The following is a 44,387-nucleotide window of genomic DNA, read 5'->3' on the forward strand; positions in this document are numbered from 1 at the left end:
GCCGCCACCTGCCCGTTGAGCCAGATATTGCCGGTGTCCAGGATGTTGTCGATGAGCCGCCGGTTCATGGGCTTGTCCAGCTTGCTCCAGAAGGTGCGGATGAAGGTGTTCCCCACCCAGTCGAACATCCGGGAGATGGGGATGAACTGGTCCTTCACGTCCGTGTTGGCCGGGTAGCAGGCGGTGTAGTTGCCCTTGGCCGTCCAGCCCATGCCCATGAAGTTGATGGCCGTCACCACGCCCCAGCTGCCCGCGATGAGGTTCACCTGCTCCCATGTCAGATTCACCTCCGTTCCGTCCTCCAGGCAGCAGGTATCCATCTTGAGGTTTTTGTTGGACGGGCTCTCATACGGGCACCCGCCATTCGCCGTGTCCACAGAGGCCATGAGCCCGGCCAGCTGGGTGGAGAGGTGGAACTGATAGTCTCCCAGCCGCACCTGGGGCCAGCAGACGATCTGGTTCACGTCTACGAAATTGTTCTTGTTCTTGTAGGCCGTCAGCTGGCTGTATTCCGTGACGCCCTCTTCGGTGCAGTCCGCGTCAATGAGGCATTTCGCCCCGAACAGACCGTTGATCCCCGCCGCCTTTGTGGCCAGGATGGCGGCCGCCACCGTGTCCTGGGACCAGCCGGGGGCCAGCAGCAGGTCGGGGATCACGCCCACGGCGGTCATGCAGGCATCCACCTGACTGATGCCCATGATGACGTCCGGGGTGGTCACCGCGCCGGGATCCACCTGGGCGGCTTCCACGGTCAGGGTGGCGGCGGAATAGGCCGGGCTGTCCTCCAGCAGCTCAATGACGCAGGCGTCCTTGTCCTCGTCATAGAACAGGGTGTAGTCCTCATCCTCCTGGAACTGGGCCGCGCTTTCGCCCTCGCCGCTGGTCACCTTGAGCCCGGTCCGGATGGTCTCCAGAGGCAGGGTGATCCGATGCTCGATGGGATTGTGGCTCCCGGATTTCGCCGGCTTCTTCATGTCCCCGTCGCCGGGATCCAACACATTGCAGAAGATCGCAGGCTGGGCCCCGAACAGCTGGAAGTGGCTGTACATGGCCTCGCAGAGGGTGTACTTCTTCCAGTCGTAGCTGAAGCCCAGTTTCTCCACCGCCTCGTCCCAGCTGGTGCAGAGGACGGGGTAATTGGGCTTTGCCGCCGTGTGGACGGGGGCGGTTCCCACAAAATAGGGGATCCCGCTGTCCGCCACCACGGGGATGCTCACCGCCGTTGCTTTTTCATATACGTGTACGCCCAGATTCGGCATAGCTTATTCCTCCTTTACGTATTTCTCGTACTCGGGCCGGACCTTCTCCTGGGCTGCCTCCACGAGCTCACGGCTGAGCTTCTGGAAGTTGGCATAGTGGGCCGTTCCGGGCTCCTTGACCTTAAGTCTGGCCACGGCCAGGGACTCGCCAGGAACCAGCAGAGTCTTGACCAGGGGGTGTTTTTCCACCACTTCGGCGTTTTCCTTGAGAATGGCCTCCCGCTCCCCCCGAAACACCTGCCCCGTATGCAGATACCCCTTGATATTGGGCCCGATGTAGCAGTAGATCTTATTGCTCTTGCGGGACGTAGTGTCCGCCTTCGCAGCGGTGGTTTTCCGGGCCGGTACTGCGGATGTTGCTGCAGCCTTGCTTGCCATATAATACCTCCAATTTTACCGAGGGCAGCGACCAGGTAGTCACCATTTCCCCGGCATAAAATGGCGGAGCTGCCTATCGTAGATGGGATAGTCAGCTCCCGCTTTCATGTCCAGTCTGAATTGCTTGCAGATGCTCCTCTGCCGCCACAGGGCCAGCCGCACACGCTCGATGAGCCCCAGCAGGGCCAGCGGCCCCTCCTGGCTATTTGGGTGAGAGACCCCGAATACGGTGCGCACCACCGCCTTGCTGACGGGTTCTGTTTTCCCCTCCGGCCACACGTCGTTGGCGGTAATGACCTGATGGAGGATGAACGGCGCTTTCTTCTCCGCCTCCTGAAAGTCCGGCAGGCCCATAGAGTACACTTCGGGGGGCCGGGGCGGGGGCTGGGCCTCATCGTCCTCCTGCATCTCCACCGGCAGGAGCAGGTCCTTCACTGCCTCCCGCGTGAAATCACATAGAGCGTCCAGCAAATTCTGCTTGGTCATTCAGGTTTCTTTCACCTCTTTCAAGGTTTCCCAAAAGGAAACTTGGAGAGCTGGCCGAAGGACAGCTCTTAGCCTCCCCAGCCGTTGAGCAGCCGAACCACCTCGTGGTGATACCGCTCCATGTATTTCTCTGCCGCCTGCTCCCCCAGCTTCTCCTTCCCCTCGTCCTTACCCAGCATTCCCGGCACCGAACCGCCCATGATCTCGCGGATGGAGCTTCCGCCGCTGGGGGACCTGCCCCCGTCCCGTTCAAAGATGCCCACATGGCCAGACCCCATCCGGGCCACAAACGCGTGCTCGAACAGGGTCTTGCCCTCAGCGATGAATTTGTCCGGCTCCATGCCCAACTCCCGGCACAGGGTGGTGATCTCCGCGCTGCGCTGGCGCTCCGCCTGCAGGGCTTCATCCACCAGCTGGCGGGTGTTCTCCGGGGAAGCAGGTTCGCCGCCCGAATTGCTTTTCTGCCCATACTTACATACCTCCAATGATATTTTTGTTTATTTGCAACTGTTGCTCATACACGGAAAGTGGAGCGGTCAACGTTGCCCTGCGGGCAAGTTGCGGAGTTTCCCCCGATGGGGAAAACTCCGGGCCATCCCAGTCCCGGCCTACACCCACAGTGGAATCAGCCGGAATGCTTACGATGCTGATCTCAAAGGGCTGCCACATCTTCATGATGCGGCAGGGCCCGGTAAACCTGCCGTCCTCGGACTTCTTTCCGGCCCGGACGTCCTCGGATTCCTTCATGTTCACCATGTAGCCCACGGACATGCCCTTGAGGGAGCCGGATTTGACCTTTTTGTAGATGGCGTCGGACTCAGCATCCTCGTCAAACTCCACCTCCGCCTGGCCCCGGCCATTTTCCACCCAGGCGCGAGTGATTTTGCCAATCACCTTGCGCCCCTCTCCTTCCTCTGCCCGGATGGCCGAAACCATCCTGTCCCTCCGATATTGGCCAGGGGCCAAATCGCAACTGTTACCGTTTTCCGCTTCTGCCGCCCTCATCATCTGCTTTGCCATCGCTATCACCTCCCCCCGTTACCGGCGCAGGCTCGCCACCCTGCTGGCCGAAAATCATGCTGCTTAAATCCAGCCCGTGGACCTCCTGGGCATATTCCAACACCTCCGCGATATCGTCTATCTGTTCCCGCCAGTCCTTGCCGTTTTCGGCGGCAATCTGCTTAAAGGTCTTTTGTCCGGTCTTTAGGGCCGTCATAACAGCGGTTGCCTCTTTTGCCGGATCGATCTACGGTTTGGGCGGCTTTACCCACTTATGGGTGAAGTACGCCTCTTTCTGGTTCCAGAAATCCGGCATTGAGAGCTTCCCGGCCAGCACCGCCGAAATCAAAAAGCTCTCGTATATTTCGTCTATGACCTCCACCAGCAGCTCTACCTCGTCGGCATAAGTCATGCCGTCCTCGATAAGATTCTGCCGGGTGGAGCTATAGGTGCTGCCGCTCATGTCGCGAGCCACTGCCTCATAGCTTACCCCCTGGCCGGAGGACACCAGCCGCTGGAGCAGCTTAACGTAAGCAGCGGCGTCCGTGGCCTGACCCTGGGGGTTGATCATATCCACCTCGTCCCCGGCCTCCAGCTCGTTCACCATGCCGGGGGTGAACATCCGTCGGTCATAGCCTTTACCGTTTGTACCGGTGCGGCCCCGGCCCAAATTGGGATTGATTTTCTTGATAAACAGCGCCACACAGGCCAGAATCCGCTGCTTGGTATCCTCCGCCACCATAAATTCATTGGCGTCCCTTATGCGGGTCAAGGTCTGGCTCATGTCGCTCATCTCCCGCAGCTGGGAGGGCCTACGCTTGGAAAAGTAGAAGATAACGTCCTTCGCGTCCACACACACCGGCTCCGGGGACGTGATGCCGTCAATGGAATACTGCCGGAACCAGTAGCCCACCGGCTTATTGTATGGGGTATACTCAATGCCCCCGCCCGCCACGTTGCGGACGAAGGCCCCTATCACCCCACCCAGCATATCCGAGTTGCGCTCCAGGTCCCGGGCTCTGGCCCGTACCGTATCCCGGCTGTAGCGGTCGGTCTGTTCCGCGCTGGCATTGACGGCCCGCCAGTTCGCGTTCAAGCGGGAATCGTCCCCCGCGTCGTAATGCCGGAGCGCATCCCGCCAGGCCTGCCGGGAGACTTGCCGCAGGCAACGTCTTAGCCCCTGCTGGGGGCTGAACCAGCTTACAACTTGGTCGATTATGTTCATATTGATCACCATCCTTATGGAGTTTTCCGCAGAAAAACTCGTTGACTTGCCCGCAGGGCAACGGCATAATCACCACAACTTTTTTCGGAAAAGGATTGGCAATACGTGTTATACGTGTTATAATACTCTTGCAAGGAGGGAAGAACAGGAAAGACAAAGACCTGCTGAAACTTCGGAAGGGAAACGGCTGGGAAGTGGTCAGGATACACGGCAGCCACCATGTTCTTCAAAAGGGAGAGGACACCACCGTGCTTCCCATTCACGGCAAGGATGTTCCTACCGGCTTGCTAAACAAAATACGAAAGGACACGGGGCTCAAAAACACATAAATGTGTGCCCCCTCCTTTAAGGAGGCATCTCGTATGATGTTTGTCTATCCCGCCATTTTCCATCAGGAAGGTAACGCCTATTGGGTGGAGTTCCCCGACCTGCCCGGCTGTCAGAGCTTTGGCGACGCTCTCCCTGAGACGATGGCCGAGGCTCAGGAGGCGTTGGCCGCTTATGTGCTCACTCTGCTGGAGCAGGGCAAGCCCTTAGCCCAACCCTCAGACATTGGGGCCATCTCCCCGGAGGACGGCTTCACCTCCCTGGTGGCCTGCACCATCGACCAGTACAAGGAGACCCGAGCCGTGAAAAAGACCCTCACCATTCCCTCCTGGCTCAACGACCGGGCTACGGCCATGGGAGTCAACTTCTCCCAAGTCCTGCAGGAAGCTCTTATCACAAAAATTCAGGCGTAAGCAAGAGCCGGGCAGCTACAAGCTGTCCGGCTCTTTATCTTCCCTCAAAAAATGCCACGCAAGTGTGCGGCAGGAGACAGCTTCCGTCCTCTCCCGCAATCTGCGCGGCCAGTTCGCCCCGCATCTGCCGCAGGAGCCCCAGGTGGCCGGGAGCACACCGTCCTTTGTCAGCTGCTGGATGTGCCGGTCGGTCACGCCGAACAGCTTTGCAATGGTGCGGGCCTCTTTTGCCCCGCAGGCGGTGCCCGGGGTCTGTAGTACCTTGGACCGGGGGGCGGGTATAAGCCATAAAAATAGCACAGCTACCACATGGATAGCTGTGCTGAATGCCAGCTCAGGCAAGGATGAGGCCAGAGACTGACGTTGTATGCTTTGTGCTTTACGCTGATGAAATCAACGCAAAGCAATCTAAAAAGGAATGAGAGCCGCCCCATCTATCGGCCCTAGTATTCATTATATCGTGTGTTTCGAGTGATTGGTGTGATTCGTGTGAAAAGTGAGGAAATATTTTCAATTTTTCCAGAGGCTGTAATAACGGTACTTCACGGAGTCCACCGAATTTTGATTCCTCCGATTGCAAAAGTTATTTTTGGGGTGTTCCCACCAATTTCCAAGCCAAGTGGGAACATGATTTTTCCTTGATATTACTGGGGTTGCAGGGTTGCTTTCGGGGTGTTCCCACCAACTTGAAAACATACCCCTGTTTTTTCAATTTTTGCAAAATTACAAGGAAATCCATGTAGATTTTGCATTTTTGCGTTTTTGGTAGATTGGTATGGTTTTGGTGGGAACAGTGGGAACAGTGGGAACAGTACATCAAGAAACCGCATAAATACTGGCTTTGTGAAATGCTTGCGGTGTTCCCACTCCTGTTCCCACTTTCCACAACGATGTGGAAGGTGGGAACACTTAGAACGGCAAATCGCCATCATCGTCTACTTCTGTCCATTGCTGATCCATCGAAATCTGAAGCTGCTCGCCTCTATCCCGGCGTTCATGTTCATCGGCCAGGGCCTCCACTTCATCCGTTGTTCCCCACAGCTGCCCAATGTTAAAGCATACAAAGTTTGCCACCCTCCCCCCTATACGGCGTTTCACAGTATTTCTCATCACCGTACTTCCATTGGCTTTCTTCTCGGCGGTCTGTTCAATCATCCCCTGCTCTGCCAGATACCGCAGGGTCTTTTGTGGTGAAAACCCCGCCTTAGTCAGCGCCTGGCTCAAAATCGAGGGGAATATGTAGGCCACCTCTCCCTCGCCGCGACTTGCCCCAGGCAACGTCGCCATCATGCCATAGCAGGTGCCGATGGTCTGGGGGTTGAAGAACGCCTTGTTGGCCAGCACCCAATCCACAATAAACTGCACCGCGTTCTCATTCACATCGCCGGAGCCGCCGGTCTGCTGCTGGTCCAGAATGTCGGCGGCCATGGCCTTTGCCCGCTCCCAGCTCTCGGGGGAGATAGCTACGCCGTCCCAGCCCTCAAAGAGCCAGGTGTCCACCATAGCATCGGCGAGAGCCACCAAAGCAATCGCCGCCGTATGCGCGCCGTTCTTCCCATCACTGAGTCCCTGCACATACTCCCTCATCTCGCCGAACATGGCCTGCACGTCCTCCTGGGGAAGCTCCACCAGCCGCTTGATGAACGCCGGTCCCGCGTGGCCGTAGTGCGCAGCCACCTGGCCATACATGGCGCTGGCGCTCTGTTCGTCCGCAAAGGGTGGGCCGTATATCTGCAAAGCGCGGGTGGAAACGCCGCCCTTGCTGGTCTCCACGGTCAGGGGTTCCTCCCCGGTGGAGAGGGCCACCGTGCGCCACTGGTACACCGACTGCAGGCCCCCGCTCTTTGCGCCCCGCACCCTGCCGGTGCCGTTGGCCAGCATATAGACCAGCTGCTCCAGGAGGCCCTGCTTGTCCCCGGCCTGCTGGCGCTCGTCGATGCCCATGGGCAGGTCGCAGCACAGCCCTGCCCGGCGTTCCAGTCCTACGGAAGTGGTGTTGAAGCTGACGGTCAGCTTCTCCGGCTCGCCCCACACGGACATCCCGGCATAGAGGGCCGCTGTCTTGCCGCCCCGGGAGCCGCCCCAGTTGTAGGTGAGGAAGTTGCGCTGCCGGGTGATTTTCAACAGCGGGGCCGCGAAGGCTGAGGCCAGGATGAAGCGGAACTTGTTCCTCTCCCGGTGGGGCCGCATGGCCGCAAGCCAGCCCTCCAGGGTGCCGCTCTGGTGGTATGCCGCCGCTGCCGCCTGCATGGTGGGGTCGCAATCCAGGACTAAGCCCTCATCGTGACCGGGCATGAATTTCCAACGGGAAGAGTTCGCGCGGCTTGGCGAAGCCAACGCCGACGAACTCGGGAAGTCAGTCGACCGGGAGGGAGACTGGACTTCTTTCCATCCTAAAACCCCGGTGGCCTGCACCGAGGGGATTTTTTCCAGGTTCTCTCCCTCCAAAGCGCCCAGGAACTTCACCACGGCCTTTGCGTTCTCGCTGGTGACGGTGCACCCCAACTCAGCGAGAGCCAGCACTGACCGGGAGGAGAACACCGTTGACCGGGGCCACACGGAGGTGAGCCAGCGGCCATCCCGGCGGAAAGCAATCTCTATCTTTTCCTCGCCGCTGTCCATGGAGCGGATGCGCTTGGTCAGCAGGATGGGCGTCCGGCAGACAAGCTCTGACGTGCCCTTTTTTTCGTTGTACTCCCGGATGCCGCCCTCGCTCATGCCCCAGCCGCCTGGGCACTTCAGCGCAATAGGAGCGCCCTCCAGGCCCACACCATACATGGTGTTCGGTTCCGGGTCCTTCTGGTAGTCGATTTCCTCTGCCGCTTTCAGTGCCTCACGGATGAGCCGTTCAGCTTCCTCCCGGCCATGCTTCATGTACAGGTCGCTGGGGTCTTTCGACATTGGCGTCGCTTCGCTCCCCCAAGTCGCCGAGTTTCCCTTTGGGAAACGCTTGCCTAAATGAGCGCAGCTCCACACCTTCACCGTGCCGGAGAAGCCGCCCTCCCGGAGCCCCCGGCAGGTTTTGGCTATAAAAGTATCGCCGCCCCCATCGGGCTCCTTATGGAGATACAGAGTCATACCGTCCAGGGCCTTTGCCTGCTCCGCCTTGAAGTTGCTGGCCCCGGCCACGCCCAGGGCGGGCAGGCCCAAATACCACAGGGTCTGGGTATCGCTCTCGCCCTCCACCAGAATGGCCGCCTGTTCCTCCCGATATTCCGGCAGGCGCCACAGGCCATAGAGAATGGTGGAGCTGCCCTTTTTCCAGCGGAACTCCTTATAGGCGAAGCGCTTGCGGTAGGTGGCCAGCTGGCCGCTCTCGTCCCAATAGGGAATCTTCAGGTAGGTGGTACTCTCATGGGAGTTGCGGTCATAGTCGCTGCCATCACTGAGGCCGCAGCGCTCCCGGAGCCATTCTTCCGGCAGGTGCTTTTCAAAGGCGTATTGCTTGAGGGTATACATCACCAGCTGGTGTCTGCGCTCCCGCTGGGGCGGGTCAATGTGGTGCTGGCGCAGGATCTCCTTATAGGCGGTCTTGGTGTCCGTGTTGTGGAGCTTGGCATAAAAATCCAGATAGTTGCCGCTCTCCCCCTCCTTGAAACACGTCCACTGCCCGGTTTTCAGATTCACGGAAAAACTAGGTTTTGAATCCTCATGGAAAGGGCAAAGCCCCCGCAGAGTGTCCCCGGTGATTTGCGCGTGCTTTACCACCTGACTGTATTCTGTTTTGTAATCCACCAGCTGATCTATGTCTATGTGTCCCATGTTATACTCCGCGTTCATTCCACTCCCCCTATGCGTATTTGAGGGGGCTAAAAAGCCCCCTCATAATACCCTCAAAAAGCCCAAAAAGTCGCCTTCAAAAAGACAACTTTTTCGGGCTCTTTTCAATTTTTTACCACAAAGGGCAGATTGTCACCATCGGGCAGAGGGCCGTAAGCGCGAAGCGCGTCGCCTGAGCCTCCTTCAAATTCCGGGTTTGGTCTGATCCTGTAGGGCGGCTTTTTTCTCCAGTAGGGCTTGGTAGTCGCGGACCATGTCTAGCAGTTCCATGTGCATCACCTTTCTCCATGTAGAATTTTGTCCCAATCCAGCGCCTGGCCGCAGTGGGAGCAGTATCTTGCGGTTCCTGTATAGGTAAAAGCGCAATGACAAGTGGGGCATACGTATCGCAAGTAAATCTGATCTTGAATGTCATTGGCCTTTATAGGCTCTTGCGGTATCTGCTTATTGATGGCGTCGTCAAGCCGTTCTGCTGTTCGGTTCACCTCGGGGCTCTCCCTGCCGTTGCGGCAGTCTACGGCACACACAGCCCATTCCTGCTCCGCCGTAAGGGTGGGGGCCTGCTCCGGCTGATAGCCTATGCCCCCGGCCTTTGCTCCCGCGTAAGGCTTAAAGCCTGCCGGCCGGCTAGCTGCTCCCACAGCGCCGCCCTCCAGCTGGGCCACGCTGTCCCGCTTCAGCTGGTTGTAGATGCCCCGCTCTTTCTTGCCCAGGGTGACTATACGGTTTTCGAAGGTCTGCTCGGGCAGGTCCACCGCTTCCTCTTTGGTGACGCGATAGGCGATGCTGTGTTCCTTGCGGATGAGCTCGTCCATGTCCCGGTAGCCCACCACCTGCTTTTTGTTAAAGCCGCCCATCACCGCATAGCGGCTGCGGAAGGTGTAGTAATTCTGGCCGAAGATGGTGGGGTCTAAGAATCTGTACTGGCTGAAAATGTCCATGGCGTCATTCTGCACCGGGGTGCCGGAGAGAATCAGCTTGTATCGGGCCTGGTCGCCCAGGCGGTGCATGGCCTTGCTCTGGGCGGCGTCGTGGGTCTTGATGCGCTGGCTCTCGTCGCGGATGACCCATTTTGTACCCCGCGCCCATAATAGCTATGGCTGTTAAAGTTTTCCCGCAGCCGGTTTGCCCATCTCAAATAGTAGACCGAACCCTTTGCCTTGTGCAGGATTGCAATTTTGAGATGTCATTGGGCATCACCTCCTCTACGTTTTGCGTATGGAAAATACACGCCGCTTTCCTCCGGATGGGCATGGTGGTAAGCAATATGTTCTCCGGAATTCGCAAAAACCAACAAATTTTCTGGTCGATTGTCCTGCTTGTTGCCGTTGACAGGTCTCTGCTGCACCTGAAAGTGTTTTCGGTTCGGATGATACGGTACCGTGCCATATTGGGGTTATGTCCCCGTTTCCCTGCGCTATGTCCTGGTGCATTCACCACCTCGTCCTTTTGGTGTCTGGATCACATTCCTAATCTTGCCGACTATTTGCCCGAAAGATATTTTGTGAACTGTGCTCCAGCGTTCCAGAATGCACGTGCAAAGTGCATCCAATATTTGCGCCGCAAATATGACATGACTTTCGCTTATACTGAAAAGATGGTAAGAATTGAATATCCGTCCACTCCCAGAACGATGCCTCCATCGAACAGCAGGTCGCGGACTGTGAAGCCTTTGCCCGGATGAATAATCTGCAGGTAGTCAAGGTCTACGCCGACCGCCACCTGACCGGCGCCAACGATAAGCGCCCAGAGTTTCAGCGAATGCTCCGGGAGGCCGAGCGAGGGCATTGGCAGTACGTCATCACCTGGAAAGTTGACCGCTTCGCCCGGATGGACTTCTCCTGTTCCTCTCTCCGGCACATCAGCCAGTCCTCTTGAAAGCCCTCCACATTGGCCCGGATATAGTCCGTTACAGCCCGGATGCGCTCAAGCACCACATCCCGCAGAACATCCTCCCGGATATAGTGCGCCGAACAGGTCCCCCGTCCGCTTTTGATGTCGACAAAACGGGAAGATCAAACCGCCTCCTTATCCGAAAAAATCATACGGCGCATCAGGTTGGGCAGCGGTTCGGCTCCATCACATTCCGTCTCAACGATATACCAGGTGTTTCCAATCTTGCGCGTCACTTTGCAGGAGAACGGGTTCTGCGGTTCATGGTCCCGATACCATTCCTCAATGAAATCGGCGGGCGGTTCAAAGATAGGGTCAAAGCAGCTCTCAATGTCGATAGGCAGGTTCAGAAGTTCTTCAAAGGTTAGCAGTTCAAAGTTTTTCGTCATAGTACCTCCATAATCCGTAGTCTGTTGGGTCAGTCAGCTTTACGCCGGACCCACTGAATGTCATAGCCCAGCGCATCGGCAAGCTGGACAGCCTCCTTGTAGCGGAGGGACTCCCGCTGGAGCTTGTTGGACAGGTTGGACACGCTGTCCGACCAGCCGTACACATCGGAGAGTACGTCCACCACTTCCTGCATGGTCATCCCCTGGCGCACAATGTACGCCTTGATCTCGTTCCTCAAATCGGATTTCAAAGTTTTTTCCCTCACTTCCTGATGAATTTGATTTTGTATTCCGCAAAGTATTTTTACGGAATAATGAAGATTTTCGCAGTTGTAATTTCCGCTCAGATTTGCTATGATGAAGCCCAGATCACAAAGGCCACCTGTCCACTTCACAGTTTCGTGGGATACCCGCCGGAACCGTGGGAAAGACCGCTTGTCCGCAAAGCGGCTACACGGTTTGGTAAATCACCAACAGGTGTAATCCGTTCACTGCTGAACAACCTTTTTCACGAAAATCACAAGGATTGAATTTTACCCAGCTTTTTAAGGTCAAATCAACATGACCGCCTATAAAAAGATAAAGGCAAACGCAAAACTATCCGTACATACGTACATCAGTACAGGGGGCTGTGTACTCGTGTACGCATGTACGGATGATTTCATTTCTCTTTTATACCGCGCCCTCCCGCTGTGGTTATGAGCAAATTTGAAAAAACCGGGCTAATGGCATGACAGCCCTGTTCCAAAAAACATGACAGAGGGAATTTCGGTAGCCGCTGCCAAAATTCCCTCTGTCAGTGTAATAGCAATCACCGCTCCATGCTGTGCCTTGTTGCGGCCTGCGCCGCCCTGCGCTCCGCATCCTGCCTGGCAATCTCGGCTCTGCCCTGTTCCAGCTTGGCGAGGACGGACTCTCTGGCTTTCTCCTTGATCTGTTTGGTGGCGGCGGCTCTGATTTCCGGTTTTCGCAAAACTGCCTGCACTCTGGCAAGCACCTTTTGAGCGGCTTTGCGGATCAGCTCCTGCGCCTTTCCCAGCACCTTGCCGATCAGCCCTTTCTCCGCTGGGGAATAGCGCCGCTCCGGGGCCAGACACCAATCCTTGTAATCGGAGACGATCTTCTCATCCTGCAACTGCGTCTCGGCGCGGACGGCATCGGTCACAAGCTCCACGGCTTTGTCGTAGGCTATTTCTGTTACCTCGTCAATCAGGGCCTCGGCATCCTCCAGCCGGAGCGACACGGATTCCAGCTCTCGCGATTTTTCTTCAATCGCCGTCTCCTGCTCTGTAATCAATTTCTTCTGCTTCTGGATGATATAGTCGTTCTTCTCCAAATAGCTGCGCCCACGGTTGCCGGGGTCAGGTTCTTCCTCCACCGCCAGACCATGCCGTTTGCAAATATCAAACAGAATGACACGGCAGACCCCATCGAAAACCATCTTCCGGTTGTTGGTGCGCCCCTGCTTTTTCTCCGGGTCAGGCAATTCAAACCCCAAAGCCTCCAGCGCCTTTTCCTGTTTCGGCTCCACCTCGCCATAGCGGTTCACATAGTCGAACACATGGCGCTCATGGATATGGGGCGTGGCCTCGTCCAGGTGGAGCGCCCAGTCAATGACATGGACGTGTTCCCCGAAGCGGCGCTCCAACTCCATCATAAATTTTCCGACAATTTCCAGAAGCACATCCGGAGAAACGGAGTCCTCCATGGTGCCGATCTGGTAAATCGTTTCCTCCGGACAGAAGCGTTTGTCGGCCAGCAGATCATCCACGCTCCGGTCACGCTCAGAGTGGCGGCGTTCGGCGTTCCGTTCATGCTGGCCATCAAGGTAATCTGAGTAGCGGTCCAGATAAAAGGCCCGCTCCACATCCGCGAAGGAAACCTCCCCATCCTGCTGGGCCGGATAGGTCGCGCCCCGGAAACAGTCCCAATAGATGTTCTGCTGAATGCGCTCACCGTCAATGTGGCCGGCGTGTTCGGTATCGAAGGTTCTGTCGTTGTGCGTTGATTTATAGACTCCGCTTTTTCCGGCTCTTCCGTTGTGCCGGGTCAGTCTTTTTGCCATTTTGCTCTCCTTCCTGTTTCTCGTTTTTGCTGTTCCGGGAGTGGCCAGGGGCGGCGAAGCCGCCGAATCTGGGTGCTTTGCGCCAGATAATAACCCAGTAAAGTGACGCAGGGCATCACTTTACTGGGCCAAGGGCTTCACCCTCTGGACACCGGAGCAGGCGCTGCCGCCCTGCACCCGGCCCTCGTCGTCGCAAGCTCCGTATCCCTCGCTCACTCCGCTGCTCCTCCTCTCCCCACCGAAACCGCTGCGCTGGGTTTCGGCGGGGACCCCAGCGTCCACCTCTGGACACTGACCAGATGCTCGCCGCTCTGGACTTGGCGCAAAGGGCCTGCCGCCCTCTGCACTCCCGCCGTTCTCCCCGAAACCCGTTCCTGCCCCTGTTCTCTCAGCGGCGTTTCGTTCCCTTTGATACGCTTCATGCGATACTTCACCAGAGAACATATCTGTTTCGGACGGTCATTCTTTTTTCAAGCTGCAATGCTGTGTGGCACAAACATCGTAGCAGAAAAAAGGCCGCTCTCCCGTATATCCAAGAGGTAGGAAATCCGGCCTGAAAACTGGATATTTCCACGCTCTCGGAAATGTGGTAGAATGGCAGTAAAATCAGATGGAGGGCAGCGATATGTCTTTGACGATACAGGAACGGATAAAAGATTTGCGGGTGGAGCGCAAGCTGACGTTGAAAGAGCTTGCGGAGCAAACGGGGCTGTCCTCGTCCGCACTGGGCAGCTACGAGGCGGACGACACCAAGGACATCAGCCACTATGCTCTCATCAAGCTGGCAAAGTTCTACGGTGTGACCGCCGATTATCTTCTGGGCCTGACAGAAACAAAGCGCCACCCAAACGCTGATCTCGCAGACCTGCATTTGAGTGACGCTATGATTGATGTGCTGAAAGCGGGGCGGGTGGATACTGCCCTGCTGGGGGAATTGGTAGCGCATCCGGATTTTATAAAGCTGCTGGCCGATATTCAAATTTATGTAGAGGGCATCGCCGCCATGCAGATACAAAATCTGAACGCATGGGTAGATGTGGCACGGGCTGAAATCGTGGAGAAGTATCAGCCGGGAGAGAACGACAGAATGACCTATCTTCTGCAATCGGCCCATGTGGATGAGGGAGAATATTTCACCAGTCGGGTGCATCGTGACATTGACGCAATCATGGATGATATGCGGGAGGCACACCGGGGCCGGAGTGACAGCGCACCGGAAAACTCTGCTGCCGAAGAATTGAAACAGGACTTGGAGGAGGTTGCTCGTTTCAATGGCAGTAAGCTGGAACAGCTTATCATGCTGTTCTGCAAGCAGACAAAGCTCCGCTACAACAAATTGACCGAGGAAGAAAAACAGTGGCTGGCACGAATTGCCCAGAAGTCGGAACTGCTAAAAAGCTCTGTTCCGCAGAGGGGGAAGAAACGGAAATAGGGATTTTTGCTCCGCAAATATGAACAGCTCTACGGGTCCTGCCTCCGCAGACCTGTAGAGCTGTTATTCATCGGGGACATACTCGGCGATGTCCTCCAGGCGGCAATCTAGTGCCGAACATAATTTGTTCAGTGTCTTTGTTTCCATGTTGTCATTGGCCTGCAAACGCCGGACGGTCTTGCTGTCAATGCCGCACTTTTCTCGGAGCTGGTAGGTGGAGACGCCTTTTTCCTTCATCACATCCCACAGCTTATCAAAAATAATCACGACATCACCCTCCCTGATTGACACCAATCAGTATGGGGGTTATAATCTCCAGTGTTAAGGGGATATAACCCCCATAATCAAATTAAAGTCAGGAGAGAGTTGTGATGATTGAAAACCGCTGTGCGTTCACGGGGCACCGCCCAAAAAAGTTTCCATGGGGCTATAATGAGGCAGACGCTCGTTGCGTCGCACTGAAAAAGGCACTTGCCGCAGAGATTGCCAAGTTGGTGGACACTGGATGTACGGACTTCTACTCTGGTATGGCAGAGGGAGCAGATACCTGGGCAGCTATAGCTGTTCTGGCCTTGAAAAAAGAAAATCACGCGCTGAAGCTCCACTGTGTCCTGCCCTACGAGGAACAGGCGGACGGGTGGTCAGCTTCAGCGCGGGAATTATATTTTTCTATTCTGGAGCAGGCGGATGAGGTTGTATATGTGAGCCGGGAGCACCGTGAGGGCTGTATGCTAAAACGGAATCGCTATCTGGTCAATCATGCTGCCTGTCTGCTGGCTGTCTACAACGGAGAGTGGCGGGGAGGAACGGCGATGACAGTAAGGTATGCACAAAAGTTAGGACGAAAAATTATTGTGCTTGATCCGACTTAAAGAGCCATAGTGAAAGTTGGAGTATGGTGTATTGTTTTTTGCCCCTTGATGTGGTATCATTATTTCATGTATATGTGCGACAAATTTTGTAGACGAGGGTATTCCCATGAACTCAGATATTATCTCAAAACTTAAAACTGGTCCTGAACAACAGCTCGTTATTGGTCCATTAGTCCAAAGATTCTTGGACAAGGGGTGGAGACTAGGACAAATGATGTTTGGGCGCACAGAGTGGCGAGTTCCTAAAACTCCTTCAGAGGCATCTAAACGCGAGAGCGGTTCATCATATGACGGTTTCCCTGTCGATATTGCGGTTTTTGAAAGTGAACAGACCTGCGGAGATTATCGGCATCTGTTGTTTATTATTGAGGGAAAACAGCCAACTATTGACGTTGGCTTACAACAGTTGGAAATCTATTTGTCGTTGGAACCACATGTAAAATTGGGAATATGGGCCAACAATGCAGATCCATCGGCATTAAGCCTTACTGTTTATAAAAATATGAAGGGACTAACGGTCCCTAAACAAACCTGTGTATCTGACTTCCCTTCTATTGGAGCCGAACTTTCACCTACCGCAACCGCGCTCAAATTTTCTAATTTGATTCCACTCACAAATGACACTCTTCGGAAAGCTTTTAGCGATTTGCTCGACAAGGTCGTTGCTCAAGACAGCCGTGTAACTCGTCGCGAAGAACAGCTTGACCAGTTATGTAATTTATTATTGTTGAAATTGGACAGTGATAAAAAGGCAAAAATGGCATCGTCTTCTGAAGTGGCATTTAGAGTCTGTGCGACAGCAAGCGCAACAGGAGCTTATATTAGGGAGAGATTTGAGGAATTTCATGATGTATACCCTGACATTTTTGTAACGGAATCTGAAAAGGAGATCAGATTTAGCGATACCACAATTTATGATTGCGTAGAAAGGCTTGCTCCACTAAAAGTGCTTGATGCAGGGGTCGAATCTGTTTCGGTTGCGTTTCAAGTATTGCGGAGTGCAGCACTTAAGCAAGAAGAGGGGCAGTATTTTACACCTTCACCAGTAATTGAAGCGGCTATAAAACTAATGCCAATAACATTAGAAGATATTATAATCGATCCTGCTTGTGGGACGGGCGGTTTCTTGGTTCAATGTCTTATTGACATTAAGAATCGATATCCGGGCGATGAGAAAGAGGTTTCAAAGTGGGCGCAGCTTCATCTTTTTGGTATTGATAAGGATGCTATTGGTATTAAGTTAACCAAAGCTATAATGCAGATATTGGATGATGGATCAGCTCATTGCGTAAGAGGTGACAGTGTGTTGACACACACTTGGGAAACGCAATACCCTCACCTTAAGTCAAATCAGTTTAACAATGGACGTTTCAGCAAGGTTTTTACTAATCCACCTTTTGGCGCTCCCTTGAAAGTCAAATATTCAGATGCAAAGAAAGCTGGCTTAAGTATTGTGACCTACATTGAAACGGGCAAGGATATTGAACTTGGACTAGCAATGTTTAACCGATGCCATGACCTGCTTAAGGTGGGCGGCATGATGTGCATTGTATTGCCAGAAACATATTTTTTCTCACCATCATATGCGTATGTTCGGGAGTGGGCTAAGACACGGTTGAAGCCTATATGTGTTGCCAATGTACCGATGGAGGCGTTTCAAGGATTTTGTCGGGCAAAGACTAACTTATATATATTCCAAAAGATTGCTCCAGACTCTACTTTCGGTGATGATGAAGTAGTCGATTTTATTAATCCGCAAACTTGTGGTATCTATAAAAATGGTAGCCAGCGATTTAAGGTCGATGTAACAGGTAGTCGAACCAGCGTAATTGATAACGAATTGCTGGATATGGCAAAAGAATGTTCTGAGGGGCATAGCCAATTTGCAGTACCGCTTACTTCGATTTATCAGAAAGATGTGTTAGTTCCGCAATACTACGATATGTCATATAGAACAGGCTTTGAACAACTAAAAGCAAAATGGGGCTTTTGTGAAATCTCATTAGGCGACTTGATAGAGCGTGGTATTATCGAAATACAAGGCGGTCATGGAAGTCCAAGCAATGACCTACGAAACGGGACAATCCCTTATGTTAAAGTCTCCGATATTCGCAATTTAAGAATTAATGTTAATCCAACAAACCTGATTCCAATTGAGTTGGCAAGGCGATTTTGGAAAACGAATGACGGACGTAGCAATTTGAAAGGTTGGGATTTAATATCTCCCAGTCGGGCAAGCAGCAATATTGGAGAGTTCTCAATTTTAGTTCCTGGCGAAGAGCAAATTGTATTGACCAAGGAAGTGTTTGTTCTGAGGGTACAACCAAACGATTTGGGTATTGATCCCTTTTATATGTTGTGGGCATTGGCGCTTAGGGAAGTTAGAGATCAGTGGCGAAGAGTTACTTTGATGCAGACAAATAGAGAGGATGTTGGGAAAAGATTCTGTGAGGTTTGTATTCCTATGCCGTTGTCTCCCAAATGGGCAAAAGAAGTATCATGCTCATTTAGAAAATATTTTGAAAGCATTGCAAAGTCGAAAGAAACTTTTGTTAAGGAAACTCAAGAAGATCGTTTTGACTATATTGCATCGGTAAGTGCGTTTTCTGATAAAATCTCAGATTAAGGAGCGACTTTTTTGCTGTTCACTCGTATTGATGAACAGAGGGACGAAGCTACGGTAACGGCTTGAGGTTTTGTAGGCAAGCTGAACCGACTTGTATGGCCTGGTTAATGAAAATGTACCAGATACTGTCGAAATCAGGATAAAGAAAGCGTGGGGTAAGTATAATGCTGGATAAAGGGTTGCTGGATGAATTTAGCAATCAACACCTAAAGATAATTATTAATAACAGATTACAAGGGTTGAATCCACAGTACGCAGAGGTTTTTCTTCGCAAACTGGAGACTGTATATCACACATATCTTTCTGTGTTTCCAACGCAGTGTGCGCAATTGGATTTGTTATGGGATTTACGAAAAGCAGGTGCAATTACGTTTGAAAATACAATACGTGCAATGGATGTTTTGGTAGGCGATATGAGTAAACGTTTTGACAAAGCGTACAAGCCGCCCAAGCTTTTTATAAGTCATGCCCAAGCTGATAGTATAATTGTAAAAAAATTTGTTTCATTACTTGAGAGAATCGGCATAAAATCTGAACACCTTTTTTGTAGTTCCATAGATGGATACGATGTTCCCCAAGGAGCTGGAGACATTTACGATTACTTGCGAAATGAGATGACTAATGATGGTCTCTTTGTAATTATGATGCTATCGAAGAATTATTATGCAAGTAAAGTGTGTCTGAATGAAATGGGTGCCTCTTGGGTTAAGCAAGCAGCCTATCAAGTTATTTTGTTACCAGGGTTTGATTATTCTAAAATTAAGGGTGTAATTAGACCGACTGAAATGTGCTTTAGGTTAGATGATTCTGTTCACAGAGCATATGATATGAATGAATTGAAGGAGAGAATCTTGAAGCATTTAGGTTTACCTACAATTGATTCTACACAATGGGAGCGGAAACGAGATGAATTCTTTTCTGAGATTGATGCGCAACCTAAAGTATAATATTAAGCGATGAGCGATTCGATCAAATCAGTTTATAGAATTCAGGGGAGGAAACAGGATGGCAAAAAATGTGACTCAATATGATTTGCTTATTTCTTGTCCTGGTGATGTTCAGTCAGAAGTTGAAATTATCAAACAGATTGTAGATGATTTCAATGAAAGATATTCTGATACATTGGGTATTTCTTTAAGGGCAAGGCACTGGAAAAAGAGTTCCTATGCTCAGTCTGGGGGAAAGCCGCAAGCTCTATTGAATGAGCAATTTGTTAAGCAGTGTGATGCAGCTGTAGCCGTGTTTTGGACACGCTTTGGAACGCCTACTGACGAATATGGATCAGGTGCGGAAGAAGAAATTGAACTTATGCTTGGGGCGGATAAACAGGTTTTTATGTATTTTTCAGACAAACCCATTCCGCCATCAGCACACGATCCAGCTGAGTATGAACGAATAAGTGCTTTTCGTGAAAAATACAAAGACAGAGGAATCTATTTTACCTATACGTCTGATGAAGAGTTTACCAAATTGTTTACCGCACATTTGGCGCAACATTTTCTTAGCATTCAAAAGGTAAATGAGATAAAAGATTTGCGCACACCTCGACTGCTTCTTAGAGGGATAAATGAAAACGGGATGTTGTGTGATAGCGTTCCCGTTCATAGTTTTACACTCAATTTTGAAAGAAACGCTAACAATTACCTCGAAGCAATCAAGCAAATGTACCAAGACATTGCTGCACTCCAAGTAGGTTCATATTCTACACAGCCAGTAAAATCAAATTCTCCTGCTGAACGCTATTTGGAGTCTTTTTATCCCCCTATAACAATAAAAGATGAGCGCAAAGAGTTTTTGACCAAAATGGCCTCTGCTTTTAATTTGTCTTTACCTGATGATTTTTTTGAACTTGGCAATTTATCAAAAGATAGCTTAGGGAGCCTTGCGATTGGGGGGCAATATAACTTGAGGGGGACAGAAACTGAAAAGAGAAAATATGAATTAATTCAATCGCTCTACGACTCTATAATTGAATTTTCTAAGCAGAGTCGTATCGAAGATACCTTTTCCAATATAAAATGCTTAAAGCTTGCTATTGAAAATGATGGAACGGCCGTAGATGAGGATATAGAGATAACAATTACGCTATCCATACATGATCTGTTGCCCATTGACGAATTTCCAGTATTGGACAATTCATCAAAAAGCTATTTACTAAATGAAGTTGATATGGATGAACTATTTTGTATCCCAAGCACTGCGCAATATATGGAGTATGAATCTAGCATGAAACCGCTAGTCGGCGGGAAATATGCTCAGCCTACAAGTATAAATACCTTCCCATTCATAGGTGGAGAAGCAGATTATTCAGAAGATTATGAAGATGAGTTATTCCGTATTTTCCCCTACGATATTTATCCTAGCGGGAAAGATTACATCTGCAAGTTAAAAATCGATTATATTAAACACCACACAGTAGTGGCTTTCCCAACGCCACTTCCGTTAAAAGGTATTCCGGCAGAGATACCATATACCATTACTTCAAAAAATGCTGCTGAAATAATTCAAGGCACTATAAAAGTATCAGCTAACATAGGCGGAGAGTAAACAAGCGCGGCAGATCATGGGAATCTGCCGCGCTTTTGTTAGTCCAAAGGGGAGTAATCTGTCACATTTTTCAGATACTCTTCCGGGTTACCATTGAGAATCAAATCAGCATAACCAATTGGATCATTATAAATCAGATAATCCAGCTCTGACTGCTGATACATATTTTTAGCGACCTCGTTCTCCACAGCTATGCAGTCAATAGAGATTATGCTACCATCGGCGAATTTCAGCTCTACGCAAACAGTGTCCATGTTGAACTCGCAGGAAAGTAATGATGCCATTAAATAGGAACCTCCTCTTTAATCATCCTGAGCAAATTATTGGTGTTCTGCACTACGGACTGCCAACTGATGATGTTAAGTTGAGATTAGTTCCTTATCACTATCAAGCCAAGGAATTCCGGGATTTTTTCGTGTTTTGGGGTGGTCGTATGCGGTCTGGATTGCCGCTCCTTTTTGCCTGTTTTGCGCCTCATTTTCGCATCTGGTCGTATCCGTTTCTAACCTTTCCGTCTGGCACATCATCAATAAATCATCAAAAATCTGGGGTGTTCCCTCCTGTTTCGCTGGCCTCGGTCATAAACTGAATCCGTCCGTTATCCCCTGTAGGCGGGTGGTGTCTTTCTTGACGTAGTACATCTCGGTTATCTGCGAGGTGCTGTGACCTAAGAGGTCGGCTACTTGGCGGGGTGAGAGTGCCATCAGTGTCCCATCCGGCTGGCGGATACCGTTCACTAGCGAACTTCCAAAAGTGTGTCTCAAGGAATGTAGCCCCTTCTGCTCTATCCCTGCGGCCTTGAGAATCCGGTAGTACCGTTTGCGGAAGTTCACAGGGCGGGTGTAGCCGCCCTTCTCGTCGCTTACAAGGGGCGAATTTGGCCCGAAAAACCGTTCCCTGCGCAAAAAAACTCCCTTACCGCCTGCTCTGCGGCCTGATTTAGGGGCACACGGCGCTTACTGGTGGCTGTTTTCGTTTTGCCAACCTTCACTTCTCTGCCGGGGACGTAGTCTGTCCCCTCGTGCCTGCACACCTCTTTGACGTTCTGGCGCACTTCAAGGTATCTACCTTCCAGATTGATGTCGCTGTTGAGCAGGCCAAGCAACTCCCCTGTGCGTAGGCCGGTGTTCAGCATGAGGATATAGGCCGCTGGCTGCTGGTACTTGGGCTTGCCGTTTGAAAATTTGCTGAACGCCTCGGCCTTGAATCTCTCGATTTCCTCTGGCGTAAACACCGTGACAGTTTCTTGCGTGGGTAAATCTTCCTTGTTCTGCGCCGCCATGAAGTTGGATTTCTTTATCATGGGTACGCTGTTCATGGGATTCTTGGCGAGAATTTCCCGCTGGGTGAGGTAGCGGAAATATTCGTTGAGCACGATGTACACCTTCTTGACCGTGGTGTAAGCGTAGCCTTCACCCAACCAGTAATTGAGCACTTCCTTGAGGTCAGCGGCAGTGATGTCTCCTACTATCTTTTCACCAAGCAGAGGAAAAATCTGGTGTTCCACCGTACATTCGCAACGGTCGTAAGTTGTGCGCTCCGCCGAGGGAAATTTGAACACTTGGAGCCAGTGGGTCATGCTCTCCTTGCGTGTCTTGTGGGATTCATCGGACTCCTGCAATTCTTCGTTAAAGGCCGCAATGTAATCGGTCATTTTCTTGGTGACTTCTGCCTTGGTCGTGCCTGAGAAGGATTTGCGCTTGCGCTCCCCTTTCTCATCCATGTACCACACCGTGCCGCCCCAACGGTCATCCGTTCGCTTAAAGGCTTTTCCGTTTGTGAGCAATTTCTTCTGAGCCATCTGTCAGCCCTCCTTTCTCAGCACACCACAATACCACACCTTGCCGGGAAAGTCCACTGACATTTTTCTTACTTTTCTTGTTGCTTTGAAAAATCCCTTTCTTTGTTTATGCGGCGCAAATTTTGAGCGCCGAGCAAAGCCCATTCAACTCCCCTTTAGGGGCAGGGGGAGAGCCGGGAACTCCCGGCTCCTACGGACGGCGTATAGCCGGACGCTGTGCTTGCCCTGCCCTGCCCAAAGGCAGGTTATCTCGTGCATATACTTGCACTTCCTCTCGCATAATTGCGCCTTCTTGACCGTTTTCTTTGTCTCAAAATATGGATAATCTCTCACTTTCCTCTGCGTATCTGCACTAAAGAAACCGTTACTCACAAATCGCCATAGATGCTCCACAACAGCGCTTATCGCGCTTTCTCCGCTTGAAAATCGACCATGAATAGTTTTCTCAAAACTGTGCATGGTCACCCCTACAGTCGCTTTTCCTAACAAAATCAATAAAGTTAGAGTTATTTCCACAAGAAGCAATCTGTACGTTGTTGTTTGACACTCGCATAAATGTTCTAATATCAAATTTTGTCACAAACTTTTTTGCTCGTAGCATCTCAATCCAAAAGGAGCTCTCCCGTATTGAAACACATTAGCTGCCTAATTCATCCAATTCTGCAATTTCATCTTTGATCATCTCAACAAAACCAGTATCTTCGGCAGAAGTATACTTTTCATACCAGCGCCGTGCCTCCGCCAAGTCTTTTTCTAAACCAAATTGACCAGTTTTATAGCCATACCCAAGATGCCACATTGCTTCATCAGACCCATTATTTGCAGCGGTGATATACCATCGAATTCCTATCTCATCATCCTGCTCAACTCCCCATCCAAATGTATAACACGCCCCCAAGCAACTTTGGGCCTTTACACTGCCCATTTTTTCTGCCTCCTGATACAGTTGGAAAGCGGTTAGTTTGTCTTCCTCCAGCCCGTTTTCACCTCGCTCGTAGCATTTTCCCAGCTTAAGCATAGAGTCAACATCTCCCGCTTCAGCCGCCTTTCGCAGCCATTTCATAGCAGCTTTTTCATCCTTATCAGTACAAAGGCCATGTTCATAGTTGAATTGTAATTGGCTCATGGCCTCTATACTGCCCTCTTCAGTGGCTTTTTCATACCACTCTATTGATGTTTCAAATTCCCCTGTCATTTTGAAGAGGTCCCCCAACAATTTCATCGATGCGACCGACCCCTGCTCTGCCGCTTTCTGAATCCACTGGAGGCCCTCTGTCCAATTGGTTTCATTTTCATCCTTGGCCAGAATAAGCGCGTTTCCAAGGAACAGCATACTCGACTCGTTTCCAAGGTCAGAAGCTTTTTGATAGTATTCAAAGGCTTTTTTATTATTTTTTTCTAAACCGAATCCTTTTTCATAACACAAGCCCAAATAGGCCATAGCATCTGCATTTTCCATATCTGAGGCTTTTTGTAAGAATTGTACTGCTTTTTCATAATCCTGCTCTACTCCATCCCCACTATAGTACCTAAATCCATAACGGAAATACCATTCTGCCGCTTCTGCTTTATTCTGCTTTTCAACGCCGCGGCCTGTCTCGTATGCTTCACCTAGGGCTGCCATGGAGTTTACATCATCCTTGGCTGCTGCTTTTTTGAGCCACTCCACCCCCACTGTGTAATCTGGTTCTGTGCCGCGTCCATCCCTATAGCATACACCTAACTCATACATCGCTTGTACAATACCTTCATCTGCTGCTTTTTTATACCAGGCAAAAGCAAGGCTCTCATCCTTTTCTACTCCAACGCCGTAAACGTACATCTGTCCCATTGAAAACATCGCAGATGAATGTCCTAGATCTGCCGCTTTCCCAATCCAGCTTGCCGCCAAAGCATCGCTTTCCTCCACACCTGTTCCATAAAGGTAACGAACTCCCATCTGATACATTGCGTCCGTGTTTCCCAAATCTGCCGCTTGCTGATACCATTGGGTGGCCGCAAGTTCATCCTTTTCTACACCGCTACCATTATCATAGCAGTATCCGAGCTTTATCATAGCGTCCACACTGCCTAAGTCTGCTGCTTTTTTATACCACTCAACAGCAGTCGACTCGTCTTTCTCCACACCCACGCCGCCTGCATAGCATACTCCCAGCAGAACCATTGCGTCAATATTGCCCAACTCGGCTGCCTTTTGCGACCACCGCTGACCAATTATAGCCTCTGACTCCATTCCGTTTCCATTCATGTAACACATAGCTAAACGGTACATAGCGTCCGCATTGCCCAAATCCGCAGCTTGTCGGTACAATTCTACAGCCTTAGCGGTATCCTTTTCTATACCTTGTCCTTCCTCATAAGCTATACCTTGCTGACATAACTCGTCCGAGTTTACCTCTACTTCGACAGAAACACTAGAATCGCCCCATTCTTCTGACCCATTACCTGATTGCAAACTAGACTCTGGTGAATCTACCTCTTTGTTACTGGCAGACTGTCCACAGGATGCCAGTATCGTTGCAATCGCAATCATAAGGCAACAAGCTAAGAATCTCCTATAGTTTTGCATAAATTTTTGATAAATCATTACCAATCCTCTCCTTGCTGTTTCATAAAACAAAGAACCATCGTTAACAGTCGCTGGATAATATTGGTATTATAGCATAAAGCTATGCGGTTGTCACCTGTTTAGCGTTATTTCTTTGTTTGGCGGCGCAAATTTTGAGGCGGAAACCGTTGGCTTGACACGGCTTGATTTCTATGTTACTATTGCACGGCAGAGGGGGTTTCCTTCGAAAAAGCTTTGAATTGCAGTTGCAAAACCGTCTGGTTTCTGGTCTGAGAATTCTGAATATGAATGAAACCAGATAAGGATAAAACTCAAAAAATGTGTTTAAGACAGCAGACACAAATATGTGGAGTGAATATCTTGTTTGGAGGAATTACAAAATGATAAAATCGCTATTTGAACAGTTAGACGGCACATATCATGAAGAAAATGGATATTTTATTCCAGATTTACGATTACCCGCCGAAGAAGAACTGCCGATAGGCATATGGGGACAGCGGCATCTGGACTATCTGAAGCAGTACCGCAAGGTTACATACACCAATCTTCTCACAAGCTGCAGGCTTAACGCCTACCTTGCCGACATCGACAGGCAGGCACAGAAACGCTTTGAAAGGCTCATAGAGGGCATGAAACAGGCACAGGGCATAACGGAACGTCTAAAGGAAGAAAACGCCTTAGAATGGACAGGACGGCTCAACAACATAAGGGCGTGTGCAAGGGAGATTGTGAACGAGGAAATTATTCAAATGTAAAAGATAAGGGTGGGGAAAACCTCACCCTTATTTTCGTCAAACAATACAATTTCAATGTGAAGATGACAGTATTGAAAATTGCTTTAAAGCCCTTTCATCATGCGTGTGGACATCAGGCAAGTTTCTCCATTGGCAAAATAGATAATTCGATTTTTAGTGTCAACTTCTTTTATATTATTTTTGTTTACCAAAAATGCCCGATGGCAACGCACAAAATTGCTGTCCAATACACCTGTTAGTTCTTTTAAGGTGCTGGGAAATTCAATCTGGCGGTCTTTTGCATGGAGAATGACTTTATGGATATTGCTGGAAGTTTCAAAAAATAAAATATCCTCATAATCCACGCTGATTTTTCGTCCGCCAATTTCAAGGGTATAGACCTTATGTGTCTTGTTGGTTTGGAGCGTATGTCGTTCCATAGCATTTAATAGACATTCTCTGAGTTTCACTTTCACTTCGGCAGGGTTGTCTTTTAATACAAAGTCCATCGCCTCTACCCGATACTGAAAAGTCATATAGCTCAGTTCTGAATGTGCGGTTATGAATATGATGAAACCACGGGGGTCATACAATCTGATTTGCTGTGCCAGCTTCATTCCATTCATGCTGCTGTTCAAGTCAATGTCAAGGAAATAAATGCCTGTGTTCTGGCTGGTCTTGACTTTTTTCAACAACATATAAGGGTCTCCTGTATCTAAAGCAAGCTGCATATCCAATTCTTCTATCAGAACAGTATTTTGAATGATATTTACAACAGTCCGCCGCTGTGCGGCATTGTCTTCGCATACAAAGATATCTAACATATGATGTCATTCCTTTCTGTCAGTAAGTTCTATATGTTGTGTAAAATAGTCGCATTTCATTGTTGTTTCTAATAGCACGTTGTCATAAGAACTGATGATTTTCTGGGCGTTCCCAAGCCCGATTCCTTGATGCCCGATTTTTGTGCTAAAGCCTTTTTGCTTTAATTTATGCAGCATTAGACCGCTATCCCGAAAGCGGTTGCTTATGATGATTGATACGCCAGTTTTATTCTGGATGATATTTAAGCCTATTTGCGGCTGTTCTGTCTCCAATGTGCTTTCAATCGCATTGTCCAAAAAGATTCCCAGTATTCTGGCAAGGTCTACCGTGTCTATCAGAAAACTTTCCACTTTGTCGGGAATGTCAATGGTGACGTCAATCCCCGATTCATGGGCGTAAATCATTTTTGCCGAGAGCAGGCTTTTGATTTCCAACACACTGATATTGCTAAGCTGGTTCAGTTTATAATCTTTCCCCGTAATCAGATTCTTCATTGGGAAGATTTTGCTTTCAAAAAAATCCTTTAACCTATCCAAATCACCCTCTTCAATATAACCAGATAAAGAGAGCAGAATATTAACATAATCATGCTTAAAGGAGCGCAGGCTGTTATACATAGCTTCTAAATTCCGTGTGTAGTCCTGTAAGTCCTGCATAGCTTTCTGCTTTGCTTCGGTCTGTATCCGTTCCAGATAAGAGCGGCGCATAGCCAGAAGTAAACAACACATCACAAGCAGATACCCCGAAATATGTAAGGCATTATTATATATCATTTTGCCGATAGAGCCGTTTTGTCCTGGAATCAAATTATCAAACAGATAGATGGTTATAAGGAGCAGTAGTGCAGCATCTATCACATACCATGTCTGCGGAAGACGCAAAATGCCTTTGCCAGACAGGAATATTTTTTTCAGCAGTTTGCCGCAAAGCAGCGTAATCCAATAAAACAGCAAAGTATAAATCAAATCAATGCCGTAAGAAAAATACCACTGATTTGATAAAGGTGAGGGAATCAGCATATAAAGAAAATTTGCCAGCAAATTCTCTGCCACAACGGCAAGCATACATCCAATCATACCCATAAAAACATTCTGCGGCGCAGTGTCACGGCAAGCAAGCAACCCATAGATACATACCGCCGCCAGAATACCGAACAAACCGTAGGGAACACAGGCGAGGAGCGTTACAGGCATTCCAGCAGCCAACAGAAGTATATAAAGTACGCTAAACGCTTTGAGATTCATATGCTGAGGCCATACATTGCGGATAGCAAGGGAAAGCCGAAAAAAAGATAGTAGCATTTCAATATATTCCTTCTTTCGATATTTACTTCCCTAATTATACTTTATACCATTCTTTTATATCAACTACCCCCTGCAAAAATGACGAATAAGTGCGTGTTCTGTAAAAAGAAAAACGCACTTATTCATGAATTGGGGGATTTCATGACTGTTTTGAAAGAATTGCTGTTTTCTCTGGTATACTATTTTGCAGTACATAAATTTGTTTTGGAAAGGAAACAGGAAGATATGAAGCATTTATTAAAAGGAGCTGCTGTAGCAGCGGTGGTATTGGTTGCTTTAATGGTAATCAATATATTTTGTAATATGCATGGCATTCACTTAGACCAGACAGCGACAGGTACAATATCAGCAGTTTGTGCTATGCTGTTTTATCATGGATTGATTAGGAATGAAAAAAATAAAGATGATGGAAATGAAAAATAACGAGTAATCATTTTGCAGGTCATACATCTTTAAAGGAGTAGATTACTAAAACGTCTGCGAATAAGTATAAATGCAGCAAGTTATAACAAAAGAATTTCACATATATAGATAAAATATAGCAAAGACATAGATAAAGATACAGAGCTGATGAACAAGTGAGGAATTACTGTTCGCTGGCTCTGTTTTGTTTTATAAGACTTTAAGGCAACCGCCCATCAAAAAAACGGCGTGTGGTGGGCGGTTATGCTGTGCCCGAAAAGACTTAACAGACACTCTCCAGACCTGCTTTAAAGTTTGGAGGGATTTTTTTATGTCCTTTTTTCGGGCAGTTATTTATCTGCTCATGCAACGCAGATTTTATCTATACATAGCATATCGGGGAATGGCAGGAAGCCAGTTAAAAAAATCCCTGCCCATGTAACGCTACTTCTCACCATGAAACTAGAAGTAGAATCTCCACTTAACAGAATATATATCTCCTATAACCGTAGAGGTCACAGAGCCTTAGCTGTCGCCAGATAAGGATACTTTTATGTAGGATGCGGTGCAGCTTCCTTTGAAGGACTGCGCCGTATCCGTTTGTTACGCCACAAATTTGAAGTCTTGCGGGTTGTTCCGTATTTCTTCCATCGTGGCAAGGATTTCTTTTTCCGTGGGAATATCTATCATCCCCACCGCCGTAAAATAAATATCTACCTTCACATGGCTGTGACCGCCGGATTTTTCGCTGTTGTGGACTTCGATACGCTCAATCAGCGAATTGACAAGCGTAGGGGTAAGCTCCTTAATGTCGGTCATCTCCCGCAAAGTGCGTAAGACAAGCCTTAAATCCATTACCCGCTGTTCGGCATTCTGCAAGGTCTGGCGGTTTTCTTCCACTTCCTGCGTCAATGCTTTCTGCTCCTTTTCGTAGTTCTGAAGCATTTTAGCAAAGCGTTCATCGGAGAGTATGCCGCCTGCGTTTTGCTCAAATACTTTTTCAATCAGCCTGTCGATTTCCGCTATCCGCCTTGTGCCGTCCTCAACCGCCTGCTGAAGATGTTGGTATTCTTTCTGCCGTATGGCGTTGTTTTTCTTTGCCAGCAGATACAGGAATACCGGCTCATAGCAGCGTACAAAATCGGATAAGCCGCTGACGGCTTCCAGCACAAGCTGCTCAAGGACAATATCACGGATATAGTGCATGGAGCATTCCCCTCTGCCGGATTTATATTGGGAACAGCGGAAATGCTCCTGTTTCCGTTTCATGCTCTTAGCGGCGACAAAGTGCATTTTCGATTTGCAGTCATAGCAGTAGAGCAGTCCCGAAAAAAGGCTTGTCCTGCCGGTTTTCGTCGGTCTGCGCTTGTGTTTGCGAAGCTCCTGCACCCTCAGCCATTGTTCCTCGGAGATGATGGCTTCCTGCATATCGGGTATGATTTGGTAATCTTCCTCGCTGTGCTGGATTCTCTTATGGACTTTGTAACTGACGGTAGTGCTTTTAAAATTAACGGCGCAGCCGGTGTACTGCCTGTTTTCAAGGATATATCCGACGGTCGCCTGTTCCCACCCGCAAGGGTTTTTCGGGAGTTTCTGTGCATGTTTCCTGCCGATGGATTCAAAATAGGCGGCGGGGGAAAGTATCTGTTCTTCTTCAAGCTGCCTTGCAATCTGCATCGGGCCTTTTCCCGCAAGGCACAGGGAAAAAATCTTCCTTACGGTCTGTGCCGCCGGTTCGTCGATTACCCATTGTTTTGGGTTATCTTCCGATTTCCTGTACCCATAGGGTACGATGGAAGCGATACGCTCGCCGTGTTCCGCTTTGGACTGCCACACTGCACGGATTTTCTTAGAAGTCTGCGCCGCATACCATTCGTTGAAAATATTGTGGAAGGGCATCATCTCCACGCCGTCGCCGGTCAAAGTGTCCACACGCTCTTGTATGGCGATAAAGCGGATGCCGAGGGACGGATACACCACCTGTGTAAGCCTGCCCATTTCTACCTGTTCACGCCCGAAGCGGGAGAGGTCTTTTACGATTATCGTGCCGATTTCACCGTTTTCCGCCATACGCTCCATACGCATAAAATTCGGTCTTTGGAAGGTCGTGCCGCTGATTCCATCATCCACAAAAAACATAGTATTTGCATAACCGTTTTTCTTTGCATAATCAGAAAGTATTTGTTTTTGATTGGTGATACTGTTGGATTCCTCGTCTTTATTATCGTCGTCAACCGAAAGCCTACAATACAAAGCTGTGATTTTTTCTTCTGTCTGCCCGTTTAATTTTGCTGTTGTCATAAAAATAATCTCCTTTCCGACAACTGGGCATAGCAAAGGCAGGGTTATCTTACTATACCCAGTTATCTTTTTCCAATGTGCAATATTAAACCAGCTTCTCGGACAATATCAGTTCTTTAAACTGTTCCAATACGCTTTGGCTTCCTTTTTTGCTGAAATGGGTGTTGACCTTGTAGGTCGTGCCGCCAATTTTTAATGAAAACTCGTTTTCACCGCTGAAACGCACTAATTTTCTGCTTTCAATGCGGATATCGGGACTTCGGGGCAGTACCTCTTGCGATAAATTGATTGTTTCATTTTCATCTATCGGTTCATGCGGCAGCATATAGACTGCATTTGGACTGGCTGTAAAAGTTTCTAATTTTTTCATACTTCCACCTTACCTTTCGTCACGGCGGTTTCGCCTGCGTTCCAGTTTTATGTTGTAATCGTAGAGCAGCTTTAGAATCGTGTCCGTCATCTGCTTCTGCGTAAAGTTTTTCGGGAAAAATCCCTTTAAATCCTGTACCTTAAAGCTGATGCGCTCGGTCTGGTTGGCTTTTTCCTCCGACATGATTTCATAAATACCGTCCGAGGAAAGAATATTCTGCTGCGCCTGTTTCTTCATGCGGATGCTTTGTGCGTGGGAGGGTGTGCAGTCATTCAGGCTCATTGCGTCAAGCAGTATTTTCTGCTGTTCTTTGGAGAGGTAGGAGAGTTCCACGGCGGGGCTGAGTGCGATAATGCCCCCATCAACCTTGTCAAGCAGTTCGGGGATAAGGTAAGTCAGACGGATATAGCGGAACACTTGGTCGCGGCTCTCATTCTGTGATTTTCCTATTTCGGCGGCGGTATCCGACTTTGTCGCAGCTTGCGACAAAGTTAAATCCGTTCTCTTGCCCTGCGTTTTCATTGCATCCATTTTCATTTTGTAGGCGAAGGCTTTTTCACTTGGGAGCAGCTTTTCACGGTGCAGATTGCTGTCTACAACCGCAATCATCGCTTCGTTGCGGTCAAGGGGATAAATTAAGGCTGGAACTTCGGAAAGTCCTGCTTTGACGGCGGCGTGTAAACGTCTGTGTCCGCTTATCACTCCATATTCATCTGTGCTTTCAATTGTTCTTACAATCAGCGGGGAGATAATGCCTTGCTGTCTGATACTTTCGATAAGATTGTCCATATCTTCATCATCCAGTACCTTAAAGGGATGTCCCTCAAAAGTACGGAGTTTATCCACTTGGATATTCGCCGCTTTTTTCTTCGGCGGGGTATTGGTTTTTGTATTTGTCATCGTGCATACCTTCTTTCCTTATTTTTGGTGATAACAGCGGTTTCTGCCTGCCGTTCGGCTTCAATTACTTCTTTCAGCTTCGGTATTTTTTCAAGGACAGCCTTTGCAAGGGATAATTCCGCCCGCAGAGGTTTTATCTTGGCGGAGGTTTCCCTTGCCTGTGCATTTAATTCCCCGCTTTTCTTCGATAAAAGAAACAAGCTCCTGCGGGGAATCAATGTTGTTCCCGCATAGGAACTTGTATTCTTTCAGCGTTTTATCTAATTTTACAATTTCCTGCCGCATAGCGGGGGAGAGCGGATGGGGAGTTTCAGGAGTAATATTGTTTCCCGTAATCAGCCTGCAAAGTTCAATCACAAGGGCGAAAAGTATCTGTATGCCGTCCATGCGCTGTATTTTACGGTACTCAATTTCGAGCGTAAGGAGCGGCGTATATTTGGGTTTGTGGAATGGGACATAGCCGACGTGCCGCTGGTTGTCAAGCAGCCTTGCCCTGATTGCTTCGGACGTGTATTCTTTCCCAAGCCGGTCTAAGCGGACTGCCCTCTGCCAGCCTGTCCCTTTTACGGAATAATGGGCGAAGTTTTCATCTCGGCAGATTTCATAGCCCATATCCTTTAAGCGGATTTCAAATGCCTTGAAGTTGGCGGACTGGGCAAGGGCGGCGTCAATATCTGCTTTCAAAATCTCCCGATGCGACAGCCCGCCGTTTTGTTTCCGCCAGTATTCTTTTTTGCTTCTGCCGTAAAACTCTGCGTCTTTCAAGATGCTTTTCCCATGTTCCAAACATACAGAGTCGGAGATTTCACGGAGTTTATGGTGGTCGGAGATATGGTTTTCAAATTTCCTGCCCGTCTTAAAGGATACGGAATTTACAACAAAATGATTATGGACATTGTCTGTATTAAGGTGTGTGGTAACAACAATTTCATACTCGTTTCCCCACATCCGCTTTGCGGTTTCCATGCCGATTTTGTGCGCTTCTTCGGGCGTGGCTTCGCCGGTCTGGAAGCTCTGGTACCCGTGGTACGCCACATTGCCGCCTGTTTTCCCGAAGCGTTTTTTCGTTGCCGTCATACGCTCATACGCCCGCTTTGCATTGCAGTTGATGCCGCTGACATACATACGCTCATCGGTCTTTTTATCGTTGGATACATACTGTAAAGCGGTGTACAAATCGCTGTCCACATACTTTTTGTCTATGGTTTTATCGGGATTTTCCGCATAATCAATCACTTCCTTCAGCCTGTCTTTGACAGGCCAGAAGCCGGTGGTAGCCATTTACACCACCAGCCTTTCACGTTTTGGCAGTATCAGTTCTTCGGTAATACTGTCAATGAGTCTAATAATTTTTTCTTCCGTATCCGCTGTAATTTTGCCTTCGACAGCGATACAGAGTTCGTCCAGCTTATCATTAAAAGAGAAAAATGCTTCGGGCAGGGCGGCTCTTGGCATATACCCCAAAGCACGCTGGCGGAGATACTCTGACACGGAAAGCCCGCACTTTTTGGCGTTCTGCTCAATGATGTTTTTCTCTTTTTCGCTCACACGGATAAATAAATTTTTGTTCTTGGCTTCGTTCATAACATCAGTCCTTTCTTGGATTTTTGAGGGGATTGGGGTATTCCCCAAAGGGCAATCGGCTCATAAAGCCGGTTGGGGCGGAAACTGTCAATACAGTTTCCCTGCTTGCTGCGGTATGCGACACTCTTTCTGCCGCATACGGTCTGTTGTTTTCCGCCGGTTTGTCTGAACGTTGTTTTTTTGTCCCTGCCCCCATCTCAGGCGGCGTTGTTTCACTCACTCTCCGAAAAAAGAGGTTATCGCAAAATCATATCCCATCCAGCCGGTCATTTAGTTGTAGCCGGCATTTAGGCAGCAAAAAAAGCCGGCACATCAATGTGTACCGACCAATACAAAAGGATAGACTTATCCCTTGCGGTTTTGGTTTCACAATGATGTAACCGGCTTTGAAATTCAAAGTCGAAACTGTCTGTTACGCTTGACCTCCGCCGACAGTTCAAGGCGGCAATGGCAACGGCGGTATTTCTTTTTCGCATACCGCAGGCGTGTACGGCGTAAAGCCGTACTCCCAAATTCTGTGAGGATATGTAATTGGTTGTGGTTCTCATAAAAGAGTATTTTATTGTACTGAATGAAATAAGTGTTTGTCAATACTTTCCAAAAAGTTTTTGAATAATTTTTTCAGAAGGTGGGAATACTATATAGTTTAGGCATAAGAAAGAGCCAACGAACGATTCATTCAACTCGTTTATTGGCTCTGCGTATTATGTGTTTTCCTTTCTGATGACGGTTACTTGGAATTTTTTTGCTTCTATCAATGTTTCTTGTTTACACTTCGGACAATAGAGAGGGTAGTTCTTCAAAATAGTATCCTCTCCAATCCTATCACGGGTTTTAGCTCCGCAAACAGGACAATGTACCCATTCAGTTCTCATAAACCATTTCTCCTCCTATCTTAACAAAGGCATATTTCCTGTCAACTTGTTAATCTGCTTTTTATTGCCGCAAATTGCGATGCCAATATAATTCAATTTAACCTCTGAGGTGTTCGTCATTTTACCGATGATCTCATCGTAAGTTTTACACCCTTATGCCAAATCAGAAAAATCAACAACATGCCGTTTTTTATATGGTGGACTTTAAGTTCAATCGTTCACTTTTAAAATACTACGAAATATTTTTGAAGATTTCATAAAGATTTGCAAAAATAATGAGCGATGTTTCCTATCGCCCATTAAATCCTAATATGGAATTTTTATTATAACCTCTGCACCGCCTGTTTTATCGGAATTTTTAAGAGCAAGTTCCCCCTTGTGTTGCTTTACAATGCTGCTTGTGATATAAAGCCCCATGCCAAAGTGCATATTAGAGCTTCGGCTGATGTCGCCCATAAAAAACTGCTCCCTTGCATGATGCAAATCCTCATTTGTAAAACCAGTTCCCTCATCTATTATGGCGATTTGTAGAAAATCGTCTGGCTTTTGCACTTCTACATAGATTGTCCCTTTTGGTGGAGAGTAATCTATCGCATTGCCTATCACATTCATAATTGCCCGTTCCAGTAGTAATTTATCCGCTTTGAAAGTTCCTAAATTTTCCCCTGTTTCCATGTGTAAACAAATTTCTTTTGTAAGGCATAATGAATTTGCCTGCGCTTCAATCTGTTGCATATAATCAGCTATATCAAATTCTTCCAAATTGAGATGATACCCGGCTACTGTCCGGGATATATCAATCAGCGTCCTGATATAAACGCCCATCTGCCCGGAACTTTCTATAATATACCCCGCATATAACCGCTGTTCGTCGTCAAGCTCTGTTTCGCTTATCAAGTCGATATTTCCTTGAATGACAGTTAAAGGCGTTTTCAAATCGTGGGCAAGCGCCGCTATCTGCTCTTTTTGTAATTGTTCCGCACTCCATTGTTTCTCTAAAGATGATTTCAAATTATTTTTCATATCAGAGAAAGAACATAACACATCTTCAAATTCTTTGATTTTTGAGTGTCCCACCTCAAAATCAAGATTTTGTTCTGCCACTTTTTCTGTTGCTTCAAAAAGTGGGGAGAGCTGCGCCCTCATATTTTTTGCAAATTTCGCTGTTAATATCACGCAGACCGCGATACAGTTTATCCCCATGAGGATATATAGCAGAATTTCCGGTGAGGGAAAATGATTATAGAACCATTCATTTATAAACTGTGAGCCAATGTAATATTGAAGCACCACATATTCATTTTCACGGGTAACAAACAGATACTGCTTGTTGAGGTTTTCGTTTATCTTTCCAGACAGGGCATACTCCATAGCCCTGTCTAAATCTTCGCCCTCTAAAGACGTTTCCCGCATTTGATAATTCTTATCCAGTATGAGGTATTTGCACCCCATAGGAAGCTGTACATCTGTTAAATCCGGCGTTGCAGCAATAATTGGAACAAGATTTTTTGCGCTGCGTTCTGAATAATCCGCATAAGTAATAAAGCCCATTCTGGTTCCGGCAAGGATAAGGCTAAATGGAATAGCTACCGAAACCATTAGCCCAATCAGCAGCATACATAAAAATTTCCAAAAAGACGCTTTCAATGATGTTGGCTTTTTTATTCCCATTTGTACCCTATCCCCCAAACTGTCGCTATCGGCTGAATATCCAATTTGCTTAATTTCGCCCGGATATTTTTGATATGGGTGGAAATGGTAGAATTATCGCTGTCGCCCTCCAAGCCCAAAACTGCTTCATAAATCTGTTCTTTTGAAAATACCTGTCCTTTATTTCTTGCAAGGTATTCACAAATCAGATATTCGCTTTTTGTTAGGGGAATGGGTGTATCATCTACCCGCAGCTCCTTTGCGGACAAATCAATTTTTATCCGTTCAAAGGTAAGGGCGGCATGCCGTTCCCTGTGTTCCCGGCGTAAGTGGGCATTTACCCTTGCCCGCAGCTCCGCAATGCGGAATGGTTTTGTCAGATAGTCGTCTGCCCCCAAGCCAAGCCCGAATGTAATATCATTTTCCATTGTCTTAGCTGTCAAAAAGAGAATAGGGCAGTCCACCAATGAACGGATTTTATTGCAATAAGAAAATCCGTCCATATCCGGCATCATAATATCCAGTATAATCAAATCGTATCTGTTCAGCTTATCAAGCGGAACCTGTGCGGCAGACGTATAGGCAGTAATGAAATGTCCGTCTTTTTGCAGCCCATTTTTCACAAGCTCTAAAATAGGCCGTTCATCATCAACCATAAGGATTGCTGCCATAGTGTCGCCTCCTTTCGTTGCTCTTTTCGTATTATAGCATAATCCGCAAGGGCAGAAAAGCGGTCATTTCTGCTCTGCAATATAGTAGCGGTTATTTATTTTTACCGCAACCGCTTCTGTCTTATCCGTATCGTAAATCTCGTAAACATCTGCGTAAAACCATTGTTCCCGCCCCTGTCCGGCGTTTTTTCCGTCCCAGTCAATCTTGTTCAAATCTTCTTTGGACAAAGGGCGTTTCGTTTCCGTATCGAATGTAACGCTTTCCGCAATAATATCAATCCAGCTTCCCAATTCATCATTTGATACGGTATCAGAGGTTACTTGATAAATAATCCCGTCACAAAGGAGCTGCGTTGCATTTTCGGGATTGATTTCAAACTTTCCACTCATAGACTGCTCTGTGTCCTTGAAGTCAAAGACCGTATCTGTGTCTTTGATATTTTCTTTTCTAACAGCTTTGTGATACCCTCCGTTTACATCTACAATCAGATAATCGTCAGCGTTAGGGGCTGCGTACACATTCAAGAATGGGATAATATAAGCAGCTTCCGGGGCTTTATCCGCTAAATCTGCCAACGTCCGAAAGGTAGCGGCTTCTATGTTTTCCTGAAGCAATACTTTTCCTGTTTCGTCTACCGCTGCAAGCTGCCGGATATATCCAGTCCATTCCCCAAGCCCGCCATTAGAAACGGTGTCCTCCAAAATCGTATAGTCGTTTCCCTTAAAGGAGAATTGCGTCACATTCTCTGCGTCCAGATAGCATTGCTCTTTATCACTGGAATATTCCTTGATTTTTTCCTGTAAAGAACAGCCCGCAAGAGAAAAGCATACAACAAAAGCAAATAGCAAGACGATAACCATTTTTCTATTTTTATTCATAATTTTTCCGTCCTTCCCAATGAGAAAACCATAATAAGGTCAACAGCAAGCCGCCTGTCGTTAATGCTGCAATCCATATTTTTTCCGCTCCATAGTTGAAAATTTGTCGGCTCAAAATATCCTTTACCCAATTCATAGACCATGAAAAGGGAATATACCTTGCTATGCCTTTTAGTTCTATATTGCTATATAAGATACATTGCAGACTTTCAAATACGCCCCAAAACAGGGATAACCCTAATCCAAATTTGAAGCTGAGGAACAGGTGCAGGATGTATATTATCAAATTACAAAATGCCATCCCGACGGCGGCTCCAATCAGCATTCTGAGCGGTACTGTATCAGCCATTCCCAAAAGATGTATGCCAATCACAAATAACAGGAACAGAAAGAACAATGCAAATACCCCCGAACCATAAAGATAAGTTAATTTTGCAAGCATATTTTTGTGTCGGTTCGGTACAGCAAGCAGCGTTTGGAAGTGTGAAGCCTTTTCTTCCAGTGCAACATTAAGGCCGACAATAACGCTTATCAACAATGGGAAAAACGTTGTCGTAATTTCCAATATCATTCTGAGCTTTTTACTATCTGCTGTGCTGCCATACTGGGAATAGTAAGCAAGAAATAACAATGCCCCAATAGCAGGTATACAAAAATGGATAGCCCAAAACGGTGTATGCTTTGTTTTTACCTGTTCAGAACGAACCGCATAAATAAAACCCATTTCCGTCTACCTCCCTTTGGAAAAATCCTTTGCGTCGGCATAGGACAAAATAAGGAACAAGAGTATTGACAACGCAATGGAAATTATAATGGATATAGAAAATCCACAATTCCCCGCATAAGTCCCGTTTATTTCAATTCCCATAAGCGGCTCTGCCAGTTTTGCCGCCCAACAATACGGTACAAACCACCATGCTATTGTATTTCCTAATGCAGTAGCAGTAGATAGAACAATTCCAAGTATTGTATTTAACACAATCGGCACAAACATTCCCGTTTTGCGTGCTAAGTACAGGCACAAAGGGATTTGCCAGACAGACGCAAGGACAATCCCGATACTTCCTACAATGCTGTGTAAAAGAGAATATACTGCCGTTGCCGGAGCAATGATATTACTGATAGAAATAAGCAATGCTAAAAATATCGCTGAAACAAGCAGTTTTTCGACTAAGATAATGCCCTTGGCAAATTCAAATCTTGAAAGGTTTACAGGCATAGAAAATACCGAATAGTATTTCCCGGCGTTTTCTTCTTTTCTGTGTGACAAAGAACACAAAATTGCGATTGCTCCCGGAAGCAGGAACGCATACCACCAGTAAAGCGTCATGTACTGATATCCCATAAATCCACCCATAAGCCACGCAAAAATAGCTGTGATTAGCGGAACAATGAAAATCAGTTTGTTCGATATTGTCCTCTTGAATTTCAAATGTTCTGATTTCAGATAGTCCATGCCTTAACCCTCCCTGTGATTGTTTTTTGCAACGTCCATAAAAAGCTGTTCCAAATTTTCGTTTGTGTTCAATTTTCCCTCATATCCAAGAACGCCACCCGCGATAATGCCGATATGGTCGGCTATCTGCTGCACTTCTGAAAGAATGTGGCTGGACAGGATAACCGTAATACCTTTCGCCGGAAAAGAACGGATAAGCTCTCTAAGTTCTTCAATCCCAATCGGGTCAAGCCCGTTGGTTGGTTCATCAAGTATGAGCAGTTTCGGGTTGTTCAGTAATGCAACCGCAATTCCAAGACGCTGTTTCATACCAAGAGAAAACTGTCCGGCTCGTTTCCTGCCTGTTTCCGTCAGCCGGACGATTTGCAGCGCTTCGTCAATCCGCTTATCTGTCAGTCCTAAAATAGTAGTCCTTACTTTTAGATTTTCATAGGCAGTTAAATTTTCATAAAGCGGCGGCATTTCAATCAACGCTCCGATATGGTTTAAGTCGCTGCGTTTCCATGCGTGACCGTCAAATTCGATATTCCCAGAGGTCGGTTTCAAAATGCCCGTAATCATTTTGAGCGTCGTAGATTTCCCGGCACCGTTCGGTCCCAATAATCCATAGACGGAGTTTCTTTCAATGTTCAGCGATATGTTGTTTACCGCCGTCTGTCCGTTGAAAGATTTGCAGAGGTTTGTTGTTTTCAAAATCATTTCCATAGTCTGTACTGTCCTTTCTTTTGATTATGGAAAAAGAATAGCTGATGTTTTTGAAGATTTCATAAAGATAAGGAATCTTTTTAAAATCCTGATTAACGTCTGCCATATCAGTATAAGGTAAATGGGAGAAGCTAATTTTGCTTTATCGGGTTATCTTTTTCGGGCATCGGCAAGTTTAACAGCTCCTTTTGGTATGAGCCATGCCCGATTGATATTCAATATGCCCTCAATCCGATTTTCCTTACAGAGCCTTTGTGCCCGCCTTACCGATATTCCCCAAAGCTCCGCTGCGTCCTGTGCCGTCATATACTCAAACATTTCTGTTCTCCTCAAATTGCACGGTATCTACCATAGCCGTTTGAACAAACATATCAATTCATAAAACGCAAATTTTTATCCCCCAAAAAAGAAAAACGACAGAGCTTTACACCCTGTCGCTACTCCGTTATGTGTATAAGATTTCTTCCTCCACAATCTCCCTTGCACAAGCCCTTATGTTACCCAGCCGCCCTGTCCATTCTAAGGCGTTTTCTTCTTTTAGGCGTTCCGTTATGCCCTGTGCCTGTTTCATTCCCTCTATGAGCCGTTCAAAGCGTTCCTGCGCCTGCCTGTCAATATCGGCAAGGTAAGTATTCAGTCTGCCGCTTGTAAGAAGATTGGTGTATGTAACTTTGCGGTACTGCTTCAGATAGTCCAGATGCCGCTGTCCCCATGTGCCTATCGGCTGTTCTTCTTCGGTGGGTAAAGTTATACACGGTATTAGATAATCTCCTTGCCGTTCGTATTTGCCATCCAGTTCCTCAAAAATCGTCTTTGCCATTGTCTGTTACCTCCACATTCTTTTTTTATTTTAAATGTCCGCAAAATCTGTCCTACATCCTTCGCCTAAAGTGTAGCAAAGGATTTTCCACTTTGCGAATGTGCGATTTTATTTTTGGTATAAAGAAAGCCAGCATAAGAAGCAGAAACGCTTCTTACGCTGGCTTTGCCTTTGCTATTCCCCATAAGTTGTGTTCCAATAATGTTTTCAAATTATCTCCTTATGTGGTGACAGCCTTTGCGGTTTTTCTTTTGTCGTTTTTTATCAGATTATGCCGCAGAGCTGTTTCTGCTGTTGGCTGTCGTTCGCCGCCTTTCCAATCTGAATTTTAACATTTTCAAAATTTCAGATTGGAGGAAAAAAGAATGGCATACAACAACGGACGGGAGAATAGGAAATGGCTTATCTGGAAAGAAGCCGAGGAAAAAATATTTCGGGAGCATGGAGTTGACGAAACCACCACCCCGCAAATCCGCACAGACGACAGGGCAGACTTCAATTCCAACAGGCGGTTTTACCATTGGACAAGCAATTTCGGCGAATACCTTGAGGAGATGGCAGACAGGGAGCGGGATACCGAGGTAAAGACTGTTTCTGATTTACTAGACGAGATTGAGGACGAAACTTTGTATCAGGCATTGCTTACGGTGGACAGGCGTATCTTGCAAATTATCCTGCTGAAAATGCAGGGCTATTCCACAAAGGAAATTGCCCCGCTTGTTGGATTGACAACAGGGGCTATCTATGCACGGTTAGACCATCTGCGGAAAAAGCTGCGGAAGATTTTATAAGCATCTAATATAGGCGGTTTTTCAGCGGGCTATTGGATGGAAGATAAAATTCTCCCATCCAATTTAAAATTAAATGAATAAAAATCCTGTCCACAGGGAATACTAAAAAGTTTACCTAAAATCTTGACACAAATATAGTCGCTATGATATTCTGAAATACTCATAGGAGAATTAGAAGTAAGTCAGAAATGGAGATGTCAGAATGACACCAGATAAAATATTGAATTACTGCCTTCAAAATCTTGAGGGGACAGTCTTAGTTGAGAGTTGGGGCGAAAAAGGGATTTTCTATAACCCAGACCATGTGCTGAAGCGTGGCGTTTATATATTGACGGTTAAGGAAAAGAACGGTGATAATGACAAAGGTTCTGATTTAAACAGAGAGAATGTCTACCGTGTGAATCTGGGAATACGGAAAAGCACTTTTGCGGAATTGTTTGGGGCAGTCCCAAAACGTCCGCCGGCGGGCGGTGTTGTAGATATGGATTATGACTTTACCGTATTGAATGAGATACTCCCCCATCCTGTTTACGCATGGATGGCGTGGATATGTGCATTGAACCCCTCTGAACAGACATTCGAGGAATTGAAACCATATATCCAAGAAGCCTACGAGTATGCAAGGGAGAAATTTAAGAAACGCAGGAAATAATCTTGAAGATTGAAAATGAAATAGCACATAGATGGAAGAATGAAATGTCAGCCAATGGACAAGGCTGACTGCCGCCGAACGTATGCTGCCCTTTTCGGCTGGCGTGTGGCAGCAAGATTTTGAATCCCAAAGCCGTTACATAGCATTGCGAATCCGAGCAGGAGAAAAAACTCCTGTCATTCGTGGTGCAGTGTAGCGGCTTTTTCATTTATCCAAAAGTCAAGAAAAACCGAATCCAGAACGGAGGTGGAAAGGACACAGGATTTTCTTTTCGGCGGGTCAGACAGGCGTTAAGAATGCCGCTGCACAGGAAATAGGGTTCCCGAAAAGTCGCTAGACTTTTTGGGAGAAGGAGGAGCAGTGAAGTGAGTGATTTTCCGTGCTTGCACGGAAATGAGCGATACGGAACTTGTGACGACGCGTCCACAGAGATAGCGACGCGTCCACAGAGATAGCGAGCATCGGATTGTGTCAGCCACAATCCCAATCCATGCTGCTTGCGGGCATGGACTAACTCAGGGGACAGCCCCTGAATACCCCGAAGAAAGGAATTTAAGACTGGAGGATTAAGGAAAATGAGCAGAGAAAAATCAGAAAAGGAAGTGCGGAATGTCCCGATTACCGTCCGATTGAATGAGGAAGAACATGAAAAATTAAAGCAGTGCGCCGCAGCTTGCGGTCTGTCCGCAGCAGAATTTATGCGTCAGTTATGCAAGGGAAACGCCCCACAGCCCAAGCCTAAAACCGAGTTTTGGGAGCTGATAAACAAGCTCTATGAAGTGCATGATGCTTTCAAAAAGTGCGTTCCATACTATCCAACCGCCGCCGAAATCTGTAAGGAGATTGAGGATTTTATCTTAGAACTGCAACAAAAAACAACTCTCCCACAACGATTTAGCGTAGAAGAATTGACGGAACAGGGGGCGGTCTGATATGGCGACAACGAGCTTATGGCATATCAAAGGGCGGTTGAAAGACCTCATTGATTATGTGGAAAATCCAGAAAGGACAGTGCCGAATGAAGATATGCAGGACTTTTTTGACGTGTTCTCCTATGTGAAGAATCCGTTAAAAACAAACGAGGGCGAGTATGTTTCCGCAATCAACTGTCTGAAAGAAACCGCCTTGCAGCAGATGATTTTGACGAAGAAACAGTACCAAAAGACAGGCGGATATATCGCATGGCACGGCTACCAGAGCTTCAAGCCAGACGAAGTAACACCCGAACAGTGCCATGAAATCGGCTTAAAATTGGCAAGGGAAATGTGGGGCGACAAGTACCAGATAATCGTTGCCATCCACCTTGACAAAGGACATCTCCACAACCATTTCTGCTTTAACTCCGTTTCTTATCTGGATGGGAGCAAATACAATTACTCAAAATCGGAGCAGAAAAAGTTGCGGGAAGTGTCCGACCGCTTATGCCGAGAGTACGGATTATCGGTGATTGAAAATCCCAAGAAAGCCCCTGCAAGACCGCTGTATCTGGATGAAAAGAACGGAAAGCCGACAAGATACAACGTCTATCGGGAGGATTTAAGGGAGGCAATCAACGGGAGCAGGGATTTACAGCACATGATGAAATACCTTGCCGACAAGGGATATGAAATTGATTTTTCGGGCAGCCATTGGAAAATGAAGCTGCCGCAGTACAAGCATTTCACAAGGTTAGACACGCTTGACGAGCGGTTGACTCCCGATTTTATACAGTCATGTTTGAGGGGAGCGTACAAACTTGGGAACTACAAAGCGAGGATTTCCTACTCTCCCCATATGCCAGAGCAGTATAAAAACGCATGGAAGCCGCATCAGAAAACCACGGGAATCTTAGCGTTATATTACTACTGGTGCTACCAGTTAGGGATATTCCCCAAAGGCACGGACTACAAGCCGACAAGCCCGCTGATGAAAGAGGAGCTTCGGAAACTGGACGAGATTACCGCACAGGTACGGTATATGTCAAAGCATAATATCTCTACACTCTCCGACTTACACGCCGACAGGGAGCAAAACCAGAGTGAAATGAATAAACTGATTGACTACCGACAGCATTTGCGGAACAAGGTACGCCGTACCACACCAGCCGAAAAAGAAAGAATTCGGGAAGAAAAGCAGGGCGTGACGGAGCTTAGGAAACGTCTGAAATATGCAGACGGGATTGAAAAACGCTCTGCCCATATCGACAACTGCCTAGACCAAATCCATGACACGATTGAAAATCAGCGGTTAAATCGGCAGAAACAGCCAATTAAAACAGACCGCAGGAGGGAGGAATTATTGCGATGAGCAGACTGTCCGTGGAAGAAATACAGGCGATTATGGAGTCCTGCAAACAAAAGTCAAGCCCCAAGATAGAGGAAATAGAAAATTTTTTAGAAAATGAAAAAGTGTATACCAAACCAAGCCT

Annotated in this window: 48 protein-coding genes and 1 pseudogene; 14 read left to right on the plus strand and 35 right to left on the minus strand. The window is 47.7% G+C overall.

Annotated elements, in window-relative coordinates:
- The 7 genes from D7X94_RS12940 to D7X94_RS12965 all read right to left on the minus strand — a co-directional run.
- On the minus strand, positions 1–1,259 hold a 1,259-nt coding region (locus D7X94_RS12940; protein WP_120428103.1), incomplete at its 3' end, for a phage tail protein.
- A gap of 3 nt (positions 1,260–1,262) precedes the next feature.
- Positions 1,263–1,637 carry a hypothetical protein gene (locus D7X94_RS12945; protein ID WP_120428104.1) on the minus strand — a complete coding sequence of 125 codons (375 nt, stop codon included), beginning with the start codon at positions 1,635–1,637 and terminating at the stop codon, positions 1,263–1,265.
- A 39-nt stretch (positions 1,638–1,676) separates the two neighbouring features.
- Positions 1,677–2,123, minus strand: a complete 447-nt coding sequence (locus tag D7X94_RS12950; RefSeq protein ID WP_120428105.1) for a hypothetical protein — start codon at positions 2,121–2,123, stop codon at positions 1,677–1,679.
- Between the two features lie 68 nt (positions 2,124–2,191).
- Entirely contained in the window at positions 2,192–2,608 is a 417-nt protein-coding gene (locus D7X94_RS12955) for a hypothetical protein (protein ID WP_120428106.1), read from the minus strand.
- Entirely contained in the window at positions 2,595–3,143 is a 549-nt protein-coding gene (locus D7X94_RS12960; RefSeq protein ID WP_120428107.1) for an HK97 family phage prohead protease, read from the minus strand. The genes D7X94_RS12955 and D7X94_RS12960 overlap by 14 nt, the downstream gene beginning before the upstream one ends.
- The gene (locus D7X94_RS19280) at positions 3,100–3,339 is read right to left on the minus strand and encodes a hypothetical protein (RefSeq protein WP_243111313.1); all 240 of its coding nucleotides are present in this window, start codon (positions 3,337–3,339) and stop codon (positions 3,100–3,102) included. Before D7X94_RS19280 ends, D7X94_RS12960 begins: the two co-directional genes overlap by 44 nt.
- 30 nt (positions 3,340–3,369) lie before the next feature.
- Positions 3,370–4,347 carry a phage portal protein gene (locus tag D7X94_RS12965; protein WP_243111314.1) on the minus strand — a complete coding sequence of 326 codons (978 nt, stop codon included), beginning with the start codon at positions 4,345–4,347 and terminating at the stop codon, positions 3,370–3,372.
- 128 nt (positions 4,348–4,475) lie between these two features.
- On the opposite strand from D7X94_RS12965, the gene D7X94_RS12970 reads away from it, so the two are divergent.
- Positions 4,476–4,676: a type II toxin-antitoxin system HicA family toxin gene (locus tag D7X94_RS12970; protein WP_199715116.1), complete on the plus strand. Its 201-nt coding sequence runs from the start codon at positions 4,476–4,478 to the stop codon at positions 4,674–4,676.
- Positions 4,677–4,709: 33 nt separating this feature from the next.
- Positions 4,710–5,087 (plus strand): type II toxin-antitoxin system HicB family antitoxin, encoded by a 378-nt coding sequence (locus D7X94_RS12975; RefSeq protein ID WP_120428108.1) that lies wholly within the window; start codon positions 4,710–4,712, stop codon positions 5,085–5,087.
- Positions 5,088–5,102: 15 nt separating this feature from the next.
- On the opposite strand, the gene D7X94_RS12980 is transcribed toward D7X94_RS12975, so the two are convergent.
- The 3 genes from D7X94_RS12980 to D7X94_RS12990 form a co-directional block, all read right to left on the minus strand.
- Positions 5,103–5,387: a hypothetical protein gene (locus D7X94_RS12980; RefSeq protein ID WP_147401733.1), complete on the minus strand. Its 285-nt coding sequence runs from the start codon at positions 5,385–5,387 to the stop codon at positions 5,103–5,105.
- A 609-nt stretch (positions 5,388–5,996) separates the two neighbouring features.
- Positions 5,997–8,867 (minus strand): DUF927 domain-containing protein, encoded by a 2,871-nt coding sequence (locus D7X94_RS12985; RefSeq protein WP_120428110.1) that lies wholly within the window; start codon positions 8,865–8,867, stop codon positions 5,997–5,999.
- 275 nt (positions 8,868–9,142) lie between these two features.
- Entirely contained in the window at positions 9,143–9,931 is a 789-nt protein-coding gene (locus D7X94_RS12990; protein ID WP_279221791.1) for an SNF2-related protein, read from the minus strand.
- 616 nt (positions 9,932–10,547) lie between these two features.
- Here D7X94_RS12990 and D7X94_RS12995 point away from each other — a divergent pair.
- A complete protein-coding gene (locus D7X94_RS12995; RefSeq protein ID WP_243111315.1) occupies positions 10,548–10,745 on the plus strand; it encodes a recombinase family protein in 198 nt (65 codons plus the stop codon).
- Positions 10,746–10,882: 137 nt separating this feature from the next.
- Here the strand turns inward: D7X94_RS12995 and D7X94_RS13005 are convergent, their stop codons facing one another.
- The 3 genes from D7X94_RS13005 to D7X94_RS13015 all read right to left on the minus strand — a co-directional run bounded on the left by D7X94_RS13005 (position 10,883) and on the right by D7X94_RS13015 (position 13,214).
- Complete coding sequence (locus D7X94_RS13005; protein WP_120428113.1) at positions 10,883–11,149, minus strand: hypothetical protein; 267 nt, start codon at positions 11,147–11,149, stop codon at positions 10,883–10,885.
- A 29-nt stretch (positions 11,150–11,178) separates the two neighbouring features.
- Complete coding sequence (locus tag D7X94_RS13010; protein ID WP_120428114.1) at positions 11,179–11,400, minus strand: LLM class flavin-dependent oxidoreductase; 222 nt, start codon at positions 11,398–11,400, stop codon at positions 11,179–11,181.
- 560 nt (positions 11,401–11,960) lie between these two features.
- The gene (locus tag D7X94_RS13015; RefSeq protein WP_120428115.1) at positions 11,961–13,214 is read right to left on the minus strand and encodes a hypothetical protein; all 1,254 of its coding nucleotides are present in this window, start codon (positions 13,212–13,214) and stop codon (positions 11,961–11,963) included.
- 625 nt (positions 13,215–13,839) lie between these two features.
- Between D7X94_RS13015 and D7X94_RS13025 the strand changes: the two genes are divergently transcribed.
- Positions 13,840–14,646: a helix-turn-helix domain-containing protein gene (locus D7X94_RS13025; protein ID WP_120428117.1), complete on the plus strand. Its 807-nt coding sequence runs from the start codon at positions 13,840–13,842 to the stop codon at positions 14,644–14,646.
- Positions 14,647–14,709: 63 nt separating this feature from the next.
- Here D7X94_RS13025 and D7X94_RS13030 read toward each other — a convergent pair whose 3' ends face one another.
- Entirely contained in the window at positions 14,710–14,913 is a 204-nt protein-coding gene (locus D7X94_RS13030; RefSeq protein ID WP_120428118.1) for a helix-turn-helix domain-containing protein, read from the minus strand.
- Between the two features lie 104 nt (positions 14,914–15,017).
- On the opposite strand from D7X94_RS13030, the gene D7X94_RS13035 reads away from it, so the two are divergent.
- The 4 genes from D7X94_RS13035 (at position 15,018) to D7X94_RS13050 (ending at position 20,691) form a co-directional block, all read left to right on the plus strand.
- Positions 15,018–15,518 (plus strand): SLOG family protein, encoded by a 501-nt coding sequence (locus D7X94_RS13035; protein WP_120428119.1) that lies wholly within the window; start codon positions 15,018–15,020, stop codon positions 15,516–15,518.
- A 106-nt stretch (positions 15,519–15,624) separates the two neighbouring features.
- The gene (locus D7X94_RS13040; protein WP_120428120.1) at positions 15,625–18,144 is read left to right on the plus strand and encodes an N-6 DNA methylase; all 2,520 of its coding nucleotides are present in this window, start codon (positions 15,625–15,627) and stop codon (positions 18,142–18,144) included.
- 164 nt (positions 18,145–18,308) lie between these two features.
- Positions 18,309–19,091 carry a toll/interleukin-1 receptor domain-containing protein gene (locus D7X94_RS13045; RefSeq protein WP_120428121.1) on the plus strand — a complete coding sequence of 261 codons (783 nt, stop codon included), beginning with the start codon at positions 18,309–18,311 and terminating at the stop codon, positions 19,089–19,091.
- A gap of 58 nt (positions 19,092–19,149) precedes the next feature.
- Positions 19,150–20,691 (plus strand): hypothetical protein, encoded by a 1,542-nt coding sequence (locus D7X94_RS13050; RefSeq protein WP_120428122.1) that lies wholly within the window; start codon positions 19,150–19,152, stop codon positions 20,689–20,691.
- A 38-nt stretch (positions 20,692–20,729) separates the two neighbouring features.
- Here D7X94_RS13050 and D7X94_RS13055 read toward each other — a convergent pair whose 3' ends face one another.
- The 4 genes from D7X94_RS13055 to D7X94_RS13075 form a co-directional block, all read right to left on the minus strand.
- Positions 20,730–20,975 carry a DUF6061 family protein gene (locus D7X94_RS13055; protein WP_120428123.1) on the minus strand — a complete coding sequence of 82 codons (246 nt, stop codon included), beginning with the start codon at positions 20,973–20,975 and terminating at the stop codon, positions 20,730–20,732.
- A gap of 294 nt (positions 20,976–21,269) precedes the next feature.
- Positions 21,270–21,524: a tyrosine-type recombinase/integrase gene (locus D7X94_RS19885; protein ID WP_442857911.1), complete on the minus strand. Its 255-nt coding sequence runs from the start codon at positions 21,522–21,524 to the stop codon at positions 21,270–21,272.
- Positions 21,525–21,553: 29 nt separating this feature from the next.
- On the minus strand, positions 21,554–22,492 hold the full coding sequence (locus D7X94_RS19550) for a tyrosine-type recombinase/integrase (protein WP_120428125.1): 939 nt from the start codon (positions 22,490–22,492) through the stop codon (positions 21,554–21,556).
- Positions 22,493–23,129: 637 nt separating this feature from the next.
- Positions 23,130–25,079, minus strand: a complete 1,950-nt coding sequence (locus D7X94_RS13075; RefSeq protein WP_120428127.1) for a tetratricopeptide repeat protein — start codon at positions 25,077–25,079, stop codon at positions 23,130–23,132.
- Positions 25,080–25,441: 362 nt separating this feature from the next.
- Between D7X94_RS13075 and D7X94_RS13080 the strand changes: the two genes are divergently transcribed.
- A complete protein-coding gene (locus D7X94_RS13080) occupies positions 25,442–25,816 on the plus strand; it encodes a TnpV protein (RefSeq protein WP_120428128.1) in 375 nt (124 codons plus the stop codon).
- A gap of 83 nt (positions 25,817–25,899) precedes the next feature.
- On the opposite strand, the gene D7X94_RS13085 is transcribed toward D7X94_RS13080, so the two are convergent.
- Positions 25,900–26,619: a LytR/AlgR family response regulator transcription factor gene (locus D7X94_RS13085; RefSeq protein WP_120428129.1), complete on the minus strand. Its 720-nt coding sequence runs from the start codon at positions 26,617–26,619 to the stop codon at positions 25,900–25,902.
- Positions 26,620–26,625: 6 nt separating this feature from the next.
- Positions 26,626–27,921: a sensor histidine kinase gene (locus tag D7X94_RS13090; RefSeq protein WP_120428130.1), complete on the minus strand. Its 1,296-nt coding sequence runs from the start codon at positions 27,919–27,921 to the stop codon at positions 26,626–26,628.
- Positions 27,922–28,065: 144 nt separating this feature from the next.
- Here D7X94_RS13090 and D7X94_RS13095 point away from each other — a divergent pair, with 144 nt between their 5' ends.
- Positions 28,066–28,347, plus strand: a complete 282-nt coding sequence (locus D7X94_RS13095; protein ID WP_147401734.1) for a hypothetical protein — start codon at positions 28,066–28,068, stop codon at positions 28,345–28,347.
- 582 nt (positions 28,348–28,929) lie between these two features.
- Here the strand turns inward: D7X94_RS13095 and D7X94_RS13100 are convergent.
- From D7X94_RS13100 to D7X94_RS13170, 15 genes and pseudogenes are all read right to left on the minus strand, one after another.
- A complete protein-coding gene (locus tag D7X94_RS13100) occupies positions 28,930–30,627 on the minus strand; it encodes a recombinase family protein (RefSeq protein WP_120428132.1) in 1,698 nt (565 codons plus the stop codon).
- An 85-nt stretch (positions 30,628–30,712) separates the two neighbouring features.
- The gene (locus D7X94_RS13105; protein ID WP_120428133.1) at positions 30,713–30,997 is read right to left on the minus strand and encodes a transposon-encoded TnpW family protein; all 285 of its coding nucleotides are present in this window, start codon (positions 30,995–30,997) and stop codon (positions 30,713–30,715) included.
- Between the two features lie 9 nt (positions 30,998–31,006).
- A complete protein-coding gene (locus D7X94_RS13110; protein WP_120428134.1) occupies positions 31,007–31,897 on the minus strand; it encodes a ParB/RepB/Spo0J family partition protein in 891 nt (296 codons plus the stop codon).
- Positions 31,898–31,987: 90 nt separating this feature from the next.
- Entirely contained in the window at positions 31,988–33,178 is a 1,191-nt protein-coding gene (locus D7X94_RS13115; protein WP_120428135.1) for a relaxase/mobilization nuclease domain-containing protein, read from the minus strand.
- Positions 33,179–33,481, minus strand: a complete 303-nt coding sequence (locus tag D7X94_RS13120; RefSeq protein WP_016307790.1) for a plasmid mobilization protein — start codon at positions 33,479–33,481, stop codon at positions 33,179–33,181.
- Between the two features lie 704 nt (positions 33,482–34,185).
- A complete protein-coding gene (locus D7X94_RS13125) occupies positions 34,186–34,356 on the minus strand; it encodes a cysteine-rich KTR domain-containing protein (protein ID WP_016307789.1) in 171 nt (56 codons plus the stop codon).
- 15 nt (positions 34,357–34,371) lie between these two features.
- Positions 34,372–34,494, minus strand: a pseudogene (locus D7X94_RS13130) (DUF2000 family protein); the annotation flags it as partial.
- A gap of 168 nt (positions 34,495–34,662) precedes the next feature.
- Positions 34,663–36,027: a sensor histidine kinase gene (locus tag D7X94_RS13135; RefSeq protein WP_016307788.1), complete on the minus strand. Its 1,365-nt coding sequence runs from the start codon at positions 36,025–36,027 to the stop codon at positions 34,663–34,665.
- Positions 36,018–36,677, minus strand: coding sequence for a response regulator transcription factor (locus D7X94_RS13140; protein WP_120428136.1), 660 nt, complete (start codon positions 36,675–36,677; stop codon positions 36,018–36,020). Before D7X94_RS13140 ends, D7X94_RS13135 begins: the two co-directional genes overlap by 10 nt.
- A 63-nt stretch (positions 36,678–36,740) precedes the next feature.
- Positions 36,741–37,556, minus strand: a complete 816-nt coding sequence (locus D7X94_RS13145) for a NisI/SpaI family lantibiotic immunity lipoprotein (protein ID WP_120428137.1) — start codon at positions 37,554–37,556, stop codon at positions 36,741–36,743.
- Positions 37,549–38,280, minus strand: coding sequence for a lantibiotic immunity ABC transporter MutG family permease subunit (locus D7X94_RS13150; protein ID WP_016307785.1), 732 nt, complete (start codon positions 38,278–38,280; stop codon positions 37,549–37,551). Before D7X94_RS13150 ends, D7X94_RS13145 begins: the two co-directional genes overlap by 8 nt.
- Before the next feature lie 6 nt (positions 38,281–38,286).
- Positions 38,287–39,012 carry a lantibiotic immunity ABC transporter MutE/EpiE family permease subunit gene (locus tag D7X94_RS13155; protein ID WP_016307784.1) on the minus strand — a complete coding sequence of 242 codons (726 nt, stop codon included), beginning with the start codon at positions 39,010–39,012 and terminating at the stop codon, positions 38,287–38,289.
- Between the two features lie 3 nt (positions 39,013–39,015).
- Complete coding sequence (locus tag D7X94_RS13160) at positions 39,016–39,717, minus strand: lantibiotic protection ABC transporter ATP-binding protein (protein ID WP_016307783.1); 702 nt, start codon at positions 39,715–39,717, stop codon at positions 39,016–39,018.
- 150 nt (positions 39,718–39,867) lie between these two features.
- Complete coding sequence (locus D7X94_RS13165; RefSeq protein WP_016307782.1) at positions 39,868–40,035, minus strand: helix-turn-helix domain-containing protein; 168 nt, start codon at positions 40,033–40,035, stop codon at positions 39,868–39,870.
- A gap of 127 nt (positions 40,036–40,162) precedes the next feature.
- Complete coding sequence (locus D7X94_RS13170) at positions 40,163–40,537, minus strand: TnpV protein (RefSeq protein ID WP_016307781.1); 375 nt, start codon at positions 40,535–40,537, stop codon at positions 40,163–40,165.
- 365 nt (positions 40,538–40,902) lie between these two features.
- Here D7X94_RS13170 and D7X94_RS13180 point away from each other — a divergent pair, with 365 nt between their 5' ends.
- The 4 genes from D7X94_RS13180 to D7X94_RS13195 all read left to right on the plus strand — a co-directional run bounded on the left by D7X94_RS13180 (position 40,903) and on the right by D7X94_RS13195 (position 44,266).
- Positions 40,903–41,328, plus strand: coding sequence for an RNA polymerase sigma factor (locus D7X94_RS13180; RefSeq protein WP_120428138.1), 426 nt, complete (start codon positions 40,903–40,905; stop codon positions 41,326–41,328).
- Between the two features lie 202 nt (positions 41,329–41,530).
- Positions 41,531–41,980 carry a DUF6194 family protein gene (locus tag D7X94_RS13185; protein WP_120428139.1) on the plus strand — a complete coding sequence of 150 codons (450 nt, stop codon included), beginning with the start codon at positions 41,531–41,533 and terminating at the stop codon, positions 41,978–41,980.
- A 575-nt stretch (positions 41,981–42,555) separates the two neighbouring features.
- Positions 42,556–42,912: a plasmid mobilization protein gene (locus D7X94_RS13190; protein WP_120428140.1), complete on the plus strand. Its 357-nt coding sequence runs from the start codon at positions 42,556–42,558 to the stop codon at positions 42,910–42,912.
- A 1-nt stretch (position 42,913) separates the two neighbouring features.
- Positions 42,914–44,266 carry a relaxase/mobilization nuclease domain-containing protein gene (locus D7X94_RS13195; RefSeq protein WP_120428141.1) on the plus strand — a complete coding sequence of 451 codons (1,353 nt, stop codon included), beginning with the start codon at positions 42,914–42,916 and terminating at the stop codon, positions 44,264–44,266.
- Positions 44,267–44,387: the final 121 nt, after the last annotated feature.

Source organism: Acutalibacter sp. 1XD8-33, assembly GCF_003612555.1.
Taxonomy (GTDB): Bacteria; Bacillota; Clostridia; order Oscillospirales; family Acutalibacteraceae; genus Acutalibacter.

Bases quoted from the DNA above. Each gene is read 5' to 3' on its own strand.
- D7X94_RS12965 (WP_243111314.1), bottom strand. From the start codon at position 4,347: ATGAACATAATCGACCAAGTTGTAAGCTGGTTCAGCCCCCAGCAGGGG.
- D7X94_RS13035 (WP_120428119.1), top strand. From the start codon at position 15,018: ATGATTGAAAACCGCTGTGCGTTCACGGGGCACCGCCCAAAAAAGTTT.
- D7X94_RS12975 (WP_120428108.1), top strand. From the start codon at position 4,710: ATGATGTTTGTCTATCCCGCCATTTTCCATCAGGAAGGTAACGCCTAT.
- D7X94_RS12950 (WP_120428105.1), bottom strand. From the start codon at position 2,123: ATGACCAAGCAGAATTTGCTGGACGCTCTATGTGATTTCACGCGGGAG.
- D7X94_RS13055 (WP_120428123.1), bottom strand. From the start codon at position 20,975: ATGGCATCATTACTTTCCTGCGAGTTCAACATGGACACTGTTTGCGTA.
- D7X94_RS13155 (WP_016307784.1), bottom strand. From the start codon at position 39,012: ATGGACTATCTGAAATCAGAACATTTGAAATTCAAGAGGACAATATCG.
- D7X94_RS13180 (WP_120428138.1), top strand. From the start codon at position 40,903: ATGGCATACAACAACGGACGGGAGAATAGGAAATGGCTTATCTGGAAA.
- D7X94_RS13110 (WP_120428134.1), bottom strand. From the start codon at position 31,897: ATGACAAATACAAAAACCAATACCCCGCCGAAGAAAAAAGCGGCGAAT.
- D7X94_RS13045 (WP_120428121.1), top strand. From the start codon at position 18,309: ATGCTGGATAAAGGGTTGCTGGATGAATTTAGCAATCAACACCTAAAG.
- D7X94_RS13185 (WP_120428139.1), top strand. From the start codon at position 41,531: ATGACACCAGATAAAATATTGAATTACTGCCTTCAAAATCTTGAGGGG.
- D7X94_RS19280 (WP_243111313.1), bottom strand. From the start codon at position 3,339: ATGACGGCCCTAAAGACCGGACAAAAGACCTTTAAGCAGATTGCCGCC.
- D7X94_RS13025 (WP_120428117.1), top strand. From the start codon at position 13,840: ATGTCTTTGACGATACAGGAACGGATAAAAGATTTGCGGGTGGAGCGC.
- D7X94_RS13160 (WP_016307783.1), bottom strand. From the start codon at position 39,717: ATGGAAATGATTTTGAAAACAACAAACCTCTGCAAATCTTTCAACGGA.
- D7X94_RS13120 (WP_016307790.1), bottom strand. From the start codon at position 33,481: ATGAACGAAGCCAAGAACAAAAATTTATTTATCCGTGTGAGCGAAAAA.
- D7X94_RS13105 (WP_120428133.1), bottom strand. From the start codon at position 30,997: ATGAAAAAATTAGAAACTTTTACAGCCAGTCCAAATGCAGTCTATATG.
- D7X94_RS13100 (WP_120428132.1), bottom strand. From the start codon at position 30,627: ATGACAACAGCAAAATTAAACGGGCAGACAGAAGAAAAAATCACAGCT.
- D7X94_RS13090 (WP_120428130.1), bottom strand. From the start codon at position 27,921: ATGCTACTATCTTTTTTTCGGCTTTCCCTTGCTATCCGCAATGTATGG.
- D7X94_RS13075 (WP_120428127.1), bottom strand. From the start codon at position 25,079: ATGATTTATCAAAAATTTATGCAAAACTATAGGAGATTCTTAGCTTGT.
- D7X94_RS13190 (WP_120428140.1), top strand. From the start codon at position 42,556: ATGAGCAGAGAAAAATCAGAAAAGGAAGTGCGGAATGTCCCGATTACC.
- D7X94_RS13125 (WP_016307789.1), bottom strand. From the start codon at position 34,356: ATGAGAACTGAATGGGTACATTGTCCTGTTTGCGGAGCTAAAACCCGT.
- D7X94_RS13085 (WP_120428129.1), bottom strand. From the start codon at position 26,619: ATGTTAGATATCTTTGTATGCGAAGACAATGCCGCACAGCGGCGGACT.
- D7X94_RS13170 (WP_016307781.1), bottom strand. From the start codon at position 40,537: ATGGCAAAGACGATTTTTGAGGAACTGGATGGCAAATACGAACGGCAA.
- D7X94_RS13115 (WP_120428135.1), bottom strand. From the start codon at position 33,178: ATGGCTACCACCGGCTTCTGGCCTGTCAAAGACAGGCTGAAGGAAGTG.
- D7X94_RS13135 (WP_016307788.1), bottom strand. From the start codon at position 36,027: ATGGGAATAAAAAAGCCAACATCATTGAAAGCGTCTTTTTGGAAATTT.
- D7X94_RS13005 (WP_120428113.1), bottom strand. From the start codon at position 11,149: ATGACGAAAAACTTTGAACTGCTAACCTTTGAAGAACTTCTGAACCTG.
- D7X94_RS13040 (WP_120428120.1), top strand. From the start codon at position 15,625: ATGAACTCAGATATTATCTCAAAACTTAAAACTGGTCCTGAACAACAG.
- D7X94_RS19550 (WP_120428125.1), bottom strand. From the start codon at position 22,492: ATGGCTCAGAAGAAATTGCTCACAAACGGAAAAGCCTTTAAGCGAACG.
- D7X94_RS13145 (WP_120428137.1), bottom strand. From the start codon at position 37,556: ATGAATAAAAATAGAAAAATGGTTATCGTCTTGCTATTTGCTTTTGTT.
- D7X94_RS12995 (WP_243111315.1), top strand. From the start codon at position 10,548: ATGAATAATCTGCAGGTAGTCAAGGTCTACGCCGACCGCCACCTGACC.
- D7X94_RS12960 (WP_120428107.1), bottom strand. From the start codon at position 3,143: ATGGCAAAGCAGATGATGAGGGCGGCAGAAGCGGAAAACGGTAACAGT.
- D7X94_RS13165 (WP_016307782.1), bottom strand. From the start codon at position 40,035: ATGTTTGAGTATATGACGGCACAGGACGCAGCGGAGCTTTGGGGAATA.
- D7X94_RS12945 (WP_120428104.1), bottom strand. From the start codon at position 1,637: ATGGCAAGCAAGGCTGCAGCAACATCCGCAGTACCGGCCCGGAAAACC.
- D7X94_RS12985 (WP_120428110.1), bottom strand. From the start codon at position 8,867: ATGAACGCGGAGTATAACATGGGACACATAGACATAGATCAGCTGGTG.
- D7X94_RS13050 (WP_120428122.1), top strand. From the start codon at position 19,150: ATGGCAAAAAATGTGACTCAATATGATTTGCTTATTTCTTGTCCTGGT.
- D7X94_RS13095 (WP_147401734.1), top strand. From the start codon at position 28,066: ATGACTGTTTTGAAAGAATTGCTGTTTTCTCTGGTATACTATTTTGCA.
- D7X94_RS13140 (WP_120428136.1), bottom strand. From the start codon at position 36,677: ATGGCAGCAATCCTTATGGTTGATGATGAACGGCCTATTTTAGAGCTT.
- D7X94_RS13015 (WP_120428115.1), bottom strand. From the start codon at position 13,214: ATGGCAAAAAGACTGACCCGGCACAACGGAAGAGCCGGAAAAAGCGGA.
- D7X94_RS13150 (WP_016307785.1), bottom strand. From the start codon at position 38,280: ATGGGTTTTATTTATGCGGTTCGTTCTGAACAGGTAAAAACAAAGCAT.
- D7X94_RS13080 (WP_120428128.1), top strand. From the start codon at position 25,442: ATGATAAAATCGCTATTTGAACAGTTAGACGGCACATATCATGAAGAA.
- D7X94_RS13195 (WP_120428141.1), top strand. From the start codon at position 42,914: ATGGCGACAACGAGCTTATGGCATATCAAAGGGCGGTTGAAAGACCTC.